The sequence below is a fragment of the Pusillimonas noertemannii genome (assembly GCF_003096595.1).
Classification (GTDB): domain Bacteria; phylum Pseudomonadota; class Gammaproteobacteria; order Burkholderiales; family Burkholderiaceae_B; genus Pusillimonas; species Pusillimonas noertemannii.
This window is the reverse complement of sequence record NZ_QEKO01000004.1, coordinates 282,454-340,124: the sequence shown is the minus strand read 5'-3', so window position 1 is coordinate 340,124 and position 57,671 is coordinate 282,454. Positions and strand designations below refer to the sequence as shown.

Annotated in this window: 45 protein-coding genes and 1 tRNA gene (2 of these 46 only partly in view); 37 read left to right on the top strand and 9 right to left on the bottom strand. The window is 63.6% G+C overall.

Going from position 1 to position 57,671, the window contains the following annotated elements; genetic code table 11:
• Positions 1-374, top strand: partial view of a response regulator transcription factor gene (locus C7440_RS14820; RefSeq protein WP_116519066.1) — the final stretch only. The gene continues 448 nt to the left of window position 1, outside the view; only the last 374 of its 822 coding nucleotides appear in the window; the start codon falls outside the window, past its left edge; it ends in the stop codon at positions 372-374.
• A 102-nt stretch (positions 375-476) separates the two neighbouring features.
• A tRNA-Ile gene (locus C7440_RS14815) sits at positions 477-555 on the top strand.
• Positions 556-604: 49 nt separating this feature from the next.
• On the opposite strand, the gene C7440_RS14810 is transcribed toward C7440_RS14815, so the two are convergent.
• Entirely contained in the window at positions 605-3,640 is a 3,036-nt protein-coding gene (locus tag C7440_RS14810; RefSeq protein WP_207775418.1) for an autotransporter family protein, read from the bottom strand.
• A gap of 450 nt (positions 3,641-4,090) precedes the next feature.
• Here C7440_RS14810 and C7440_RS14805 point away from each other — a divergent pair, with 450 nt between their 5' ends.
• The gene (locus tag C7440_RS14805) at positions 4,091-4,294 is read left to right on the top strand and encodes a hypothetical protein (RefSeq protein ID WP_133244299.1); all 204 of its coding nucleotides are present in this window, start codon (positions 4,091-4,093) and stop codon (positions 4,292-4,294) included.
• Positions 4,295-4,309: 15 nt separating this feature from the next.
• Here C7440_RS14805 and C7440_RS14800 read toward each other — a convergent pair whose 3' ends face one another.
• Complete coding sequence (locus C7440_RS14800; RefSeq protein WP_116519064.1) at positions 4,310-4,750, bottom strand: hemerythrin domain-containing protein; 441 nt, start codon at positions 4,748-4,750, stop codon at positions 4,310-4,312.
• A 208-nt stretch (positions 4,751-4,958) separates the two neighbouring features.
• Between C7440_RS14800 and C7440_RS14795 the strand changes: the two genes are divergently transcribed.
• Together C7440_RS14795 and pbpC are read left to right on the top strand one after the other, a co-directional pair.
• A complete protein-coding gene (locus C7440_RS14795; RefSeq protein WP_243410933.1) occupies positions 4,959-10,898 on the top strand; it encodes an alpha-2-macroglobulin family protein in 5,940 nt (1,979 codons plus the stop codon).
• Between the two features lie 13 nt (positions 10,899-10,911).
• Positions 10,912-13,125, top strand: a complete 2,214-nt coding sequence (pbpC, locus tag C7440_RS14790) for a penicillin-binding protein 1C (protein ID WP_116519062.1) — start codon at positions 10,912-10,914, stop codon at positions 13,123-13,125.
• Here pbpC and C7440_RS19895 read toward each other — a convergent pair.
• The gene (locus C7440_RS19895; protein ID WP_017523227.1) at positions 13,089-13,262 is read right to left on the bottom strand and encodes a hypothetical protein; all 174 of its coding nucleotides are present in this window, start codon (positions 13,260-13,262) and stop codon (positions 13,089-13,091) included. The genes pbpC and C7440_RS19895 overlap by 37 nt on opposite strands.
• Before the next feature lie 169 nt (positions 13,263-13,431).
• On the opposite strand from C7440_RS19895, the gene C7440_RS14785 reads away from it, so the two are divergent.
• The 3 genes from C7440_RS14785 (at position 13,432) to C7440_RS14775 (ending at position 16,069) form a co-directional block, all read left to right on the top strand.
• A complete protein-coding gene (locus C7440_RS14785) occupies positions 13,432-14,040 on the top strand; it encodes a SecDF P1 head subdomain-containing protein (RefSeq protein WP_243410932.1) in 609 nt (202 codons plus the stop codon).
• Positions 14,041-14,147: 107 nt separating this feature from the next.
• On the top strand, positions 14,148-14,669 hold the full coding sequence (locus C7440_RS14780) for a hypothetical protein (RefSeq protein WP_133244298.1): 522 nt from the start codon (positions 14,148-14,150) through the stop codon (positions 14,667-14,669).
• Between the two features lie 107 nt (positions 14,670-14,776).
• The gene (locus C7440_RS14775) at positions 14,777-16,069 is read left to right on the top strand and encodes an aspartate carbamoyltransferase (protein WP_116519059.1); all 1,293 of its coding nucleotides are present in this window, start codon (positions 14,777-14,779) and stop codon (positions 16,067-16,069) included.
• 103 nt (positions 16,070-16,172) lie between these two features.
• On the opposite strand, the gene C7440_RS14770 is transcribed toward C7440_RS14775, so the two are convergent.
• The 4 genes from C7440_RS14770 to C7440_RS14755 form a co-directional block, all read right to left on the bottom strand.
• Positions 16,173-17,075 carry a recombination-associated protein RdgC gene (locus C7440_RS14770; protein WP_017523231.1) on the bottom strand — a complete coding sequence of 301 codons (903 nt, stop codon included), beginning with the start codon at positions 17,073-17,075 and terminating at the stop codon, positions 16,173-16,175.
• A gap of 335 nt (positions 17,076-17,410) precedes the next feature.
• The gene (locus C7440_RS14765) at positions 17,411-19,036 is read right to left on the bottom strand and encodes an MFS transporter (protein WP_165832612.1); all 1,626 of its coding nucleotides are present in this window, start codon (positions 19,034-19,036) and stop codon (positions 17,411-17,413) included.
• Positions 19,037-19,351: 315 nt separating this feature from the next.
• Positions 19,352-20,821, bottom strand: coding sequence for a sensor histidine kinase (locus tag C7440_RS14760; protein WP_116519057.1), 1,470 nt, complete (start codon positions 20,819-20,821; stop codon positions 19,352-19,354).
• A gap of 10 nt (positions 20,822-20,831) precedes the next feature.
• On the bottom strand, positions 20,832-21,518 hold the full coding sequence (locus C7440_RS14755) for a response regulator (RefSeq protein WP_026067695.1): 687 nt from the start codon (positions 21,516-21,518) through the stop codon (positions 20,832-20,834).
• Between the two features lie 225 nt (positions 21,519-21,743).
• Between C7440_RS14755 and recA the strand changes: the two genes are divergently transcribed.
• Both recA and recX read left to right on the top strand, forming a co-directional pair.
• The gene (gene recA / locus C7440_RS14750; protein WP_116519056.1) at positions 21,744-22,820 is read left to right on the top strand and encodes a recombinase RecA; all 1,077 of its coding nucleotides are present in this window, start codon (positions 21,744-21,746) and stop codon (positions 22,818-22,820) included.
• Between the two features lie 59 nt (positions 22,821-22,879).
• Entirely contained in the window at positions 22,880-23,389 is a 510-nt protein-coding gene (gene recX / locus C7440_RS14745) for a recombination regulator RecX (RefSeq protein ID WP_116519055.1), read from the top strand.
• A gap of 317 nt (positions 23,390-23,706) precedes the next feature.
• Here recX and C7440_RS14740 read toward each other — a convergent pair whose 3' ends face one another.
• Positions 23,707-24,636, bottom strand: coding sequence for a LysR family transcriptional regulator (locus C7440_RS14740; protein WP_116519054.1), 930 nt, complete (start codon positions 24,634-24,636; stop codon positions 23,707-23,709).
• A gap of 197 nt (positions 24,637-24,833) precedes the next feature.
• Here C7440_RS14740 and metE point away from each other — a divergent pair, with 197 nt between their 5' ends.
• From metE to guaB, 25 genes are all read left to right on the top strand, one after another.
• Positions 24,834-27,140 carry a 5-methyltetrahydropteroyltriglutamate--homocysteine S-methyltransferase gene (metE, locus tag C7440_RS14735; RefSeq protein ID WP_116519053.1) on the top strand — a complete coding sequence of 769 codons (2,307 nt, stop codon included), beginning with the start codon at positions 24,834-24,836 and terminating at the stop codon, positions 27,138-27,140.
• Between the two features lie 204 nt (positions 27,141-27,344).
• Positions 27,345-27,926, top strand: coding sequence for a DUF2889 domain-containing protein (locus C7440_RS14730; RefSeq protein WP_243410931.1), 582 nt, complete (start codon positions 27,345-27,347; stop codon positions 27,924-27,926).
• A gap of 83 nt (positions 27,927-28,009) precedes the next feature.
• Complete coding sequence (sucC, locus tag C7440_RS14725; RefSeq protein WP_017523241.1) at positions 28,010-29,170, top strand: ADP-forming succinate--CoA ligase subunit beta; 1,161 nt, start codon at positions 28,010-28,012, stop codon at positions 29,168-29,170.
• 21 nt (positions 29,171-29,191) lie between these two features.
• The gene (gene sucD / locus C7440_RS14720; protein ID WP_017523242.1) at positions 29,192-30,073 is read left to right on the top strand and encodes a succinate--CoA ligase subunit alpha; all 882 of its coding nucleotides are present in this window, start codon (positions 29,192-29,194) and stop codon (positions 30,071-30,073) included.
• Between the two features lie 153 nt (positions 30,074-30,226).
• Positions 30,227-30,946, top strand: coding sequence for a TerC family protein (locus C7440_RS14715; RefSeq protein WP_116519052.1), 720 nt, complete (start codon positions 30,227-30,229; stop codon positions 30,944-30,946).
• Positions 30,933-31,064: a hypothetical protein gene (locus C7440_RS20200; protein ID WP_017523244.1), complete on the top strand. Its 132-nt coding sequence runs from the start codon at positions 30,933-30,935 to the stop codon at positions 31,062-31,064. Before C7440_RS14715 ends, C7440_RS20200 begins: the two co-directional genes overlap by 14 nt.
• Positions 31,054-32,043, top strand: coding sequence for a hydroxymethylbilane synthase (gene hemC, locus C7440_RS14710; protein ID WP_116519051.1), 990 nt, complete (start codon positions 31,054-31,056; stop codon positions 32,041-32,043). The genes C7440_RS20200 and hemC overlap by 11 nt, the downstream gene beginning before the upstream one ends.
• 70 nt (positions 32,044-32,113) lie before the next feature.
• Positions 32,114-32,935, top strand: a complete 822-nt coding sequence (locus tag C7440_RS14705; protein ID WP_116519050.1) for a uroporphyrinogen-III synthase — start codon at positions 32,114-32,116, stop codon at positions 32,933-32,935.
• 27 nt (positions 32,936-32,962) lie between these two features.
• Complete coding sequence (locus tag C7440_RS14700) at positions 32,963-34,351, top strand: uroporphyrinogen-III C-methyltransferase (protein ID WP_116519049.1); 1,389 nt, start codon at positions 32,963-32,965, stop codon at positions 34,349-34,351.
• A gap of 2 nt (positions 34,352-34,353) precedes the next feature.
• Positions 34,354-35,892 (top strand): heme biosynthesis HemY N-terminal domain-containing protein, encoded by a 1,539-nt coding sequence (locus tag C7440_RS14695; protein ID WP_116519048.1) that lies wholly within the window; start codon positions 34,354-34,356, stop codon positions 35,890-35,892.
• Between the two features lie 39 nt (positions 35,893-35,931).
• Complete coding sequence (gene ppa / locus C7440_RS14690; RefSeq protein WP_017523249.1) at positions 35,932-36,468, top strand: inorganic diphosphatase; 537 nt, start codon at positions 35,932-35,934, stop codon at positions 36,466-36,468.
• A 47-nt stretch (positions 36,469-36,515) separates the two neighbouring features.
• Positions 36,516-36,650 (top strand): entericidin A/B family lipoprotein, encoded by a 135-nt coding sequence (locus tag C7440_RS14685; RefSeq protein WP_017523250.1) that lies wholly within the window; start codon positions 36,516-36,518, stop codon positions 36,648-36,650.
• Between the two features lie 246 nt (positions 36,651-36,896).
• Entirely contained in the window at positions 36,897-37,163 is a 267-nt protein-coding gene (locus tag C7440_RS14680; protein WP_116519047.1) for a hypothetical protein, read from the top strand.
• Positions 37,160-38,455: a hypothetical protein gene (locus C7440_RS14675; protein ID WP_116519046.1), complete on the top strand. Its 1,296-nt coding sequence runs from the start codon at positions 37,160-37,162 to the stop codon at positions 38,453-38,455. The genes C7440_RS14680 and C7440_RS14675 overlap by 4 nt, the downstream gene beginning before the upstream one ends.
• The gene (locus tag C7440_RS14670; protein ID WP_133244297.1) at positions 38,452-39,264 is read left to right on the top strand and encodes a hypothetical protein; all 813 of its coding nucleotides are present in this window, start codon (positions 38,452-38,454) and stop codon (positions 39,262-39,264) included. Before C7440_RS14675 ends, C7440_RS14670 begins: the two co-directional genes overlap by 4 nt.
• 142 nt (positions 39,265-39,406) lie before the next feature.
• Entirely contained in the window at positions 39,407-40,060 is a 654-nt protein-coding gene (locus C7440_RS14665; RefSeq protein ID WP_133244296.1) for a hypothetical protein, read from the top strand.
• Entirely contained in the window at positions 40,057-41,025 is a 969-nt protein-coding gene (gene cpaB / locus C7440_RS14660; protein WP_243410929.1) for a Flp pilus assembly protein CpaB, read from the top strand. The genes C7440_RS14665 and cpaB overlap by 4 nt, the downstream gene beginning before the upstream one ends.
• Before the next feature lie 8 nt (positions 41,026-41,033).
• Positions 41,034-42,467: a type II and III secretion system protein family protein gene (locus C7440_RS14655; RefSeq protein WP_371743495.1), complete on the top strand. Its 1,434-nt coding sequence runs from the start codon at positions 41,034-41,036 to the stop codon at positions 42,465-42,467.
• 5 nt (positions 42,468-42,472) lie between these two features.
• Positions 42,473-44,350, top strand: a complete 1,878-nt coding sequence (locus C7440_RS14650) for a TadA family conjugal transfer-associated ATPase (protein WP_116519041.1) — start codon at positions 42,473-42,475, stop codon at positions 44,348-44,350.
• Positions 44,347-45,195: a type II secretion system F family protein gene (locus tag C7440_RS14645; RefSeq protein ID WP_116519040.1), complete on the top strand. Its 849-nt coding sequence runs from the start codon at positions 44,347-44,349 to the stop codon at positions 45,193-45,195. Before C7440_RS14650 ends, C7440_RS14645 begins: the two co-directional genes overlap by 4 nt.
• 15 nt (positions 45,196-45,210) lie before the next feature.
• Entirely contained in the window at positions 45,211-46,074 is an 864-nt protein-coding gene (locus tag C7440_RS14640; protein ID WP_116519039.1) for a type II secretion system F family protein, read from the top strand.
• A gap of 158 nt (positions 46,075-46,232) precedes the next feature.
• The gene (locus C7440_RS14635; RefSeq protein WP_165832601.1) at positions 46,233-46,547 is read left to right on the top strand and encodes a DUF192 domain-containing protein; all 315 of its coding nucleotides are present in this window, start codon (positions 46,233-46,235) and stop codon (positions 46,545-46,547) included.
• Between the two features lie 52 nt (positions 46,548-46,599).
• Positions 46,600-47,175 carry a transcription elongation factor GreB gene (greB, locus tag C7440_RS14630; RefSeq protein ID WP_116519131.1) on the top strand — a complete coding sequence of 192 codons (576 nt, stop codon included), beginning with the start codon at positions 46,600-46,602 and terminating at the stop codon, positions 47,173-47,175.
• Between the two features lie 170 nt (positions 47,176-47,345).
• On the top strand, positions 47,346-51,398 hold the full coding sequence (gene purL / locus C7440_RS14625; protein ID WP_116519037.1) for a phosphoribosylformylglycinamidine synthase: 4,053 nt from the start codon (positions 47,346-47,348) through the stop codon (positions 51,396-51,398).
• A gap of 34 nt (positions 51,399-51,432) precedes the next feature.
• Complete coding sequence (guaB, locus tag C7440_RS14620) at positions 51,433-52,893, top strand: IMP dehydrogenase (RefSeq protein WP_116519036.1); 1,461 nt, start codon at positions 51,433-51,435, stop codon at positions 52,891-52,893.
• Positions 52,894-53,000: 107 nt separating this feature from the next.
• Here the strand turns inward: guaB and C7440_RS14615 are convergent, their stop codons facing one another.
• A complete protein-coding gene (locus C7440_RS14615; protein ID WP_243410927.1) occupies positions 53,001-54,785 on the bottom strand; it encodes a tannase/feruloyl esterase family alpha/beta hydrolase in 1,785 nt (594 codons plus the stop codon).
• Between the two features lie 356 nt (positions 54,786-55,141).
• On the opposite strand from C7440_RS14615, the gene guaA reads away from it, so the two are divergent.
• Both guaA and C7440_RS14605 read left to right on the top strand, forming a co-directional pair.
• Positions 55,142-56,728: a glutamine-hydrolyzing GMP synthase gene (gene guaA / locus C7440_RS14610; RefSeq protein ID WP_116519035.1), complete on the top strand. Its 1,587-nt coding sequence runs from the start codon at positions 55,142-55,144 to the stop codon at positions 56,726-56,728.
• A gap of 232 nt (positions 56,729-56,960) precedes the next feature.
• Positions 56,961-57,671, top strand: partial view of a virulence RhuM family protein/type II toxin-antitoxin system death-on-curing family toxin gene (locus tag C7440_RS14605; protein ID WP_116519034.1) — the 5' portion only. It continues 258 nt past the right edge of the window; 711 of the gene's 969 nt are visible here — the first part of the coding sequence; the start codon lies at positions 56,961-56,963; its stop codon lies off the right edge, out of view.

Sequence of the window (57,671 nt, the reverse complement as noted above, 5' to 3'; positions counted from 1 at the left end):
CGGCGCCGCAGGCCGGCCCTGGCGCCGGCGTCGAACCGGTGGACCAGGACGAGGTCCTGGTGCGGGCGGCCCAGCAAGAATTGCTGTCGCACCGGTTTCACGAGCAGAGCCTGGCCGATCTTGCCGCCGGCCTGGGCGTAAGCGAACGGCGGCTGTCCCGCGCCTTCCGGAAGGTGCTGGGCATGACATTGTTCGAGTATCTGCGCCGCGAGCGCATGGAGCAGGCCAAGCGGCTTCTTATGCAGACCGCGCTAAGCGTCCTGGCCGTCTCCCAGGAGGCCGGCTTTTCCAGCGCAGCCAATTTTGCCACCGCCTTTCGCGACTACACCGGCATGACCCCTTCCGAGTACCGGCGCAGGGGAGACGAGACATAGAAGCCGGGTCTTCGCCGCGCCTTGCGGGAAAGACGCCGGCAAGGCCGCCGCAAACAGGGCAAGTAGAAGTGTCAGCCCGTTTTATGCAATAATCGCAGGCTTGCCCCTCTAGCTCATGCTTGGTTAGAGCAGCGGACTCATAATCCGTTGGTGCCGTGTTCGACTCACGGGGGGGGCACCAGTAAAATCAAGCACTTGGGCCAACTCTTCGGGGTTGGCCCAAATGTTTCTTACCACCTCATCCGAAAACCCACCCGCCCCACGATGGAGTAGCTGTCCGCGAATTGGTTCAGGCTGCTCTTGACCAGGCCTTCGCCGTATACCGAGTACTTGTCGCCGTCCCAGTTGTACGAACCGCCCGCGCCCATACTGGCCCACAAGCGGTCGTTTTGGCTGGTGAATGTCGTGGTGGCAACATTCACCTTTGTCCCGCCCAGAAATTCGTAATGGATGTTGGCCAGTGCGTACACATGGGTACGTACCGGTGCCCCGCCCGCCTTGGCATGAGAACTTTCATGATCAAGTGTGACGCCGATGCGGCCCTGAAGGCTTTCCCCGCGGCCGTTGCCGACGCGGGCGCCGAACGGATCGGTGAAGGTGTCAAAGTCGACGTTGGAATACGCCAATTGGGCCTGAGGGGTAATGGACCATGCGGAATCCAGGGCAATGCGCTTGCCGCCTTCGACGGATAATGCGTAGCCGAAGCCGTCGTTGCCCTGGGCCAGGCTTCTGCTGGCGAGCCTGGAGTTCAGGTCGCTGTCGTACCAGGTAAGGCGTGCCTGGTTGTCAAGATAAAAACCGTTGTGGTTGTACCAAGTTAGCGTTCCACCGACGCCGTAGCCCTTGGTGTTGATTTCCCCATTGCCATGCGCCGACTTGACGTCGGTTTTGCCATGGGCGTAGTGGACACCCAGCCCGCCAATCAGTTTGCCGTTCTCGGACTCGTTCAGCAGCCGATCCACGCCGATCTGAATCTTGAAGATATCCTGGTCGTAGGCGGTATTCGAGGTGGACGAGCGCGGCTTGATGTCGTTATGGGCGCCTTCGATGCGGCTCCATACGCCACTGCCCTCGATCATGGCGCCGGTGCCGTCGGTCGAGTTGTATGGCCTGCCGGTGGTATCGGTGCTCTGGCCCGGCCGCCGGCCGGCGGCTGCCCAAAAGCGATTGCCAACGCGCTGCTGCAAAGTGGGCACGCTGTTCAAGGCGAGCAGTGCCTGCGGGTAGGCTTCGTATGCGGGAACGCCGGCCTGGTATAGCGGTGTTGCCGGCGTGGCGGGGCCAATGGGAGAGGGCGGCTCGCCGGTTTCAGGGACATTCAGATGGGAACGCAAATACCAGTCGCCGTCATCGGGCGTCGATAGCCCGCCCTTGTAGAGCTGGTAAGCATAAGCACCGGCGACAATAGCGGGCTTGTCATTGACCACATAGTCGCCAACAAGTGAAAAGCTGCCTTCAGACTTGCCGCCGACGCCAATGACTCGAATGCCTTCGACAGTAGGCGCACCGGCTCCATTGGCATTATTGACAAGTAGGCGTGTCGTGCCGGCCGTATCGCCGCTGATAAGCAGGCTATCGGTTCTGGACGTGTCGTCGCCCAGAATGGTGTCTATCTGCAAGCTGCCGTTCGTGCCGACGTAATTGCCGGCGATCGTCATGAGGTCGCCAGCCGCGGCATCTTGCATAGTGATGATGCCGGCATTGTTCACGCCGCCGCTGACGGAATAGACGCCCGCCCCGCCGCCTCGGGCTATGAACGAAGAAGTGGCATCAATATTGACCCGGCCGTCCAAGGCAAGCGCCGCCATGCCGTCAAGCATGGAGCCGTTGCTCAGGAAGACACCGGTATTGTCTTCGTTGGCTGCGCCCACTTTCCACGCCCCATTATCGATGGCCAGCATGCTGCCATCGAGCGTGACGATTTCCCAATTGGCGATGTTGCCGCCGTTTGAACGCGCGGTGACGCCTGCCAGATCAAGCGTGTCGACCATGCCGTCGGCACTGGACGTATCGTCTCCGCCGTCAAGGACCTGGCTGCCGTCATAGGCGGTTGCGCTGATCGTGGCGGTGTCGGAGCCGTCCTGGCCGTAAAAGCCGCCGGCCAGCGTGCCGTCGGTCCAGGTGAAGGTGTCGTTCCCTTCGCTGTTGACAAGGCCGTCGTTGCTTTGAGCGGCATCTCGTTCGTCGCCGAAAATAATCCCCGTGTAAGAGCCACCCATCAAGTGGAATGTGTCGTCGCCAAGCCCGAGGCTTGCGTCACCAATGACTTGGCCCGAGTTCGTCACAACGGTGTTTCCGGTGCCGGCATCGTGTATCGCAAGGCCCGACGAGGCGCTCACTGTCGCGGTCGAAGCGATATCAACGGTGGCGCCGTATGCGCTCGCGATTCGAATGCCTGCCCCCATGCCTCCGCTTACTTCGCCGTTGACTGCAACTGACGTTACCCCCGATCCGCCATTCCGCGCCTCAATGCCATAAATCCCGCCGGTAATGGTCCCGGCGGTCTGGGTTACTGAAAGGTCGGATGCATTGCTGCCGTTGTCCGCAAAAATACCGGAGCCCGAAGCGATGATGATTCCGGAAGTGGTGATATGGGTGGATCCGGTGCCGCCGTTGTTTGCGTGTATGCCGGTGTCATTGGCAGTGATGGTGCCGGCAGTCTGGCTTATGCGAACGTCTTTTGCCGCGTTGCCGTTATAGCCCGCGACACCCGCGCGGCCGGTGGCGGTTACGTCGCCGGCAACGCTGATGGCGATGGAGCCGGAGCCTTGATTGTTTCCGTAGATGCCGAAATAGTGGCCCGAGACTGCTCCGCTTGTCTGAGTCAGCGAGATATCGCTTGCCGACGGCGCGTTATAGGCATAGACGCCGTATGTGTCCCAGCCGGTGCTGCCAGTTTGGGTGACGGTTCCCGCAGTGGTGACCGACGTGGACCCGGTTCCGTAATTGTCCACGCGAATGCCATGCGATATGCCTGTGATCGTCCCGGCGGCCTGTTCTATGACGACATCGGTGGCCGTAGGGGCGTTATACATGAAAATGGCGTAGTCGCCGTTGCCTGTCACGTCGCCGGCAGTCGTGATCATGCTCGCGCCGTCACCATATTGCTTTGCGTTGATGCCGGTGGCGCCCGTGATCGCGCTTCCGCTTTCTTGCGAGAACGTCAGGTTGCTGCCCGAGCCGCTCATGTCAAAGCCGGTGCCGGCGCTGTTGATGTTCAGCGTGCTGTCGGCGGCGACAGTCAATGGCCCCATCCCGCTTGTCAAGGCTTCTCCGGCAGAGGTGCCGACGCATAGATAACTGCCATCGGGCTGCCCCGTACATGCCGCCCAGGCGGTACCGGCTGACCCCGTCCAGGACGCAGGGAGCAATACAGGTATGAACACGACACCTGCAGCACGAATTGCCATGGAGCCCAATGACAACGAAACTCTTTGATCGCCGGAATATTTATTAGCCATGAGACCTCGCCCGAAGAAAACTCTCAGTTCTATGCCGAAGCATTCTGCCGCATTACGTTATTTTATGTAGCAGGAACTGAAGGCTGGGCAAATTTCTATGGCGACTTGATGAAACTTCACAATGTTCACGCACTGTCATCATCCTGTGCTACGGTATGGACATAGGGCGCTTTTTGCATGCACGCTTTCATGCCGCATGCGGACGCCGCACGCAAAATTCCGGGCCGCCGGTCACGGACAAGAGGAGAATTCGATTTGAGACGATTGCTTTTTCATGCACAGCAGCTGCATCAGCGGCGCATGAGCGTCTTCTGGCTGCTGCCGCAACCCCTTAGCGAGGACGATGAATCGGCCCTGGGCCAGTTGCGCCTGCATTCGCTTCCCCAGCACGAAGACAGGCCCCGCACGCTGCGCGAAATGTTCAGCGACACAGAATACGATGAGGGCGAGGCGGGCTGACGCCGCCACGGTAGGTCAGGCCTTAAGGCCTTTTTGATATTCCTCCAGATAGGGTTTCACCAGGGCGGTCTTCTGCTTTTCGCTCAGGATCTTGCCGGCCATCTGAAAAAATCGCTGTTCTTCTTCCTCAAGGTGATGGTGAACCTTGTCGGTCAGCTTCCTGGCCAGCGACAGCCATGAAGGGCTGGATGGTTCGGTGTCTTCCATCTGCTCGATCAGTTCGTCTATTTCATGGTGTTCGGCAATGGCGTGGCGGGCCGCTTCCACGCCCGAGTCGTCGTCCATGATGGGAATGTAGAAGTGGCGTTCCTCGGCCGTGGCATGGGCTGTGAGCACGGTCTTGTAGTTGTCGAACAGGTTCTCGCGTTCGGATGACTCTCCGCTTGTCTTCAATATTTGCGATGCAAGATCGCGCTGGAGTTCATGACTTTGGCGAAGGGCTTCGAAGATGTTCATGGCTCTTTCCTCATCATTACCTGCTGCGGCGGAATGCCGGCTGCACTTCGATCCACGGTACAACGCCCACCGCCAATGAAATGTTACCTTGCGTAAGGATTGGCGGCGGCTTGCTTCCCTGGGCGGGCCGGCGCAACAGAACCCTTCTTCCATGGTACGGCTTTGAGTACACTGCGATGTGTCCATTGCTCACTACCAAAGGAAGACCATGAAGGGACGTGGCTTGTTAGCGTTGTGGCTGTTGTCGATGGCGGCGTCGGTTCATGCGGCGCACATCACGCATTTCTCTCCTCAGGGCACGGTTGCAACGATAGAAAGCGTCAAGGTCACCTTCGACCAGGCCGTCATCGCCTTTGGAGACGCGGCTGCGCCCGCGCCGCTGCGAGTCAGCTGCGATGATGACTCCGTGGTGGGTGACGGCCGCTGGACAGACGCCAGGAACTGGACCTATGTATTCAGGTCGGCGCCGGGGCCGGGCGTCAAGTGCTCGGCAAGCGTCGATTCCGGCTTTCGCACGCTTGGCGGCCAAGCCATTACGGGCACTACCTCATACTCTTTTGCAACGGGCGGCCCGCATGTGGTTTCCAGGCGTCCCTGGGGCGACACCATCGATGAAGACCAGATCTTCCTGCTGCAATTCAACGGCGCGGTAGATCCGCAGACGTTGCTGGCCCACACGCATTGCGCGGTCCAGGGCCTGGGCGAGGCGGTTCCGGTGCGCCTGGTCGACGACGCAGCCCAGCGCAAGGCCTTGCTCGAGGCGGCCTATATGGGCGACTCGGCGGACGACCCGGCCATTCAGCTGCTGCAGTGCAAGCGCCTGTTGCCCGCCGATACAGGCCTTCGGCTGGTCCTGGGAAAAGGGGTTGCAAGCCCCAGCGGCGTGGCTTCCGCGAAGCCGCAGGTGTTTGATTTCAAGGTGCGTGCGCCATTCAAGGTTTCGACGAGCTGCCAGCGCGAAAACGCCAACGCGCCTTGCACACCGGTGCTGCCCATCGTCGTGCTGTTCAACGCTCCGGTCCCGGCAGAATTGGCGGGAGGCGTTCGGCTGCTTAGCGCGGGCGGCCAGATCGAGCCTGATCTCCCCGGAGAAGGCGATGAGCAGTCCAGCACGCAGCGCCTGGTGTTCTCGGGGCCTTTTGAGCCACAAGCCGAACTGCAGGTCGTGCTGCCTGACGGCTTCAAGGACGATGCGGGCCGGCAAGTCAGCAATACCGATCAATTTCCTCTTATTGTGCAGACCGGCGGCTATCCTTCGCTGGTCAAGTTTTCGTCGGGCACTTTCGGAACCATAGAACGCTTTGCCAATGCGCCGCCGGGCGTGGACGAAGCCGATTTCCCGCCCACAGTGCCGCTTACCGTGCGCAATGTCGAGCAGGAACTGCTTGCCAGGGATTTGTCCAGGCCTTTGGGAACGGTACGCGACTACGTCCCCGCCGATGACGAAGAGGTGCTGCGCTGGTACGCCAGCCTGCAGAGGCTGGACGGCGGCAGGTGGACCCGGCAGCAGATCGGCCGCATTCTGGACGGAGACGAGCCAGGCGAGGGCGGCGACGATGCCATCGACGTGCGGGGCTATTCGGTGCTTCATGATCGAGAGGGCGTACGCACACTCACCTTGCCCGGGGGCGGGCAGGGCAATGAGCGTCCCCTCGAGGTCATCGGGGTGCCGGTGGCCCAGCCCGGCTTTCATGTGCTCGAGGTCGAATCGGCCCGCCTGGGCACGGCCTTGCTGGGTGAAGAGCGGCCCATGTTTGTGCGCAGCGGCGTGTTGGTCACCAATCTGGGGGTGCATCTGAAGCAGGGCCGTGACGACGTCATGGTGTGGGTAACCAGCCTGGACGGTGGCCAGGTCGTTCCAGAAGCGCAGCTTCGCGTGCTGGATTGTTCGGGCCGGCTCCTGGCCGAAGGAAGTACCGATGCGCACGGCCTGTGGCACCACGATGGCGCGCTCGACGGCCCGGATTATTGCAGCGATACCGGCATGAGCGGCTTGTACGTTTCGGCCCGTATCCCCAAGAACCACCCCCTTGCGCGCGGCAAGGACGATTTCGCCTTTGTCCTGTCGGAATGGAACGGGGGCATGGAGTCCTGGCGCTTCAATGTGCCGACCGACATGCGGCCCGAACCCACCGTGGTCACCCATACCGTGTTCGATCGCAGCCTGTTCCGCGCCGGTGAAACCGTGTCCATGAAGCATTTTGCGCGGGTGCAGACGCGCGACGGCCTGGCCCTGCCCGAGCCCGATCAACTGCCCAACAAGCTGGTCATCATCCATCAGGGTTCGGGCCAGAGCCACGAGCAGGAACTGAAGTGGGAAACAACCCCTTCGGGGGGGCTGAGTGCCCACAGCGAATTCCAGCTGACCCGTTCGGCCAAGCTCGGCGACTACAGCGTGGCTCTGCAAAGGGACGACGACTACGCCATGCCCGATGGCAGTTTCCGGGTCGAGGAATTCAAGCTGCCGATATTGGCGGGCAGCCTCAAGATCAGCCAGCCCGAAGCGGGGCCCGTGCTCGTGGCGCCGGCCAAGCTGAACGCCGACCTGCAGATTTCTTTCGTGTCCGGAGGGCCCGCGGCCAGGCTGCCTGTCAAGCTCTCGGCCGTGCTGCGCGACAGGCAATTGAGCTATGACGATTACGACGACTACTCTTTTGCTCCTCCTTCCGGTACGCAGGACGAGTCATCCGAAGATAGCGAGGCTGTCGACCAGCGTCTTTTCCTGGACAAGAAGGAGGTCACGCTCGACGAGCAGGGCGCAGCGCGCCTTGCGCTCGATGCCATTCCCGCGATTTCGCGGCCCAGCGAATTGCGCTTCGAGGCCAGTTTTTCCGACCCGAACGGGCAGGTGCAAACCCTCAGCCAGGTCGCCAGGGCCTGGCCCGCGGGCGTCGTGGCGGGCATACGCGGCGGAAGCTGGGGACAGCAAGGCAAGCCGATGTCGATCGATGCGCTCGCCCTGTCTCCGGAAGGGCAGCCGCAAGCGGGCGTTCCTGTCAGCATACGTGCCGTGTCGCGCACGGTTTATTCGACCCGCCAGCGCATGGTGGGCGGGTTCTACAGCTACGAGCATCACACGCGCCTGACCGACCTGGGCCAGGTCTGCGAAGGCAAGACCGACGAGCGGGGTGGACTGCGATGCGAGGCAAGCTTTGAGCAATCCGGTTCGATCGAACTGATCGCCAGCGCCGCCGACAGCGAAGGCCGGCGCAGCGAGGCGGCCACCACCATCTGGGTCATGGGGGGCGACGACCTGTGGTTCGATGCGGGCAACGACGACCGCATCGACATCATTCCGGGCAAGAAGGTCTACCAGCCGGGCGAAACCGCCGAGTTCCAGGTGCGCATGCCTTTCCGCCATGCAACCGCCCTGGTGGCCGTCGAGCGCGAGGGTGTCCTGTCGTCCAGCGTGGTCGAACTCGAGGGCGATGATCCGCGCGTTCGCATTCCGGTGCTGGCCGAATGGGGGCCCAATGTCTATGTGTCGGTGCTGGTGCTGCGCGGCCGCCTGCATGAGGTGCCCTGGTACTCCTTCTTTTCCTGGGGCTGGAAACAGCCCGCGTCCTGGTTCGATGCCTTCCGGAGCGGCCGGGAATATCAGGCGCCCACTGCGCTTATCGATCTTTCCAAGCCGGCTTTCCGGTTCGGCCTGGCCGAGATCCGCGTCAACGATGGAAGCGGTGGCCTGAAGGTCGAGGTAACGCCCGACAAGCCGCGCTATCAGGTGCGGGACGAGGCGAAGGTGCAGATCCAGGTAAGCACCGCCGACGGCAAGCCCGCCGCCCATGGGCAGGTGGCCTTTGCCGCGGTGGACGAGGCCTTGCTCGAACTGGCCGGCAACGACAGCTGGCGGCTGCTCGAGGCCATGCACCCGCGCCGCAGTTATGGCGTTCAGACGGCCACCGGCCAGACCCAGGTGGTGGGGCGCCGTCATTACGGACGCAAGGCCCTGCCCGCGGGTGGCGGCGGCGGCAAAAGCCCGACACGGGAATTGCTGGATACCTTGCTGCTTTGGCAGCCCGACGTGCAGCTGGACGCTCAGGGCAGGGCCAGCGTGATCGTGCCCCTGAACGATTCCATCAGCTCGTTCCGGCTGGTGGCCATTGCCGATGAAGGCGTTGCGCGCTTCGGCGAGGGGCAGGCCACCATCGCCACAACCCAGGATGTGCAGGTGATCTCGGGCCTGCCCGCGCTGGTGCGCGAAGGTGACCACTACCGGGCCTCGATCACCGTGCGCAATACCACAGAGCGCGACATGAGCCTGCAAGTGCAGGCGCGCTACACGGGCGAGGGCGTGCCGGATGGCGCCCTGGAGCCGCGCTCCCTGAAGCTGGGGGCCGGCCAGGCGGACACCTTGTTCTGGGAGCTTACCGCGCCCCAGGCCGAGCAGCCCGACGCCGATGCCCAACTGACATGGACGCTCGAGGCCGCCGAGCTCGAAGGCGAGGGCGCGGGCGACAGGCTGGTCGTGCATCAGGCGCTGGCAGCCAGCGTGCCCATTACCGTGCATCAGGCCTCGCTGCAGGCTGTGGACGAATCGGCTCCCATGCATCTGTCATTTGCGGCGCCCGACGGGGCGCTGCGGCTGGGCAACGGGGCGCCGCGAGGCGGGCTCGAGGTTTATCTGCAATCGACCCTGGGCGGCAGCCTGCCGGGCGTGACCCGATGGTTCGCCGACTACCAGTACACCTGCCTCGAGCAACTGGGTTCCCGCGCGATGGGCATGCGCAGCGTCGACCAGTGGCGCGACCTCATGCGCAAGCTGCCCGACTATCTCGACGAGGACGGCCTGGCGGCCTATTTCCCGGGCGGCTCGCAAGGCAGCGAAGTGCTTACCGCCTATCTGCTGTCCGCCAGCCACGAAGCCCGTTCGCTGGGCCTGGACTTTCCCTTGCCCGAGAGGGCGCGCGAATCCATGCGGCAAGGCCTGCTCGAGTTCGTGCAGGGCCGCATCGCGCGGCATCGCTGGGCGCCCATGAACGACCTGCAGCTGCGCAAGCTTCTGGTCCTCGAGGCGCTGGCTCGCGAAGGCGTGATGCGCCCTGCGCTGCTCGACAGCATCCAGATCGTTCCCGACCGCTGGCCCACCTCTTCGGTCATCGATTGGCTGTCCATCCTGACCAGGGTGCAAGACATTCCCCGGCGCGCCGAACACATGCAGCAGGCCGAGCAGATAATCAGGGCCCGCATGCTGAATCGCGGCACCGAACTCGTCTTCGTCGAAAACGAAAGGGACGAGCAATGGTGGATGATGCGCAGCCCCCAGGTGGATGCGGCGCGCCTGCTGTCGCTGGTGGCCGACCGGCCTGATTGGGAGGAGGCCGTGCCCCGCCTTGCCCAGGGCCTGATCGCCGCCCAAAACAACGGAGCCTGGCGCACCACCACCGAGAACCTGATGGCCAGCCTGGCCATGGAGAAATTCGCCCGGACCTACGAGCAGGTGCCCGTGTCCGGCCAGGTGCATGTCGGCATCTCGGACACGGAATCCCGCAGTTTCAATTGGGACCAGCCGAATGCGGCGGCTTCACAGGCCGCGCAGCCGTCCGGGCAGGGCGGCGGCGACTTCCGGTCGCCGTCCGACGCGATCGTGCACCACCTTCTGCAACCTTGGCCGGCAAGCGGATCGGGTGTACTGGACGTAAGGCAGGAAGGGTTCGGCAAGATCTGGGTGTGGACGCGTTCGCTGGCAGCGGTGCCGGTGCGCAAGCCCGTGGTGGCGGGCTTCGAGCTGCAGCGCAGCCTTACACCTGTTTCGCGGGCGCACCCCGACCGCTGGTCGCCTGGCGACATCTATCGGGTTCGGCTGACCATCACCGCGCGCAGCGCAAGTTCGTGGGCAGTGATAAGCGACCCGATTCCCGCCGGTGCGACCATTCTTGGCAGCGGCTTGGGGCGCGACTCGGCCATTGCGACGCGCACCGAGGAGGCCAACCGGGGCCCAGCGCCCAGTTTTGTCGAAAGAAGCTTCAGCGGCTATCGCGCCTATTACGAGCACTTGCCTCAAGGCGTGACTGAAATCGACTACACGGTTCGCCTCAATACGGCGGGGCGGTTCAGCATGCCGCCCACCCGCATCGAAGCCCTTTATCAACCCGACGTCCAGGGAATATTGCCTCATCAGGGCGACATGGATGTGAGCGTCGATTAGGGCAGGCGGGAGCATGGGTGCGCTGAAGCGGATGATGGCGGTGGCGCTGCTGGCATGGGCGCCTGCCGCCGCGTCAATGTCCGCGCCCATACCCGCCTTCGAGTCGCTGCGCGAAAGCTACCGGGCTTCCGATGTGCTGGTCCTCGATCGAAATGGCATGCCGCTGCAGCGGGTGCGCAGCGATTTCCAGGGGCGGCGCGGCGACTGGCTGAGCCTGGACGAGGTGTCTCCCGCCTTGCTGAAGGCTGTCATCCAGTCGGAAGACCGGCGCTTCTACACGCATCATGGCGTGGACGCTCGGGCGGTGGCCGCCGCGGCGTGGGCAACGCTCATGGGTTCCGGGCAACGCGGCGCGTCCACGTTGACCATGCAGTTGGCAGGCCTCATCGAGAACAGCCATCGCAGGCCCGCCCATGGCCGCGGCCCGCTGCAAAAACTGGACCAGGCGATTTATGCCCAGGCGCTCGAGCGCCGCTGGAGCAAAGAACAGATACTCGAGGCCTATCTCAACTTGGTTCCGTTCAGGGGCGAGCTGGTGGGTGTCGACGCCTTGTCCAGGGTGCTGTTTCAAAAACATGCCAGCGGCCTGGATGCCCGTGAATCCGCCATCGCGGCGGTCATGCTGCGCGGCCCCAACGTTTCCGCCGACCTGCTTGCCCGGCGCGCCTGCGGGCTGCTAGGCAGAACCCGCCAGGACGCCGATTGCTTCGACATGAAGCTGTTCGTCGAGGCTCGGCTTCGAAATCGGTCGTCGCCCCGGTTCGATCGCAACGAACTGGCTCCGCACTTCGCCCGCTGGGCCGTGGAGCAGGCCTCGTCCGAGCCGGGCGAGGCGCTGCGCACCTCGATCGACGGAGCGCTGCAGCGCGAGGTGCTGCGCATCATGAATCGCCGCCTGCATGAACTGACGGCAAGCCACGTCAGGGATGCGGCGGTGGTGGTGCTGGACAACGCCAGCGGCGAAGTGCTGGCCTATGTGGGGTCGTCGGGGCAGTGGTCGGAGGCCGCCTGGGTCGATCATGCGAAGGCACGCCGCCAGGCGGGTTCCACGCTCAAGCCATTCTTGTACCAGCAGGCGATCGAGCAGCAGCGGCTCACGGCGGTTTCCTTGCTGGACGACGGCCCGCTGAACCTTCCCACCGGAAACGGGCTTTATATTCCCCGCAATTATGACGAGCGTTTTTCAGGCTGGGTCAGCGTGCGCACCGCCTTGGCCTCTTCCTTGAATATTCCGGCAGTGCGCGCGCTGACCATGGTGACGCCCGACGACTTTCGCCGGCGTCTGGTGCAATTGGGACTGCCGCTCGAGCACAACGGCGATTATTACGGCTACAGCCTTGCGCTGGGCAGCGCCGACGTCAGCCTGCTTACGCTTGCCAATGCGTATCGTTCGCTCGCGAACCAGGGCCGCTATTCGTCCGTGCGGCTGAGTGTCGGCGGCGGGACGCAGGCGCGGCAGGTAATGGACGGCGGGGCGTCATGGATAGTCGGCGACATCTTGTCCGATGCGCAGGCGCGCGCGCGTACTTTCGGGCTGGACAGCCCTTTGACGACGCCGTTCTGGACCGCCGTGAAGACGGGTACCAGCAAAGACATGCGTGACAACTGGACCATGGGCTGGTCAAGTCGCTACACCGTTGGCGTATGGGCGGGCAACAGCAGCGGCGAGAGCATGCGGGACGTCTCGGGCGTGACGGGGGCCGGCCCCATCTGGCATGACGTGATGGTTTATCTGCACGGCAGGGCGGGCAGCAGCCAGCCGTCCATGCCCGGCCGCGTGCGCGCGGGCCGCGTTGATTTCGAAGGCGGCATTGAACCTGCGCGCCTGGACTATTTTGTGGGCGACACCCTTCTTGCGCACGTGCGGCCTGCAGAAAGCCCGCAGGACGGGCTCTACGAGGCCGTGCGCATCATCTCGCCGGCAGATGGAACCGTGGTGGCCCTGGACCCCGACATTCCCCCGCGCAATCAGCGGGTAGTATTTCGCGCATCGGGAGCGGCGCCACGGCCGGGCGATCTGGCGGGATGGCGCATAGACGGAGGAAAGACGGTGCAGGAACAGGAAATGCTGTGGCTGCCCAGGCCGGGCCGGCATCGTGTGGAATTGCTGGGAAAGAGAGGAGAGGTGCTGGACAGCGTGACGCTGACGGTGAGGGGAGCGGTATGGGCCGCCCAGGCGGCCCAAGACGATTACTTGGCCTGCGTGGCCACGACCTCGTCGTGCTGATGGATGCCGTCGAGGCCGTGCACCATGACCGCGCCGAAAACGACCAGCCACGCCAGCGTGACGATGCCGGTGACCAGACCCGCCGAAAAACGGCGAGCGTTAGAGGAACTGGGGTGGGTGGAATGCGTATCAGCCACGAAAGGGTCTCCGCTGCAAAAAAGGTTCTGCGATAAAGCGCCCGCCTGGGGCGCCGCTTGGGGTAACGTATTTTTCTAATTGAACCATAAATTGACAATTGTTGGCGTGCCCCACCCGGGCTTCCTGTTAGAATTTTAACCTTGTAACAACCAAAAGAAGGGGCATCTCATGAAAGCAGTACGCACGTTGGGTCGAATCCTGTTGCCGGCCAGTCTGGTTCTTTTGGCTGCTTGCCAAACGATGCCTGGCAAGCAGACTACTGAAGCCAAACCCGAGGCATCGGCCGAGACTTCCATGCAGGCCAGCAGCCAGGGTGCTCCAGTCGCTGTGTTCCTGGCCGATACCGTCAATCAGCAAGGATGGACGCCGGTGCAGATCCAGGCCGGTACCCTGTATGTCAACCCTCAGCCTGTCATCACGCGTGACGACCTGGTCGGCGTTCAAGCCGGTACCAGCCAGGAAGGCACCGGGCTGCTTGCCCTGGCCTTGAACAATGTGGGCCAAAAGAAGATCACCGACATCACCACTCAGAATCCCAACAAGCGCCTGGCGCTGGTAGTGGGGCGCACCATGCTTGCCGCTCCAAGCTTCACCACTCCCGTCACGACCGATCAGCTGGTCTTTGCGGTGGGTACCGAGCAGAACGCCACGGCCGCTGCCCGTGCTATCGCGGGCGTCGACGAAAACGGCAACCCCATTGCGCCGCCCGCAGACTCTCAGCAAGGCCCGGGCGCTGCGACACCCGCCCCTGGCGCATCGGCGCCTTCGGGCAACTGAAGGGCGTGTTGTCCGGGCCCATCCGGGTTCGGGCAACAATCACCCCACTTCGGAGCGGCACTCCATGATCGGACCACGGGTCCCGCGTCGTGGGGTGTCGTTTTTCCATGGGCACTGAATACAAGGCGGTTCACGAAATGCTGAACGAAGGCCACCGTCCACGGGCGGTGGAGCGCACCTCGTCCGACGTCTTGACGCTGGGCTTCAAGTTTCTGGCCTGGATCAACGGGGTGGGCGTGCTGCTGGTCGTGCTGTGCGCGCTGGCCATACTGCCAATCGAAGTGCCGGCGTATCTATTGCGCATGCCGCTTGTGGCTTTTCTGTGCGGACTGGCATTGGCGGGCCTGGGCTTGTTGTGGGTATATATGGTGCAAGCCAGCCTTGGGTCGCGCATCCGCAATGGGCAGAGACGCCCTCATTGGGTGCCGGTGCTTTGCGTGCTGGCCTCCTACTGCGTAAGCATGGTGATGTTTGCGGCGGGCTGCTGGCTGCTGCTCGGCATGGGAAGCCTGGCCAATGACGACTGGTCATACGACTATGATTCGTTCGACGGCGCTTCGCGGCCCCAGCCCCAATCGGCGGAACCGTCGCAATTGTGGGCCCGGCCTTCCGATCTGCGCCGAGGCTGAAGAGCCTGCGTTGTAATAATGCGCATGAAGACGCAAAAAAGGTTCACCTTGAAGGGCGGTTGAAATAAAATATACGCACTGCGTATATTTTATTTAGGGGCCGCGCCATGTCTGTTTCCCAGCAAGTCTTTCTGCGCGACGCAATGCGTCGGCTCAACCTGACCCGCGATGTGTTCGCGGTCCGTATCGGGGTCAAGCGGCGTGCGCTCGATACCTGGCTGTTGCCCGAAGGCTCGCAGGAAGCCCGCAACATGCCCGAGGTGGTGTCCCGCTTTGTCACCGAGATTGTCGAAAACGAAGCTCTGCTTGAAAAATATGCGCAAAGCGCACAGTCGGGGCCTTTGCGAGACCGTATTTCATATAACGGCAAGCACCAACTGCTTTCGGTGGACCAGTTCACTCGCGAATCGGTCGAAGAGCTGTTTCGCATTGCCGACCAGATGCAGCCCATTGCGCGGCGTCAGAAGGTATCGCGGGTGCTCGAGGGGGCGGTGCTTGGAAACCTGTTCTTCGAGGCCAGCACGCGTACCCGGGTCAGTTTCGGCGCCGCCTTCTGCCGGCTGGGCGGCTCGGTGTGCGACACAACGGGCTTTACGTTTTCGTCCATGGCAAAAGGCGAATCCATTTACGACACCAGTCGCGTCATGAGCGGCTATGTCGACGCGCTGGTCATACGCCACCCCGAGCGCGGCTCGGTGGCCGAGTTCGCCGACGCAACGAATATACCGGTGATCAACGGCGGCGACGGCGCCGGCGAGCATCCCAGCCAGGCCCTGCTCGACCTGTACACCATACTGACCGAGTTCTCGCGCCTGGGCAAGCTGCTGGACGGCGCCCACATCGCCATGGTGGGCGACTTGAAATACGGCCGCACAGTGCACTCGCTGATCAAGCTGCTGGCCTTGTATCGCGACCTGAAGTTCACGCTGGTGGCGCCCAAGGGGCTGGAGATGCCCGACTACATTCTTGAACAGGCGGGCAAGCGCGGCCATGTCATCGAGCAGACCAGTTCGCTGGAGCAGGGGCTGGTCGGGGCCGACGTCGTCTACGCTACCCGGGTGCAGAAAGAGCGCTTCGCCGATGAGCAGCTTGAGGGCTATACGGCTGATTTCCAGGTGAACAAGGCCATTGTCGACCGCTGCGGCCGTTCGGACGCCATCATCATGCATCCCTTGCCGCGCGACAGCCGCGAAGGTGCGCACGATCTGGGCGTCGACCTGAACCACGACCCGCGCCTGGCCATCTTCCGCCAGGCCGACAACGGCATACCGGTGCGGATGGCGATTTTTGCCGTGCTGCTGGGGGTCGAGGGCCTGGTCCAGCACTCGCTGCGCGATGTTACCTGGAGCCCGCCCTCGCACATCGGGCCCGACGACAGCGTGTTCCACGGCATCGATTGATGCCGCCGGGCGGCCTGTAAAGGGCCGCCTGTTCAGCAGGAGTCTGACGAGCGCAAGCCATTCCACCGGTACAAAGAAAGCTTGATCCGCCCTTCGTTGCGGATCAGGCCATTTTCTTTTCGCCGCCCAATGCGTCGACCAGATTGTCCAGCAGGCGCGACAGTTCACCGGTCATCAGGGCCAGGTCCGAATCCAGCTGGTCGGCGTCGTTGCGGGAAACCAGGTCTTGGTTTTCCTTCAGCACGTCCAGGGGCGCCACGCGCTTGATGTCCAGGCCGTCGGTCAGCACAAAGGACACTTTATCGGCCCAGGTGAGCGCCAGCCGCGTGCATTGCTTGCCCGCCTGAACGTGCTTGCGTACGTCGTCGATGTCTATGCTCTGGCGCAGGTAGCGTACGGCGGCACGGCTTTCGCTGGTCGAGCGCAGCTCGGTGTCCTGGTCGACCGAGAAGCCGGCCGGAGGCTCATCCTGGATCAGCCAGTCGGTCATGCTGCTTGCCGGGGATTGTTCGACATACAGCTGCAGGACGGGGAAGGGATCAATGGACTTGGCCAACATGCCAAGCACTTCATCGCTTTTGGCGGCGGCGGCCGCGTCGACCACCAGCCAGCGGTTCTTGGTGTCGATCCAGACGCGGGTATCGCGATAGACGCTGAAGGCCTTGGGCAGGAGCTCGTCGGTGACCTGCTCCTTGATTTCCTTCATCTGCTTGCGGCCGGGCTTGAAGCCTTGCTGCTCTTCGATCTCTTGCGCGCGTGCACGGGCGAATTGATTGATGACGGTGGTGGGCAGCAGTTTCTTCTCGGCGCGCAGGCTCAGGAATATTTGTCCCTGCAGCGCATAGGCCAGGCCCGAGTTCTCGAAGGGCGGCACCCAGCCCAGATTCTGCATCTCGAGGCTGTTGCCGGGACGGTAGGCGTGTTTTTCAAGCGCGGACTCAAGTGTGTCCAGGGATATCGACCACGAGGGGGCAAGGCGGAATACTTTAAGGTTCTTGAACCACATTGTTGATGCAACTTTTGATTGAGGCGAGGCCTGGGCCTGCTTTGGATGGGACGGACCGACGATTGTAAACCGTGCCGCGGCCGCCTCGGCGGCAAAAAAAGGCCCGGATGCGATTGCACCGGGCCGGTATAACACATCGGCTTGCGCTTACTACAGTTCGCGGGGCGCGCAATACCGATGAGATAGCAGTACTCGGGCGGATGGGCCTGGCGCTGGGCCGAGGGCCGCAGACCGCTGGAGTACTTTCTATGGCTTCGATTGTAGGGAAACGACCTGACGTGGGCCTGAAAGATCACGTCAGGTCGATGCCGCCGCAGAATCGCGGCCGGGGGGTGTCAAGCGTTGATGTCGTTGTGACGGGTTTCTTTCACGAACAGCGTGCCGATGACCAGCGACATGACTGCAATGCCTATCGGATACCACAGGCCGTCATAGATATTGCCCGTGGCGGCCACGATGGCAAACGCCACCGGGGGCAGGAAGCCGCCAAACCATCCGTTGCCGATGTGATACGGCAGGCTCATGGAGGTGTAGCGTATGCGCGTCGGGAACATCTCGACCAGCATCGCGGCGATGGGGCCATACACCATGGTAACCAGGATGACGAGGAAGGTCAGCAGCACCACCACCATGAAGTAGTTGATCTGCGTAGGATCCGCCTTGGCGGGATATCCGTGGGCGCGGATGGATTGGGTCAGGGCCTCGCGCAGCTGGGCCGACCTGGCGGTGAAGTCGGCCTTGCTCATGCCGGCCCCCTCGAATGCCGGAAACTCTTCGTCGCCGATTCTCGCCACGGCCAGGGTGCCGGCCGGTGCGGCCACGTTCTCGTAGTTGACTGAATTGCTGGCCATGAAGGCCTTGAGAATGTCGCAGGAACTGGTGAATGAGGCGGTGCCCACAGGGTTGAACTGGAACGAGCAAGTCGCCGGGTCGGCCACGATGGTAACCGGGGCGGTGGCCTGCGCATGCTCGAGGGCGGGGTTGCCAAAGTGGGTGATGGCCTTGAACACCGGGAAGTAGGCCAGGGCGGCGATCAGGCAGCCGGCCATGATGATGGGCTTGCGGCCTATCTTGTCGGACAGGGCTCCGAACACCACGAAGAACGGCGTGCCCAGCAGCAAGGCCAGAGCAATCAGAATGTTGGCCGTGTTGGCCTCGACCCCAAGAGACTTGGTCAGGAAGAACAGGGCATAGAACTGGCCGGTGTACCACACGACGGCCTGGCCGGCGGTAAGGCCCAGCAGCGCCAGGATGACGATCTTCAGGTTGCGCCATTGGCCGAACGACTCTTTGATGGGTGCCTCCGACTGGGTGCCTTCTTCCTTCATCTTCTTGAAGGCGGGCGATTCATTCAGGCGCATGCGGATCCACACCGAGATGATCAGCAGCACGGCCGAGATCAGGAAGGGAACGCGCCATCCCCAGCTAAGAAAGGCCTCTTCGCCCAGGGCGCTGCGTATGCCCAGGATGAGCAGCAGGGAAAGGAAAAGCCCCATGGTGGCGGTGGTCTGGATCCAGCTGGTGTAGAAGCCGCGCCGGTTCTGCGGAGCATGCTCGGCCACATAGGTCGCCGCGCCGCCATACTCGCCGCCCAGGGCCAGGCCTTGCAGCAGGCGCAGGATGATCAGGATGACGGGCGCCGCCATGCCGATGGACGAATAGGAGGGCAGCACGCCGACCAGGAAGGTCGACAGGCCCATGATCAGGATGGTGATCAGGAATGTGTACTTGCGCCCGACCAGGTCGCCCAGGCGGCCGAACACCAGGGCGCCGAAGGGCCGTACGGCGAAGCCGGCCGCAAAGGCCAGCAGGGCGAAGATGAAGCCCGCCGTGGGATTCACGCCCGAGAAGAAGTGGGCAGCGATGATGGCGGCCAGCGAGCCGTACAGATAGAAGTCGTACCACTCGAATACCGTGCCCAGCGACGAGGCGAAGATGACTCGCCTTTCTTCCGACGTCATGGGGCGGTTGGTGGCTGCCGGCGCGCCGGCGCTGCGGCCTTGCCCCGGGGGAGGCGACGCAATTGTGTCCGTTGTACTCATAATGTCTCCTAGAAGTGTGGGCCGGGCTCGGCTCTTGTTGTTGCCGCCACGGGAGCAGCATTATGCGTAAGGTAGAAAACGAGACTTACGTCAAACTTACGTGCAAACACCGGAATGTGGGGATTTTGTAAATAAATGAAACCAGCCCTGGCCGCCGTTAATGTGCAATGAGCAGGCGCAAGGGCAAGGTGCTGCGTCAGGGGGGAGTGGGGAGAGGCCTGGATGCGCGGGACATCAGGCCTGGGGCGGCGAGACCTTGCGGAAGGTGACTCGAAAGCAGGTGCGCGCGCCATCGCGCGGCGCGGGCTCGACCAGTTCGACACGGGCCCGATGTTGGTCGGCGATTTCCTTGACGATGGACAAGCCCAGACCGCTGCCGTCGGCGCTGTTGCCCCATACGCGGAAGAAACGGTCGAAGATGCGCGCCTGGTGCTCGGCGGCAATGCCTTGCCCGGAATCTTCCACCTCGATGCTGGCGGTGTCGGCGTCGCCGGCGACCCGCACCGTGGCCCATCCGCCCGCAGGCGTGTAGAGCAGGGCGTTGTCGATGAGATTGGCCAGCAGTTCGGCCAGCATCAGGCCGTTGCCCTGTATCCAGAGCGGCTGCCCGAAGGCCTCGAAACCCAGGTCGACGCCGCGATGCAGGGCGGCGTCGACGCACTGGCGGGTCTGGCGTTCGGCCAGGGCATTCAGCTCGAGCTTCTCGGGCACGAAAAGGCCCGGGTTGCCGGAGTGTTCGGCCCGGGTCAGGGCCAGCAACTGGTTGACGAGTCGGGTGGCCCGCTGGGCTCCCTTGACCAGCTGCTGAAGGCTTTCTCCCATCTTGTCGGGATCTTGCTCGCGCAGGGCCAATTCGGCCTGTGTGCGCATGCCCGCCAGAGGCGTCTTCAACTGGTGCGCCGCATTGGATACAAAGCGCCGCTGGGTTTCGGTACTGGCCGCCAATTGGGTAAGGAGCTCGTTCATGGCGTCCACAAGAGGGGCGATCTCGGCGGGCGCCAGGTCGTCACTGATGGGGGAAAGGTCGTTGGGCCGCCGCGCGCGTATGCGTTCCTGCAGCAGGTTCAAGGGTTCCAGCCCCTGGGTCAGGCCCAGGCCGGCCAGCAGGGCGGCCAGCGGCAGCACGATAAGCTGGGGCGTGAGCATGCCGGTCAGGATCTCCTGCTGCAATACTCCGCGCCTGTCGTTGGTCTCGGCCACCAGGGTCAGAAACGATTCACCCTGCCGGTCACGCCCGCCCCAGACATAGGCGACCCGTACGCTCTGGCCGTCGATGGTTTCATTGTGGAACTTGAATTTGTCTTTTTCATAGGCCCAGTTGTCGGGCAGGGGAATGTCGGCGTTGCCCGCCAACGAATCGCCGTTGGCATCGCGTATTTGCCAGCGTACCGGACGCCCGCTTTCGCCGCTGAGTATGGTCAGCGCCGAGGCCGACAGTTCAACCCCCTGGCGCACGTGCTGCTGCTCGACTTCGTACTTGAGCAGGCGCAGGTGGTCGGTAAGGGTGCGGTCGTAAGGGGCATTGGCGATGTTCTGGGCAATGAAATAGGTGATGACGATGCCTATCGACCACAGCAGGAACAGCGGTCCGAACATCCAGAGCAAAATCTTGCCCAGCAGGGTCTTGTGTTTTTGCGAGCGTTTTTTGCGATGGAGCAACCGGCGCAAAAAGCCGGAATCGTTGGTGCTGGAGCCGTGGGGCATGGAGCTAGCCCTAGGCCGCCGCGGGTTCGCCGGTGTCGGGCTCGAGGCAGTAGCCCAGGCCGCGTATGGTGACGATGCGGGCGCCGCTGGGCTCGAGCTTTTTGCGCAGCCGGTAGATGTAGACCTCGATGGCGTTGGTGGTGACTTCTTCGCCCCATTCGCACAGCAGGTCGACCAGCTGGTTCTTGCTGATCATGCGGCCGCAGCGGGAAAGAAAGATTTCCAGCAGGCTGGTCTCGCGCGCCGAAAGCTCTAGCGGCTGGTCGTCGATGCGGGCGGTGCGGCCATTGAGGTCGAAGGTAAGGCGCTTGTGCCGCAGCAGGGCCAGGCCGGTGCCCGCGCTGCGCCGGGTAAGGGCCCGCACCCGCGCCTCGAGCTCGGACAGCGCGAAGGGCTTGGCCATGTAGTCGTCGGCGCCCAGGTCGAGCCCCCGCACGCGCTGTTCAATGGTGTCGGCGGCCGTTAAAATGAGCACCGGCAGGCTGCTTTGCCGTTGCCGCAGCATGCGCAGCACCGAAAGGCCGTTCAGGGCCGGCAGGTCAAGGTCGAGAATCAGCAGGTCGAAGCTTTGCAGCTGCAGGGCCGAGTCGGCGCTGGAACCGTCATTGACCACGTCCACGGCGTAGCCTTCGTAACGCAGTGAACGGGAAAGTCCATCAGCAAGAATACTGTCGTCTTCGGCGATGAGAATGCGCATGAGCTCGTGGGGGCTATAGGCGGGTTCAGGCAGAGGCAACCATTCTGACATTGGCCCGCTGCCTTGCCACTACGGGTTAATACGGCATTTTCTGGATATCTGTATATTCATACAGTATAATTTGATGCAATAATCGCCGTCAGCCAGCCACGGGCCGCCAGGGCTTGCGCAACATGCCACGGCCCGGCTCCAGATCAATTTCGTTTTCTTAGCCAAGGGGTCCCTATGGACGACAAACAAAGCAAAGCCGCAGCCGCCGAACGCAGCAAGGCGCTTGCCGCCGCCTTATCGCAAATCGACAAGCAGTTCGGCAAGGGCTCGGTAATGCGCTACGGCGACAACCAGGTCGAGCACAACATCCAGGTGGTGTCCACCGGCTCCCTGGGCCTTGACATCGCCCTGGGGGTAGGCGGCTTGCCGCGTGGCCGCGTCGTCGAAATCTACGGCCCCGAGTCTTCGGGCAAAACCACGCTTACCCTGCAGGTCATTGCCGAAATGCAAAAGATCGGCGGCACCTGCGCCTTCATCGACGCCGAGCATGCGCTCGACGTCCAGTACGCCGCCAAGCTGGGCGTCAATCTGTCCGACCTGCTCATTTCGCAACCCGACACCGGCGAGCAGGCGCTTGAAATCACCGATGCGCTGGTGCGTTCTGGTTCGGTCGACCTCATCGTCATCGACTCGGTCGCGGCCCTGGTGCCCAAGGCCGAAATCGAAGGCGACATGGGCGATTCGCTGCCCGGCCTTCAGGCCCGCCTCATGAGCCAGGCGCTGCGCAAGCTCACCGCCAACATCAAGCGCGCCAACTGCATGGTCATCTTCATCAACCAGATCCGCATGAAGATCGGCGTCATGTTCGGCAACCCCGAAACCACCACCGGCGGCAACGCCCTCAAGTTCTACTCCTCGGTGCGCCTCGATATCCGCCGCATCGGCTCCATCAAGAAGGCCGACGAAATCGTCGGCAACGAAACCCGAGTCAAGGTCGTCAAGAACAAGGTCGCGCCGCCGTTCAAGCAGGCCGAATTCGACATCATGTACGGTGCGGGCATTTCCCGCGAGGGCGAAATCATCGACCTGGGCGTCCAGGCCGGCATCGTCGACAAGGCGGGCGCATGGTTCAGCTATTCGGGCACGCGCATCGGGCAAGGCAAGGACAACGTGCGTGAATACCTCAAAGAGCATCCCGAAATGGCGCTCGAGATCGAAAACAGGGTGCGCGAGCAGCTTGGGGTGGTGGCCCACGTGGGCAGCGTTGCGGTACAGGCCCAGGGCCCCGAAGAAGACGAACCTCTCGACTGATTCCCGTCCATCGGCCGCGCTCCCGCCGGGGCTGCGGCCGATGCGCGGCTTTTGCATTCATGGCTGATTCCGATCAAGACGACTTCGAGCAGCTTGTTCCCAAGCCCAAGCGGCAGGGGCCTTCGCTAAAGGCCAGGGCCGTGGCCATTTTGTCACGCCGCGAGCATTCGCGTATTGAACTGGCGCGCAAGCTGGCCGCCCATGCCGACCCCGAAGACACCTCCCAGCTTGAACGTGTGCTCGACGAACTCCAGCGCGACAACTGGCTGTCCAACGAACGCTTTGCGCAAAATCTGGTGCATCGTCGCGCATCCCGCAAGGGCACGGCGCTGGTGCTGCAAGAGCTGCGCCAGCACGGCCTGTCCGACGAGCAATTGGGCGACATCCGCCAGCAGTTGCAAAGCACTGAAGTCCAGCGCGCCACCGAAGTCTGGCAAAAAAAGTTCGGGCGCACGCCGGTCGATGCCAAAGACTATGCGCGTCAATTCCGCTTCATGGCGTCCCGGGGGTTCTCGCCTCAATGCTTGCGGCAGATAATCGGCGAGCAAGAGTCGAATGATGCCGACTAGGTCCCAGTACGCTGGGCAGTTCTGTTTCTTCCTGGCTTTAAATGCTTGTGCACAAAGAAGCCCGGTATGGCTCACTCGAATAAAAGACCCCGGTCTTGCATGCTTGCTCATGCCTAAGCTGCTGTGGGTGGCCTGCCTGGAGCCGGGCGTTGGAGGGCGCTGCCACAAACCGCCCGACCGCCCGGCTCCAGGCAGGCCACCCGCAGCAGCGCTCAAGAACTCAGACCAATAGCACCAAAGAACCCAGACCGGCAGCGCCAAAGAACCCAGACCGCTGCAAAAAAAGAACCTCTCGCGCTGCACAGACATCCTTCCGCTTACAACTTGACGCCGCGCGCAGCCTTGATGCCGCTCAGGGTCTTGAAACAGATCTCCTGCGCTTTGTCGACGAAAGCTTTCAAGTAGTGCGTTTCAGCGTCCTCGACGCGCACAGCTGCGTACAGCGTGCGCCACACGCCTTGTTCCCCCAAGTGGCAGATGCGCAGCCAGCCCTGGCCCAGGTATTCGGTCAGGGCCCAGTTGGGCAAGGCCGCCACCCCGCGCTGGCTGGCCACCAGTTGCGCAATGATGGGTGTCAGTTCGGCCGTGCGCAGCGCCGCCGGCTCGACCCCGGCCGGGTCCAGAAAGGCGGTAAACACATCCAGCCGCTGTTTTTCCACCGGATAAGTAATAAGCACCTGGTCTTCAAGCTGCCGGGCCTCGATATGGCGATACTGGGCCAGCGGGTTCGATGCCGACACCGCCAGCACCAGCTCATAGCGAAATAGCGGCAGGTAGCTGACGGCATCGATTTCTTGCGGGTCTGAAGTAATAACCACGTCCAAGTCGCCCCGCATGAGCGCGGGCAGCGGGGCGAAAGAGAAGGCCGCCGAAAGATCGAGCGTGACGTCCGGCCATTCCTGCCTGAAGGCGTCCATGGCCGGCATGAGCCACTGAAAGCACGAGTGGCATTCGATGGCCAGGTGCAGGCGCCCGGTGCGGCCCGCGGCCAGCCGCTGCAGCTCGCGTTCAGTGGCCTTCAGGCGGGGAAGCACGTCGTCGGCCAGCGCCAGTACCCGCAAGCCCGCGGTGGTCAGCCGGGCAGGGCGGGTGCGCCGATTGAGCAAGGGGGTTTTCAAGCGGGTTTCAAGGTCGCGCAACTGATGCGAAAGCGCCGATTGTGTTACGTGCAGCCGTTCGGCAGCTTCCTGCAGGCTGCCGGCCTCGTGGATGGCGGCGATGGTCTCGAGGTGGCGTATTTCCAGCATGGCTTTTCCGAAGGGGGCGTCCTGGGGGCTGGGTAAAAGAGAGCTTGAAAACTTAACATGAGTATATCTCATGTTAATGATGTCGCATTTGATTTTGCCTCATGGAATTGTAGCGCCATAATTTCATTCGAAGCGATCCCCTCATGCCGCCTGGCCCGCAGGGACGCGATTTCGGTTTCTACATCTTGAGAGAAGACATGACGGTTTTTCATAGCCTGGGTTTTTCGCGCATGGGCGCGCAACGCGAATTGAAGTTCGCCCTGGAGGCCTATTGGGCCGGCAAGGGCGACCTGGCCACACTGCTCGAAACGGGACGCGAGCTGCGCCGCCGCCATTGGGCCCTGCAGGCCGGCGCCGACGGCGCCCGCAAGGCCATGGTGCCGGTGGGCGACTTTGCCTGGTACGACCACATTCTGGAATGGACCACCCTGCTGGGCGCGGTGCCGGCGCGCTTCGGCCAACCTGCCGACGAACCGGTGGACCTGGATACCCTGTTTCGCATGGGCAGGGGGCGGGCGCCCTCGGGCAGGCCGGCGGCCGCTTGCGAGATGACCAAGTGGTTCGATACCAACTACCACTACATCGTGCCCGAACTGACGCCCGGCCAGACTTTCCGCATTGCGCGCAGCGACCTGTTCGACCAGGTGGCCGAGGCCCAGTCCCTGGGCCATGTCGCCAAGCCCGTGATACCCGGCCCATTGACCTGGCTGTGGCTGGGCAAGGGAGACGCCTTCGCCCAAGGCCCGCAAGACGAGGGCAAGCTGGGACTGCTGGACGGGCTACTGCCCGTCTATGTCCAGGTGTTGCAACGCTTTGCCGAACAGGGCGTGGAGTGGGTGCAGGTAGACGAGCCCATCCTGGCCCTGGACCTGCCGCCCGCCTGGCAGGCGGCTTTCAAGCGCGTTTATGACGAACTCTCGGGCAGCGGGCTGCGCATCCTGCTGGCCAGCTACTTCGGCCGCATCACCCAGAACCTGGGCGTACTGCAGGGCTTGCCTGTACAAGGCGTGCACGTCGACCTGACGCGGGCGCCTGACCAGGCCCGGGAAGTGGCTGCGGCGCTGCGCGGCGACCAGATCCTTTCGGCGGGTGTGATAGACGGCCGCAACATCTGGCGCACCGACCTGGACGAGCGCCTTGCGTTGCTCGAGCCGCTGCGTGAGCGCCTGGGTGACCGCCTGTGGCTGGCTCCGTCATGCTCCCTGCTGCATGTGCCCGTCGACCTGGCCGCCGAGACGCAGCTCGATCCCGAGTTGAAGTCATGGCTGTCCTTCGCCGCCCAGAAGCTTGAAGAGTTGCGCTGCCTGGCCCGCCTGCTTGACGGCGACGTCGATGAGGCCACCGCCGCCGCGGTGCAGGCGCAGCGCGCGGCCCTGCAATCGCGCCGCAGCTCCAGCCGCACACACAACGAGGCGGTGCGTCGCCATCTGGCTGAATCACAGGGTTTGTCGCGCAGCCGCGCGCCCTTTGCCGAGCGCATCGCCCGGCAGCGCAAAGAGCTCGACTTGCCCGATTTTCCCACGACCACCATCGGCTCCTTCCCCCAGACCACCGAGATCCGCCGCTTGCGCCGTGACTGGCGCCAGGGCGCCCTGAGCGATGCGGCATATGAAAAACAAGTGCGGGCCGAGATCGAGGCCGCCATCCGCTTTCAGGAGGAAGTCGGCCTGGACGTGCTGGTGCACGGCGAGCCCGAGCGCAACGACATGGTGGAATACTTCGGCGAGCTGCTTGCCGGCTTTGCCTTCACCCAGAACGGCTGGGTGCAAAGCTATGGCTCGCGCTGCGTCAAGCCGCCGCTCATCTATGGCGACGTGCTGCGCCCCGCGCCCATGACGGTGGGCTGGAGCAGCTATGCCCAGTCTCTGACGGACAAGCCCGTAAAGGGCATGCTTACCGGGCCGGTCACATTGCTGCAGTGGTCTTTCGTGCGGGACGACCAGCCGCGCCAGGACACCTGCCGCCAACTGGCGCTGGCCTTGCGCGAAGAGGTCTCCGACCTGGAAAGCGCGGGCATTCGGGTCATCCAGATCGACGAGCCGGCCTTTCGCGAGGGCCTGCCCCTGCGCCGCGGCGACTGGCAGGCCTACCTGGATTGGGCGGTGGATTGCTTCCGCCTGGCCACCTCCAGCGTGCGGGACGGCACGCAGATCCACACCCATATGTGCTATTCAGAGTTCAACGACATCATCGAGGCCATTGCCGCCATGGATGCCGACGTCATCACCATCGAGACATCGCGTTCGAACATGGAGCTGCTGGGCGCCTTCGAAGATTTCGCCTATCCGAACGACATCGGCCCCGGTGTTTATGACATCCACTCGCCCAACCTGCCCGAGGTGGACGCCATGGTGGCGTTGATGCGCAGGGCGGCTTCCCGCTTGCCGACCGAAAGACTGTGGGTGAACCCCGATTGCGGTCTGAAGACGCGTGCCTGGCCAGAAACCCGGGGCGCCCTCGAGGCCATGGTGCGGGCGGCGCGCACGCTGCGCGAGGCGGCCTAGAGGCCGGTCTGCGCGGCAGCCCGGGCAGGCCAGGGCTTTCCACGGCAAGGGCGGCAGACGCCGGAGGAGGGCCCCGGCCCAGGGCCGTCCGCCCCGCGCCCCTGGCCGGGCCACGGCGGCTTCGGCGGGGCGCTGGCTTCATCTGCGAGGGCGGGCTGCGTTATACTTCTTCAGTTTATCGTCATTGTCCGTCCCGCTTTTTCAATGCCGCTTCCCTTGCCCGACGTTCCCCGCAAATTGCTGCACACGCGTTCCGTGCGCGTGGACGCCTATGCGCGCGACGATGACCAGTGGGACCTTGACGCCGAGCTCATCGATGTAAAGGGCTACGACTTTCCCCGCGAGAACGGCACCATCCATAAAATGGGCGATCCCGTGCATCACATGCATCTGCGGGTCACCGTCGACAATGACTTCACCATTACGGCTGCCCAGGCGGCTTACGATGCGGCGCCCTTCGACGAAAACTGCTTCTGTATCGCCTCGGCCTACCAGGATCTGGTGGGCCTTAATCTTTTGCGCCGCTTCCGCGACGCCGTCAAGGGCCGGTTCGGCCGTGTGGCGGGCTGTACGCACCTGACCGAACTGTCCTATCTGCTGCCTACGGTGGCCGTGCAATGCATGGCCGGCCGCAAGCGCGAAGAGCGGGCGCGCGGCGGCGAGCAGTCCGATAAAAAGCCCTTCGAGCTCGACGGCTGCCATGCCTTGCGAGTGGACGGTCCGGTGGCCGCAAAGCACTACCCGCAGTGGTATGCGGCCCCTCAGGGCAAGGCCAGACAGGAGTAGGGCATGGCGTTATCCGGCAAGTGTGCGTGTTGCAAGACACCAGGCAAGCTTTCTTCTCATTTTTACGTTCTGACAGGTAAGCAATGAAAATTCACGAGTATCAAGGCAAGGAACTGCTGAAGAAATTTGGCGTGACGGTGCCGCGCGGTATTCCCGCGTTTTCCGTAGACGAGGCCGTAGCCGCGGCCGAGAAGCTGGGTGGCCCGGTATGGGTCGTCAAGGCCCAGATCCACGCCGGCGGGCGAGGCAAGGGCGGCGGCGTCAAGCTGGCCCGCTCGCTCGACGAAGTGCGCCAACTGGCTTCCCAGATTCTGGGCATGCAGCTCGTTACCCACCAGACCGGCCCCGAAGGCCAGAAGGTGCGTCGCCTGTACATCGAAGAAGGCGCCGACATCCAGAAGGAATACTACGTGTCCGTGGTCACCGACCGCGCAACGCAGAAGGTGGCCTTCATTGCCTCGAGCGAAGGCGGCATGGACATCGAGGAAGTGGCCGAGTCCACTCCCGAGAAGATCATTACCGACTACATCGATCCGCTGGTCGGCTTTACCACCGAGCAGGCCACCAAGATCGCCAAGGCGATCGAACTGCCCGCCGAATCCATTGACCAGGCCGTCGACATCTTCCAGAAGCTGTACCAGTGCTACATGGAAACCGACGCCTCGCTGGTCGAGATCAACCCCCTCAACCGCGACAGCAGCAACAACATCATCGCCCTGGACGCCAAGTTCAACTTCGACTCCAATGCGCTGTTCCGCCATCCCGAGATCGTCGAGTACCGCGACCTCGATGAAGAAGACCCCGCCGAAGTCGAGGCCAGCAAGTTCGACCTGGCCTACATCCAGCTCGACGGCAACATCGGCTGCCTGGTCAACGGCGCCGGTCTGGCCATGGCCACCATGGACACCATCAAGCTGTTCGGCGGCGAGCCGGCCAACTTCCTCGACGTCGGCGGCGGCGCCACGGCCGAGAAAGTCACCGAAGCGTTCAAGATCATGCTCAAGAACGAAGGCGTGCAGGCCATCCTGGTCAACATCTTCGGCGGCATCATGCGCTGCGACATCATCGCCGAAGGCGTGATCGCCGCGTGCAAGGCCGTCAACCTCAAGGTTCCGCTCGTCGTCCGCATGAAGGGCACCAACGAAGAGTTGGGCAAGAAGCTGCTGGCCGAATCGGGCCTGCCCATCATCAGCGCCGACACCATGGCCGAAGCCGCGCAGAAAGTCGTGGCTGCCGCGAAATAAGAATTTGCCGAGGATTTGTAAATGTCGATCTTGATCAACAAAGACACTAAAGTCATTACCCAGGGAATCACCGGCAAGACCGGCCAGTTCCACACCCATTACTGCCGCGAGTACGCCAATGGCAAAGAGGCGTTCGTCGCTGGCGTGCATCCCAAGAAGGCCGGCCAGGACTTCGAAGGCGTGCCCATCTTTGCCTCCGTCAAGGAAGCCAAGGCCGAAACAGGCGCCACGGTCTCCGTCATCTACGTGCCGCCCGCGGGCGCGGCCGATGCCATCTGGGAAGCGGTCGAAGCCGACCTTGACCTGGTCATCTGCATCACCGAAGGCATTCCTGTGCGCGATATGCTGATGGTGCGCAACCGCATGCGCGCCGAGAACAAAAAGACCCTGCTGCTGGGCCCCAACTGCCCCGGCCTGATCACCCCCGACGAGATCAAGATCGGCATCATGCCCGGCCACATCTCGCGCAAGGGCCGCATCGGCGTGGTCAGCCGCTCGGGCACGCTTACCTACGAAGCCGTGGCACAGCTTACCGAGCTCGGCCTGGGCCAGTCCTCGGCAGTGGGTATTGGTGGCGACCCCATCAATGGCCTGAAGCACGTCGACGTCCTGAAGATGTTCAACGACGATCCCGACACCGACGCCGTCGTCATGATCGGTGAAATCGGCGGTCCCGACGAAGTCAATGCCGCTGAGTGGGCCAAAGACAACATGAAGAAACCCGTGGTCGGCTTCATCGCCGGCGTCACGGCGCCTCCGGGCAAGCGCATGGGCCACGCGGGCGCCCTGATCTCCGGCGGAGCCGACACGGCCGACGCCAAGCTCGAGATCATGGAAGCTTGCGGCATCCGCACCACGCGTGACCCCTCCGAAATGGGCAAGCTGCTCAAGTCGGTGCTGTAAGGCCGCTTATGCCGTAATGCTGAAAAAGGCCCGCTTCGGCGGGCCTTTTTCAGCCCCGCTCGCCGCTTGGGCAGCCGCGGTCGCGGGCAGAAGGCCCGCAGGCTTGCGATACCATACTGTTTCACGCTTTTACCCTGGTCACCAGGAGACCTGATGGCAGAATTTCTGAGTACCCTTCATTGGGGCGCGCTGTTCCAGATCGTCATGATCGACATACTGCTTGGCGGCGACAACGCCGTGGTCATCGCGCTGGCCTGCCGCAAGCTCGAGCACCGGCAACGCATCCGCGGCATTCTCTGGGGAACGGTGGGCGCCATCGTCATGCGCGTGGCCCTCATTGCCTTTGCCCTGACGCTGCTCGGCATTCCCTTCCTGAAGGTGGCGGGCGGCTTGCTGCTGCTGTGGATAGGCATAAAGCTGCTGCTGCCCGACGACGGCCATCATGGCAACGTCACCGCGGGCTCGTCAGTGTGGGCGGCCGTTAAAACCATACTCGTGGCCGATTTCATCATGAGCCTGGACAACGTCATCGCCATCGCCGGCGCCGCGCAGAACGCGCACATGGACCATCAACTGGGCTATGTCGTGTTCGGCCTCCTGCTGAGCGTGCCGATCATCATCTGGGGCAGCACCCTGGTGCTCAAGCTGATCGACCGCTTTCCGGTGGTGGTGCTGTTCGGCGCCGGCTTGCTGGGCTGGATTGCGGGCGGAATGGTAATAAGCGATGTCTTTGTCGTGAATCAATTCAGCGAGCCCAGCGCCGCCGCTAAAATAGCTGCGGAAGTGGTCGGCGTCGCCCTGGTCGTATTGGGCGGAAAATGGCTGGCCGCACGAATGACTGCAAAAAAGGTGGATACTCATGGGACTGTTTAAACCTACTTCGGGCGAAAAGAAAGACGCCGATTCGGGCATGTCGCTGCTCAAGGGGCTGCTTGTCCTGGCCATCATCGGCATCATCGCCTACCTGGTCGTCAACCACTATGCAGGCTAAGCCCGTGTCGCCTCCGTCGCGCCTGGTCATCGCCACGCGCGCCAGCCGCCTGGCCCTGTGGCAGGCCGAGCACGTGCGCGGCAGGCTGGCGCAGTTGTATCCCCAATGCGAAGTAAGCCTGCTTGAAATGACCACCCGGGGCGACCAGATACTCGACCGCACGCTTTCCAAGGTGGGTGGCAAGGGGCTGTTCGTCAAAGAGCTTGAAACCGCCTTGCTCGATGGGCGCGCCGACCTGGCCGTGCATTCGCTCAAAGACGTGCCCGTCGACCTGACGCTGCCCTTTGCCCTGACGGCCGTCATGCAGCGCGAAGACCCGCGCGATGCGCTGGTCTCCGGGCAGGTCGACGACCTGGCCAAGCTGCCCGCCGGGGCTGTGGTCGGAACCTCCAGCCTGCGCCGCGAGGCGCAGATCAGGGCCTCGTATCCCCATCTCGAGGTAAAGCCCTTGCGCGGCAATCTCGACACCCGGCTCGGCAAGCTCGACCGAGGCGAGTATGCGGCCATCATCCTGGCTGCAGCCGGCTTGCAGCGGCTGGGCCTGGCTTCCCGCATCCGAGCCTACCTCAGTCCCGAGCAAAGCCTGCCGTCGGCGGGGCAGGGCGCCCTGGGCATCGAAGTCATGGCCGAGCGTGCCGACCTGCGCCAGTGGCTGGCGCCGCTTGAATGCGCCGAATCGTCTTTATGCACCCTGGCCGAACGCACTGTGTCGGCCGAACTGGGCGGCTCATGCCAGGTGCCGCTAGCGGCTTACGCCCAACTGCGCGACGGCGTTTTGAACCTGCGCGGGCTGGTGGCCCAGCCCGATGGCAAAACCGTGATACGCGCCCAGGCCTCGGGGGCGCCCGAGCAGGCTCAGGCACTGGGCAGGCAGGTGGCCGCCCAGTTGCTCGACCAGGGCGCCCGCGAAATTCTCGCCGCATTGCTGCCGGGCCACCCCGCTTCCTCGCCGCCGGGCCAGGGCCCTGCCGCAGGCTAGGGCCTAAACACGGAACGGGTCGCATGGGTACGCACATGGCTCACCACTCAACAGGCGCCGGGCCGCGGACATGACGGCGGGCCTGGCCGACGCGCTGGTCGTGCTTACCCGCCCCCAAGGGCGTAACGAGCCCTTGGCGCAGCGCCTGGCCGACCGGGGGCTGGAGCCCCTCGTCATGCCCGTGCTCGACATCGTTCCCGTTGCGGAGCCAGGCGGCCTGGTCCCCCGACCGGGCGATCAGGACCTGATCGTATTCGTGTCGGGCAATGCCGTTTCCTCCTATTTCCAGCAACTGGCCCAGGCGGACAGCTTGCCCGGTGCATGGCCGGCGCACACGCTGGTCGCAGCGGTGGGAGCCGCCACGGCCAAGGCCGTCGCCCAGACCGGCCTGGTGCCGGCCGGCCAGGTCGTGCTTCCGGCACAGTCTGAAGAGCAGGATTCGGAAGCGCTCTGGAAAGTGTTGCAGCCTCGGGTGGCGGGTCTGCGCAACGCGCTCATCGTGCGAGGCCAGGCCGGGCGCGAGTGGCTGGGCCAGCGCCTGGAACAGGCCGGGCTGCGCGTGGTCCGCCACGCGGCCTATGAGCGGCGCATGCTTGACTGGCCGCCTCATCAGGCCCGGCGCCTGCGCGAGGCGGTGGCGGCGGGAAAGGGAGTGGTCTGCCTGCTGACCAGCGCCCACGGCGTCCAGGCCTTTGTCGACAATGCCGCCCGCCATGGCTTGCTGGCGTCTTGCGCCGGCTTTCATTACGTGGTGATACACCCGCGCATTGCGGGGCGTTTACAATCTTCGCTCGATGTCCCCGGTGGCACGGATAGCAGCCTGGCGGTTACCATATGTGCGCCAAGGGACGACGCCATCTTCCAGGCCGTCACATCGCTCGCTTCCCTCTGAAAGGGTGCTAAGGATTACAATTTCGCCATGACAGACAATAAACCAGACAACACGTCCGGCAGCGGCAGCGCCACGCAGCACGACAAACCCGCCAACAAGCAGGCTGCGTCGCCGGCCGGGCCGCGCCCCGCCAAACGTTCCCGTCGTTCGGTCCTCGTCATCGTCATCCTGGTGGTGCTGCTGATCATTGCGGCGCTTGCCGGCACGGTCTGGTACCAGCACCGCGTCATGCACGAGCGCGGCGACGCATTGCTCAGCCAGGCAAGGCAAAGCGCACAGACCGCGCAGGCCGCCTCCAGCCAGGCGTCGCAAGCCCTGGAGCTGGCCCAGCAGCAGGCAGGGCGCATCGAGCGGCTGCAAGCCTCGCTGGGCGAGGCGCAGCAGCATCTGCAAAGTCTCGAGCAGGCGCTGCAGATGATGACCGACAGCGGCGCCGACATCGCGCTGGTCAACGACGTCGATCATCTGGTTTCCATTGCCCACCAGCAGCTGCTGCTGGGCGGCAACGTCAGCAATGCCATCATTGCGCTCGAAACCGCCCAGGCGCAGCTTGCCCGCGCCAACCGGCCCGGCCTGGCCTCGCTGCAGCAGGCCATCAACGGCGACGTAGAAAGGCTTCGGGCGGTCAGCACCATAGACATCAATCGCCTCTCGAGCCGCATCGACGAACTTGGCGGCCTGGTTGAAACGGCGCCCATGCTCATTCCCGACGATGCCGCGCCCACGGTGGCTTCGTCGCCGGCGCCGGCCCGGCGGGCGGCTCCGGCCGCCGCCAGCAGTGTCGACCCCGCCGATCCCTGGTGGAAGCGCTGCATCGCATCGGTGGCCGACTGGTCCGGCCAGGCCTGGTGGAACATCAGGCAAGACCTGGCCAGCTTTATCAATGTGCGCCGGGTCGACGATGCCGCAGCCCTGCTGATGTCTCCCGAGCAGGCCGGCAGCCTGCGCGACAAGCTTCGCCTGCGGCTCATGACAGCCCAGCTGGCCTTGCTGATGAAGCAGCCCGACGTCTGGAACACCGAAACCAAGGCCGTCGTGCAGATGCTGCAGGCGCGCTACGACATCAACTCGGTCGAGGGCAATCGTGCCTTGAGGCTGGCGCTGCAGCTGGCCGACACCTCGATCCAGGTCGAGCTGCCCACGGTGGCCAACAGCCAGAACGCCATCCAGGCCTTGCGCGAAGAGCTCGCCAAGTCCCAGAACTCCGCCGACATCGAAGAAGAGGGCGCTTCCCCAAGCGCCCCGGCCCAGGATGATGCCGAAGCGCCTCAGGGTGAAGGCGCCGCCGACGACACCGGCCCCGGCGAGCAAGAGGGGGCCGCCAACGAGGCCGCACCCGACGGCTCCGAGCCCGCCAGCGCCCGCAACGCCGACCTTACCGCCGCCTCGGCCCGCATCGGCCGGGCAGGAGCATAGCCATGAGAACATGGTTGTGGATGTGCGTATTGCTGGTCCTGGCCGTGGCGCTGGCCCTGGTGCTGCGCGAGCACAGCGGCAATGTGTTGATCATTGCCCAGCCCTGGCGCATCGAGCTTTCGCTTACATTTGCGGTCCTGCTGCTGCTGGCCGCCTTCGTGGTGCTGTATGTGGCGCTGCGCCTGATCGCCTGGCTGGTTTCGGGCCCCGAGCGCTTCCGTTCGTGGCGCGGCCTGCGCGGCCGCAAGAAAGAACACGAGTTGCTCGAGTCGGGCTGGATCAGCGTGCTTGAAGGGCGCTATGCCGATGCCGAGCAGCGCCTTTCCAAGCTGCTGGGCCGCAGCAAGTCCGCCAACACGCGGGTGCTGGCGGGCCTGGCTCTGGCCACGGCTTCCCATCATCTGGGCGAATATGTGCGCCGCGACGATGCCCTGCGCCTGGCCGGCCAGGCCGCCGGCAACGACACCCGCCTGAAGGAAGCGCATGCGGCCGCCTCGGCCGAGATGCTGCTCGAGCAGAACCGGCCCCAAGAGGCGCTGGCCCTGCTGCAGCCCCTGTATGACAGCAACCCCAGGCATTCGCACGCGGCCCAGCTGCTGTTGAAGGCATACCGCCAATTGGGCGAGCACCAGCGCGTGTTCGACCTGGCACGCACGCTTTTGCGCCGCGGCGTCATCGACAAATCCAAGGCCCTGCCCCTTATAGAAAGCGCGGCGGCCGTGCGGCTGGGCGGCGTAGCCGACCCCGACGAGTTCAAGGCAGTGTGGGGCGAGCTCAAGTCCGACGAAAGAACCCTGCCCGAGGTGGCCCTGGCCGCGGCTGCTTTCCACGAGCGGCAGGGCGATGTCGAAGCCGCCGGCAAGGTGCTCGAGGCCGCGCTCAACGTCAGGCTCGAGTCCCGACTGCTCAACGCCTATTCGCAATGCCCGCCCGAACACGTGGCGCGCCGCCTGGCCAAGGCCGAGGTCTGGCTCAGGAACGACCCGCAAAACTCCGACCTGCTGGCGGCCCTGGGCAACCTGTGCCTGACCGGCCAATTGTGGGGCCCCGGCGAGCGCTACCTGCTACGCAGCATGAAGATACGCAGCGACGTGCGCATCCACGCGCTGCTGGGCAACCTGTACGACCGCCTTGGCCGTGAAGCCGACGCCATGAAGCACTGGCGGCTGGCCTCGGGCGTGGCGGGCGTGCTGCCCGTGCTGCAAACCAGCAATGTGCTGCCCGCCGCCGATACCCGCGCCGACCCCACCCTGATCGATGTCGAGAGCATGCCCATGTCGGCGCCCATCGATGCCGAGCCGTTTTCGCCGGTTGCGGCCAGCGCCGCCGATTATTTCGACGACTCATTGCCGTCCGCTTCGCCCGGCGAGCCCCGTACGCCGCCCCAGCCAGCCTCGGTGCCGGTGTCCGGCGACTCTGACATGGACGAATATTTCGACAGCGCGCCGATTCCGGGCGTCGACCTGAGCCAGACTTCCGACCGACCCCGCAGCCATGCGCCAGTGTCTTCGCAGCCGCCCGAATCCAAGCCCCGAGACTGATTTCCCCGACCATTCAATTTTTATCAAGGTAGTGAAAGCATGAGCCTAGACCGCGTCCCCGCCGGCGCCAAGTTGCCCGACGAATTCAACGTCATTGTCGAAATTCCCCAGAACTCCGACCCCGTCAAGTACGAGGTCGACAAAGAGTCGGGCGCCGTGTTTGTTGACCGCTTCATGCTGGCCGCCATGCATTACCCCGCCAACTACGGCTATATTCCCAACACCATCTCCGACGACGGCGACCCGGCCGACGTGCTGGTGGTCGCGCCTTTTCCCATCCAGATTGGCGCCGTCGTGCGCTGCCGCGCCATCGGCGTGCTGCACATGGATGACGAGGCGGGCGGCGACGCCAAGCTGCTGGCGGTGCCGGTCGACAAGCTCTACCCGCCGTACCGCAACATCAAGTCGCCCCAAGACCTGCCCGAAGAAGACCTGGCCCGCATCCAGCACTTTTTCGAGCACTACAAAGACCTTGAAAAAGGCAAGTGGGTGAAGGTAAAGGGCTGGGGCGACGCCGACGAGGCCCGCAAGGAAATCCTGGACAGCGCCAAGCGCTATGCCGATTCCAGCAAATAATTCCGTACTTCTGTTGCACAGCAGTCTTTTCCTTTAAGGAGTTCACCATGCTTATAAAAAAAATTGTGTCGTCCTTGCTGATCCTGGGTTGCCTGGCGGCGGCGGGCTGCACCAACACCGTGCGCGGCGCCGGTGAAGACATTTCCGCGGCCGGCGATGCCGTGCAAAGGTCGACGAAGTAAGGTTCGGCTGATCCAGTAGTTCCAGCCCATAAAACACCGGGGCCGGCTTTGCCGGCCCCGGTGTTTTTGCGTGGAGGTCTGGGGCAGGCATGGCATATTGCTCGTGCCCCCGGGGGCAGGGCCGCGGCTCGAGGCTTCGAGCAGTTTCGAGGCGGCTGCGCGATTTGGTCCGTGTCGGTATCTGCGAATTGTGCCTTTGGCGGGCGGAAGCGAGACTTTGTCCACGACCGGACAAAGGAGGCGACCATGCAGCAAGCCCATCCGCGCCAGCGCGGCCAAGGCATGACCGAATACATCATTATCGTGGCCCTTGTCGCCGTGGCGGCCATCGCCGTGTATCAGTTGTTCGGCCAGGTCGTGCGCTCCCAGACAGCAGCCATGGCACGTGAACTGGCGGGCGAAGACGGCACCGCGCAAAGCCAGGCGGCGCAGGCCGCTTCCGAGACGGCCGCGGGCCAGACAGCGGCAAAAAGCCTTAAGTCATTTACCGGCAACGCGGGGGTGGGGCAATGAACCCGCAGCAGCAGGGCGGCCAGGCACTGGTCTGGGGCATGTTGCTGGCTGCCGTTGCCTCTGTGGTGCTTGTGCGCTACTTTGCAACCGGGCAGATGGTAGCCGCCAAGGCACGACAGCTTCATGGACTTGACGCGGCGGCCTACAGCGGGGCGCTGGTGCAGGCGCGAGCCCTGAACATGCTGGCCTTGCTGAACCGCTCGCAAGTGGGCCACCAGGTGGCCATGGCGCACCTCGTCACATTGGGCACCTGGGCCTTTCTGGGCGGTGCCGAATCCCGCCAGGCCACAACGGGAAATCCTCCTGTGTATCTTATTGCCATGCTGTTCGGCGCGGGGCACGGGTCTGCCTATGCCGCCGCCAAGAGTGCGAACGGCCTGGAGTCGTTGGCACAAACTCCCGGCAAGCTGGCCTTGGCGCATACCGAGCACGACAGGCTCGTGCACCATGTCTTGGGCGCAGTCCAGCACGACATCGTCAACACCCTGCCGCAGGCGCGGTACCAGGCCATGCAGCAGGTGTTGCGCCGTCATTATCACGGTGAATCTTCCTCGTTGGAAGTCGAGCACGACGATTGGCCTGGCTCCATCCAGCTGCATGCCGGCGGCCGCCACCTGGCATCGTTCGTCCGTAACGTGGCGGGGCGTTACGACTTTCTGTCGCCGCGCAACCATACGGCGCGCAACCCCTGGCCCGTACAGGCGCGCTGTCCTGCGCGGCGGCACGAACTTCGCCGCCGGGGGCAGACACAACTCGACCAAACCGGTGTCTGGCAGTCCATCGACACGCAATCCTTCCATGCTTTGCGCTCCAATCGCTGGATAGGTTGTTACTTTCGCGAATACGCCATGGGCTGGGGTTGGATCCCCACCGCGCGCGAGCAGCGCACCGACTCACCCCATGTCGAGAACCCTCCAGACGATTTTTCCTCTCAGGACTTCTGGCGATGGGTGCAAGAGGCCACCGACTGGGACATCTTCTCGGGCGATGCCAATCCCCTGGCCAACTCTCGCGCAGTCGCGGCAAGGCCGCATTGGCGGTCGCTGGGCTTGCCCGATTATTTCGACGTCGCCGAAGGCGCTTCTGCGGCACCCATGGGTTTCAGCCTGAGACTGCGGCGCGCCGGACCCGAAGGCATCACCATCACCACGCGCAGCGCTGCCGAGACCTTCTTCGCCAGGCCCGGAGAAAGGGCCGACCGAAGCTTTGAACGGGCCAACCTCTTTCACCCGTTCTGGCAGGCAAGGTTGCGTTCCAGCGATCGGGCCTTGTCCGGGGCGGAGGCGCCATGAACAGGCAAGCGTCAGCCGCGCAAGCCCGGTCTCCTCGCGCACGGAAACTGCTTTTTTCGCGGTTGCGAGGCCATGCACAGGCAGGGCAAGCCCTGGCAGAGGCGCTGGTTGCGTTTAGCGCCTTGTTGCTGGTGTGGGCGGCAATCGCCTGGCTCGGTCGTTTCCAGGACATCGCCTTGCAGGCCACGCATGCCAGTCGCTATATCGCATTTGCCGAAGCACGCGGCGTGCCGGTGTCGGCCGAAATGGTCCAGCGGCATTTTTTCGGCACATCGCTTCACCGCTGGGCCGACCGAAAGGGCAAGCTGCTGTTCAGTGACCGTGGCGCGCACGTCCGGCTCGGAGTCGAGCGTGGGCCGCAGCTTGACGCGCATGCACAACCTGGCCAAGACGTTGCTTTCGCGGCAACGCTGCGCAGTCAGTGGAAACTGGCCGATACCGGCATCGTCGATGCCCGTGTCGCGATCGAGCTTCCCGGGGCGCCAGGCGCCGACGGAGGCGGAAAAGCCGGCTTCATGTCTGCCCTGCGCGACTTCGATCAGGCCTATCCGAAGCTATTGCGTCATACGTCCATTGCGACGGCGGCGGGACATGCCTCGGATGACGATTCGGTGCAGCAAAGGGTGGCAGGGTCAGCCCTGGCCTGGAACGAGCCGGCACAGCAGGCTTATGGTCTGGGCCGGCAGATTTCTTCCCTGATGAGTCCCGTGGATGCAGGCTGGAGCCGGCCCCGGCCCACATTCGACTGGCTTGGCGATTGGGCGGGCCAAGTGCCTGGGCGGCATCTCTTTGCGGGCGAGCAGCCTTGAGCATTCGTTTCGGAGCAAGAGCAATGGGTCTTCCCACAGGAGGTCGTTCGTGAACCATCATGCCAGTGCCATTCTCAGTATTTGCGGTGTCTGTAGGGGCCAGCGTCAACTCGCGGCCCGTCGGCTCATTGTGGTCTTGACCATGGCGACGGCCCTTCTTATCCCATCTCACGCGTTTGGGTCGGTCGATAGCCGCCTGTCTTTTCCGCATGCCGCGACATCGGCCTTCACCTGGTTTGAACCGATCGAAATGCATTTGTCCGGCCTGCCGGTCAGTACCCGAAGCTTCGTGGCGGCGCTGCCTCTCGAACAGGCGGCCAGGCTCATGGCGCGACACGAAAAGCGCTTTCAAAGAATCACCACTTTGCCGGGGGCCATCCTGTTGTCCGGAGTCGATGCCGGTCTCCACTGGGTTGCGCAGCTCGAGGCGCGGCATGGGCTGGTCCGGGGCATGGTCTCGGCATTGCCGCTCGATGCCGCTTCCGGGCCAAAGGCTGCGGGACAGGGTTTTCTGGCTTCCTGGCTTGCCCAGAACGCGCGCTTTGTGTTCAGCCAGGCTTCCTCGGCGGACGGCAGGCCGATGCTGCAAAGCGTTCACATACCTCATCGATCTTTCGATGTGTTTGTCGAAGCGCTGGACCGTCGCCTGGCCGAGTCGCGATGGCAGCGCACGGGCGCGCACAGCTGGACAGCACGCTCCGCCGGCGTACGGCCAGCCGGCCCGCGCATCGACGTATTTCCCGTTCATGCCGCCCTGGGCGGCGCGGACGCTGTCCTGGTCAATCTATCTGAATGAAATTTCCGGAGGACGCCATGCGCATGCCGCTCGATAGACGTTCCTGCATCATGCTGGCCATTGCCGTGGGCGCGGGTCTTGTCGCCATGTGGGCGGCGCGCCAGCACATACAGGGGCGTATCCATCAGATCGAGGCTCAGGCGCGGGTGCCCACGGTGCAGCGGGTAGTGGCCGCCTACGACCTGCCGGCCGGCATCCGCCTCAGCAGCGACCATCTGGCCGTGCGAAGCTTTCCGGCGGGCCTTGCAGCCAGCGACAGTGTTGCGCCAGAGGCCTATGCCGTGCTTGAAGGACGCCTCCTGAAAACGCCGCTGCGCGCGGGCGATGCCGTGCTTGCCGCCCATGCGGTCGCCGAGCAGGGCCTGCCGTTCTCGGCCCGGCTGGGCGAGGGTCGCCGTGCCATCACCATGCCCATCGACGCCATCAATTCCGCTTCGGGCTTGCTCGAGCCCGGCGACCTCATCGATCTGTATGTCTCGTTCGACCATCAAGGGAAACGCATTACGGCGCCGCTGCTGCAGGGCGTGCTGGTGCTGGCCACAGGCACGGCCACCGACGGAACCGAACAGGGCGGCGCCTACGGCTACTCGACGGTAACGCTAGATACCGCGCCCGAAGATGCCGTCAAGCTCGTTGCCGCGCGCCAAGGAGGAACCATCACCGCGCTGCTGCGCCGCTCGGACGACGCCCTGTCCACCCAGCGCGCCTCGCGGGGCGACCTGGCCAGCCTGCTTGGCGTCGCTTCAGCGCCTGTAGCGCCTCGGGCGGCTGAGCCGGCACCGGTCATCTACGGAGACAGGCCTGTAAGCCGGTTGCCGAGCCCGCGTCCACCCTCCGATGCGGCGCCCGTGGCTGGCTTGTTCGACCTGCCGCATGCTCCCGAGCTCGTCAGCGCCTGGCTGAATGCCCGGCCCGACTTGGGCCTGTCGAGCCTCGATTCCGACCCGCAATCCGACAGGCCATAGGCGGCTGCATGCTTCATCTCTTCCTCTGTTGCCTGTGTCCATGCGTGCCGCCGCGTCGAGTCCTTGGCCTGTCCGTGTTTCTTGCACTTGCGTGCCTGCAGGCTGGGCCCGTGGGCGCGGCGGGCGAACAGCTTCTAAGCCTTCAGGTCGGCGAGCTGAAGGTATTGGCGGTTCCCGACGTGGCGAGGGTAGCGGTCGGGGATGGTCAGGTAATCAACGCGATTACGACAGAAGAAAAAGAAGTCATCGTCTTTGCACGGAGTGAAGGCTCGACGGTGCTGCAGGTGTGGTCCGAAGACGGGCTGCGCCGGCGCTTCGATGTCGAGGTCGCACCCGAAGGCGCCCGTCGCCTTCAGCAAGAGTTGCGCGCGGTGCTCGAGCGCATTCCCAACGCCCGCGTTTCCAGTGTCGGCGACAAGCTCATTGTCGAGGGCGACGATCTGTCCGACGCCGATCGCGAGCGCCTGGCCCAGCTTGGCCAGCGATATCCACAACTGGTCGACTTTACCGGGCAGATCGGCTGGGACCGCATGGTGCTGCTCGACGTCCAGGTGGTCGAAGTGCCTCGCACGCAGCTTCAAGAGCTTGGAGTGCGATGGAATGCCGAGAGCGACGGCGGGATGTTCGCCGGGCTGGCCTGGGACGCCGGCACGCGTCGCTGGGACGAGCGCCCCGGCTCGGCCGGCGAGCCATCGCCCATGCCCATACCGGGCCCGGCCGCCGCCGTCGCCGGCTACTTCGGCGTGAATGCGCTACTTTCGGCCCGGATCAACGCCATGGCGCAGACCGGCAGGGCAGTGGTGCTGGCCCAGCCCCAATTGTTGGCGCGCAGCGGTGCAACGGCCGAGTTTCTTGCCGGCGGAGAAGTCCCATACTCTACAACGGACGCGAACGGCAACACGAGTACGGCATTCAAGCCTTATGGCGTGTCCCTGCGCATCACGCCGCAGATCGAACGCAACGGCGCAGTGCGCTCGCACATCGAAGTCGAGGTCAGTTCCATCGACAGCGCATTGTCCGTGCCTACCGGGCCTTCGCTCAAGACGCGGCGGGCTTCGACGGAATTCAATGTCAGGTCGGGGCAGACCTTGGTCATGGCGGGGTTTCTCTCGCGAGACGAATCGCGCAACGTCAGCAAGGTACCGGGCCTCGGCGATGTGCCGATACTGGGGCGCCTGTTCAGCTCGACGCGCTTCCAGCATAGTGAAACCGAGCTTGCCATATTCGTGACGCCTGTCGTGGTGGCGGCCGATCATCCCGACTTGCAGGCCCGGGTATCCAAGGGGCGTCAGATCCTGCAGTCAACGTTCAGTGCACCCGAGGTGCTGAACGTTCCCATTCGTGCGCTCGACACAATGCCCGCGGCGCTTGGCGGAAACAGCGGCTGGAACCCCTATGCCGGCCCGGGGTCGCAGTGGGGTCCAGAAGCCAATCAGGAGTAAGTTGCATGCTGGAGCTGGAACTGAAATTCGAGGATGGCACCATAGACCAATGCAATGTGGCACTGCCGGTGGATATCGGCCGCTCGCCGCGCTGCGGCCTGCATATCGCCGCCTGGAGAGTGGGCAAGCGGCATGCGCGCATCGAGCGCGGTTCCGACGGGCCCTTCATCGACGACCTGGGCACATTGGGCGGCACGCTGGTCAACGGCCGGCGCATCACGCACCATGGGCCGTTGCTGCCCGGAGACGAGATACTGATAGGTCCGTGCCTGATACGGATACGCCGCTGTGTTCCCCTCGACGCGGCGCCAAAGTTCACGGCCCACGGCGGAACCGGCGGGACATCCGCAGAGGCCCGGAGCAGGCCGCAAGAAGCCGTGTCAGGTCTGGATGAAGCCCAGCTGGCTATTTTCGGGACGGCATCGCATCAGCATGGCCATGGAGGGCCAGCCAGGCTTGACGATGGTACGGCTGGCGAAGAACTTGCGCTGCGCCTGCAGCATCGCCGCAGGCTGCACAGGGCCTTGCTCAAGGCGCTGGACCTGCGCCGCCGCGATGTGGTGACCCTTAGCGACACGGCCCTGCGCAGCGAAGCCCGGCAGGTGCTGTCGGCCATCATCGAAGAAGACCACGCGCTGCCCGCCGGCATTGACCGCGAAGCCCTGCTGGCCGAGGTGGTGGACGAAGCCATCGGCCTCGGGCCGCTCGAACCCCTGCTTGCCGATGCGGCCATTACCGAAATCATGGTCAATCGCCACGACGAAATATTTATCGAAACGGCGGGGCGGCTGCGGCGCCACGCATCCGGATTCAGCAGCGAGCAGGCGGTGCTGGGCGTGATAGAGCGCATCGTTTCCCCGCTGGGCAGGCGTATCGACGAAAGCTCTCCCATGGTCGATGCGCGCCTGCGCGACGGCTCGCGGGTGAATGCGGTGATTCCGCCCATTGCACTGCGCGGGGCCAGCCTGACCATACGCAAGTTTCCCGTCCATCGGCCCGGCATGGACGATCTGCTGCGGGTCGGCGCCCTCGATGGCGCCATGCGCGACTTTCTGATGGCTTGCGTGAAGCATCGCAAGAACATCGTGGTGTCTGGAGGCACCGGCTCGGGCAAGACGACACTGCTCAATGTGCTGTCCAACTGCATACCCGAGGCCGAGCGCATCGTCACCATCGAAGACGCCGCCGAGCTCAAGCTCGACCACGCCCACCTTGTCACGCTCGAGGCGCGGCCGCCCAACCTCGAGGGCAGGGGAGCGATAGAGATCCGCGACCTGGTGCGCAACGCGCTGCGCATGCGGCCCGACCGCATCGTGGTGGGCGAGTGCCGCGGCGGCGAAGCGTTCGACATGCTGGCCGCCATGAACACCGGACACGAAGGCTCGTTGACCACGCTGCACGCCAATAGTCCGCGCGATGCGCTTGCCCGGCTCGAGACCATGATACTCATGGCCGGCATGGACCTGCCGCTTGCCGCCGTGCGGGAACATATCAGCGCCAGCATCGACCTGATCGTGCAGCAGGTGCGCGCGGGCGACGGGCGGCGCTACATCGATGCCATTGTCGAGGTAACGGGCATAGAAAGCGGCCGCATCCAGCTGCAGCCCCTGTTCAACTATCACGCCGGGCCGCCCGCGGCCTTCGTGGGCTGCGGTGTCGTCCCCGACTTCATGGCACGCGCGGGCGGGCGCTTCGATGGCCTGGATGCGTCGTTGTTCACGCGGCGCCATGTCGTTCCCAATGCGGCGGCAAGCTTTCAGTCGGCCTGCGCCGCCACCCGGCACGAGTCGCTTCCGGGCGATCAGGCTGTCGACGATGCGGTTCATGCAAGGCGCGATACCGGCGAAGCCATGTCCAGCACCTTGGAAGGCCACCGCCCATGATCCTGGTATTCCTTGCCGGCGTGCTGGTAGCAGGGGTCATGGTGGCCTGGCTGATGCAGCGCTGGCTGCCACAGGGCCTCGTCCGCTATCGCAAGGCCTATACGCGCACGGCCCAGAACCGCCTGGGCGAGTTCTTCCTGTTCCTGGATCCGGCCAGCCTGTGGCAAGCCAATCTGCTTGCCTGCGGGGTGGTCTTCGTCGTCGTCGTCGTGGTGGCAAGCGCTTCGCCGGGCCTGGCCCTGGCCGCCGCCGGGGTCGTCCTGGCGGCCCCTCGCTGGGCCCTGGGCCATCTGCGCAGAAGGCGCCAGTCCCGCTTCGACGAACAGTTGCCCGATCTGCTGTTGTCGCTTTCAGGCGCGCTGCGGGCCGGATCGAGCGTGCAGGCGGCCTTGCATCACATCGTTCCCCAGGCGCCGGTGCCGCTTTCACAAGAGTTCGGCCTGGTGCTGCGCGAGCAGCGCATGGGCGTACCTCTTGAACAAGCCCTGGCCAATCTCCAGGAGCGCATGCCCAGCGAAGGTACGGGCCTGGTCGTTTCGTCCTTGAGCATTGCCCTGGGCAACGGAGGAAATCTGGCCGAAACGCTGGAGCGCATCGCGGCGACGCTTCGGGCCCGGACCCAGCTGCGCGCGCGTGTGGCCGCCCTGACTTCCCAAGGGCGCCTGCAGGCCTGGATCATGGCCTGCCTGCCGCTGGCGCTGGCCCTGGTGCTCGATCATCTCGATCCGCAGTCCATGGCCTTGCTGTGGCATACGCCGGCGGGCTGGGCCGTGTTGGCAGTGGTGGCGGTGCTCGAGCTTGCGGGCATTGCGCTGATACGCCGCATTGTCGATATACAGGTATAGGCCAAGGGGAAAGAGATGCTGTTCTGGCTGAGTTGCGCACTGGCGGGTCTGTCGCTGCATTGCCTGGTGTGGCTGCTGATGCGGCCGGCCGGAAGAGCCCGGGCCGTGCCCGGTCATATACGCCATGTCGTGCTTCGCCTTGCGTGGCCATGGATCGAGGTGCTGGCTGTTGCAGTGGCGCCGTGGCTTTCGTGGCGGGCCCGAGGAGCTATCGGGCGGCTGGTCCAGCAGGCGGGGCTTGACGCCTCTTGGAAGCCTGAGCATCTTGCTGCCATGCAGATCATGGCGGGCCTGGCGGGTGCCTCGGCCATTGCGGCCAGCATGGCCTTCGTGCAATTCGAAACGGGCCGGGTGATCGTGCCTGTCCTGTCGGCGGGCCTGGCCGCCTGGCTGCCCTGGCGTGCTTTGGCGCGACTGGGTGTGCAGCGAAGACGCCACATGCAAAGAGAGTTTCCGTTCCTGCTCGACATGGCCACCTTGTGTGTCGAGGCCGGCCTGAGCCTGCAGGGCGCTTTGCAGGAAGCGGCCTGCCACGGGCCCCCCGGCCCCTTGCGCGATGAGCTGCGGCGCAGCCTGGCGGACATGCGTGCCGGAGTGGTGCGCCAAGAGGCTTTGGGCCAATTGGCCCGGCGCACAGGGCTGGAGGCAGTACAGCAACTGGTGACGGCCTTGGGGCAGGCTGACCAACTGGGCATGAACCTGGGTCCCTTGCTGCGCGCGCAGTCGGAGCAGCGGCGCAACGAACGCTTTCTGCGCGCCGAAAAGCTGGCGCTCGAAGCACCCGTGAAAATGCTGTTTCCACTGGTGTGCTGCATATTTCCCTGCACCTTTCTGATCATCGGCTTTCCGATAGCCGCCAAGCTGTTCGAGGCCATGTAGCCATGTTCCCGCTCATTTTCCTGCGATGCGGGGCGGGGCTCGCGGCGGCGGGGCAGGCAAGAGGCCTTGCAGGCAAAGCGCACACCGCCCGGACCGGTCGCTGCGGCCAACGCATCGCATACCATTGCGCGGGCCGGGGGCATGGAACAGTTGTTCCGTTGCGCTTGCAGCTTGCCGGGTCTTTCTGGAGACGCGCCGCGGGGCTATTCCTGTTTCGCCGAACGGGCCTGCATGAGGGCCTGTGGCTGCGACCCTGCCGAGCTATCCATACGGTGGGCATGGGGCGGGCCATCGACGTTGTCTTCCTGGACAGGCACGGCGTTGTCGTGAAGACGGTACACGCCTTGCCTCCGAATCGCGTGGCCTGGTGCATGCGGGCGCATTCGGTGGTCGAGCTTCCAGCGTTCTATTGCAGCAGGCACGCCCATTACCCCGCCGCCGTGCGCCGCGCCATGCGCCAATTGATAGAATAGCCTTATGCGCCGGCATGGGCCGGCGGCGTTTGTTTCTGATTCGTATTGCGCCATGAACAAAGCCTTTGTCAAAGAGTCGGACAACGACGATGATGACGACCTTGCACCCGAGGCGGCCCCCTTGCCGCCGGGTACCAAGAACTACATCACCACCCAGGGCTATGCGCGCCTGCGCGCTGAGCTCGAGCAGTTGATGAACGAAGAGCGGCCTTCGGTGGTGCAGGTGGTGTCGTGGGCGGCCTCCAATGGCGACCGCTCCGAGAATGGCGATTATCTGTACGGCAAGAAACGCCTGCGCGAAATCGACCGCCGCATCCGCTTCCTGACCAAGCGGCTCGAATTGGCCGAGGTGGTCGATCCTTCCCTGCAACCCAACAAAGACCAGGTCTTTTTCGGCGCCACGGTGCTGTATTCCGACAAGGCGGGCGAAGAGTTTCGCGTCACCATCGTGGGCGTGGACGAGTCCGAGCCGCTGCAGGGACGCATCAGCTGGATCTCGCCGGTGGCCCGGGCGCTGACCAAGGCTCGCGAGGGCGATACGGTTACCCTGCGCACCCCGGCGGGGGTGGACGAGCTGGATATTCTCGATGTGCACTATCCTGAATCGGGCGGGCAGGGCGGCGCTTAAAGACCCATTAGCGGCTCCGAGCACAAGGCGTCCGGGCACGAGAAGATTGGTTGAAGCCCGCCTCCATGCCCGGCAGGCCTGGCAGCGGCGGGCAGCGGTCTCAGCCGATTCAGGTTTAACGGGCTAAAATAAGGGATTCCACTAATCCAGCCCCTTTTGCCCTTTCTACCGTGACCTCCATCCAGCATTTTCCCGGTTCCCTGGTCCTGTCGCCGTTTCGCCGCGAGCGCCTTCTTAAACGATTTGCCGAACTGGGTCTGCCGGTTGCCGATATCCAGGGGCAGTACGAACACTTTGTCTGGGTCGAGTCGGAACTGGGCGCCGGCCAGCAAAATACGCTGTCCGCGCTGCTTGACTACGGCGTACCCCTTACGCCGCAAAAAGAAGATCGCCATGCGTTTACCCTGCGCGTAATCCCCCGGCTGGGCACGGTTTCACCCTGGGCCAGCAAGGCCACCGATATTGCGCACAACTGCGGCTTGCCCCAGGTGCGCCGCATCGAACGGGGCATACGCTACACCGTCAAGCCCGCGCGCGGCTTGCTGGGCAGCCAGAACATCGATGCCCGGCAACTGGGCCAGATCGCCGCCTGCCTGCACGATCGCATGACCGAAACCGTGGTGGATGAACGCTTTGACGGCGCCGAGCTGTTTGCCTCGCTGCCCGGCAAGCCCATGCAAACGGTCGATGTCATGGGCCGGGGCCGGCAGGCCCTGGTCGAGGCCAACGTCGAACTGGGCCTGGCTTTGTCCGAAGACGAAGTCGAATACCTTGACGACTCCTTCCGCCAGTTGGGGCGCAACCCCACCGACGTCGAGCTGATGATGTTCGCGCAGGCCAACAGCGAACACTGCCGCCACAAGATCTTCAACGCTAAATGGGTGATCGACGGCGTTGAGCAGCCCAATACGCTGTTCGGCATGATCCGCGCCACGCACGCGGCCCAGCCCGAAGGCACCATCGTGGCCTATTCAGACAACGCGGCCATTATGGCCGGCGGCGCCGCCAGCGTCTTCCATGCCGGCGCGTCGCCCGATTCGAACGAACCCGGCGCCACCGCCTACGCCAGCCACGATGCGGTCATGCACACGCTGATGAAGGTCGAGACCCACAACCACCCCACGGCCATAGCGCCTTTTCCCGGTGCGGCCACGGGCGCGGGCGGCGAGATCCGCGACGAGGGCGCCACGGGCCGGGGCTCCAAGCCCAAGGCCGGGCTTACCGGCTTCACGGTTTCGAATCTTCGCTTTGCCGACGCCCTCGAACCCTGGGAGGCTGACACGCACGGCCTGCCCGACCGCATCGCCAGCCCGCTGGACATCATGGTGGAAGGGCCCATAGGCGGCGCGGCCTTCAACAATGAATTCGGCCGGCCCAATCTGCTGGGCTACTTCCGCGCCTACGAACAGCAGGCGGCGGGCAGCCGCTGGGGCTATCACAAGCCCATCATGATCGCGGGCGGCCTGGGAGCCATCGACCAGCGCCTTACCCATAAAGACCCCATCCCCCCCGGCGCGCTGCTGGTGCAGCTGGGCGGGCCGGGCATGCGCATTGGCATGGGCGGCGGTGCGGCGTCCAGCATGAGCGTGGGCGCCAACAGCGCCGAACTGGATTTTGATTCCGTGCAGCGGGGCAACCCCGAGATCGAGCGGCGCGCGCAAGAGGTCATCGACCGATGCTGGCAGCAGGGCCAGAACAACCCCATCATCGCCATCCACGATGTGGGTGCGGGCGGGCTTTCCAACGCCTTTCCCGAGCTGGTGAACGACGCCGGCCGGGGCGCCATGTTCGAGCTGACCCAGGTGCACCTTGAAGAATCGGGCATGTCGGCCGCCGAAATCTGGAGCAACGAGGCGCAAGAGCGCTATGTATTGGCCATACTGCCCCAAGATTTGCAGCGCTTTGCCGCCATTGCCGACCGCGAGCGCTGCCCCTACGCCGTGGTGGGCGTGGCCACCGAAGAGCGCCAGCTGCGCGTGACCCTGGGCGAAGACCTCCCCGGCGTGGCGCAGGCGCCGCAGGGCCAGCCGGCCCATGAGCCGCGCCCGGTCGACGTGCCCATCGACGTCATCCTGGGCAAGCCGCCGCGCATGACGCGCGACGTGCGCCGCATCGACGCCCGGCATCAGGCCCTGGACATCGCCGGCCTGCCGCTGGGCGATGCCATCGAGCGGGTGCTGCGCCATCCTACGGTGGCCAACAAGACCTTCCTCATTACCATCGGCGATCGCACCGTGGGCGGCCTGAGCAGCCGCGACCAGATGGTGGGCCCCTGGCAGGTGCCGGTGGCCGACTGCGCCGTGACCCTGGCCGATTTCGAAGGGGTGCGCGGCGAAGCCATGGCCATGGGCGAGCGCACGCCGCTGGCGGTTATCGACGCCCCGGCCTCGGGCCGCATGGCGGTGGCCGAAGCCCTGACCAATCTGGTGGCGGCCGATGTCCGGTCGCTTAAAGACATCAAGCTGTCGGCCAACTGGATGGCGGCCTGCGGCGTACCGGGCCAGGACGCGGCGCTGTACGACACCGTGTCGGCCGTAAGCCAATGGTGCCAGGCGCTGGGCCTGTCCATTCCGGTGGGTAAAGATTCTCTGTCGATGCGCACCACCTGGCAAGAGCAGGGCGAGGCGCGCGAAGTGATTTCGCCGGTCTCGCTGATCATTACGGCCTTTGCCCCCGTGCAGGACGTGCGCGCGACGCTCACCCCGCAATTGCGTACCGACGCCGGCGACACGGTGCTGATCCTGGTCGACCTGGGGCAGGGCCGCAACCGCCTGGGCGGCTCGGTGCTGTCCCAGGTGTTCAACCAGACCGGCGATGCAACGCCCGATATCGAAGATGCCGCCATGCTGGCCGGGTTCTTCAAGGTGGTGCGCAAGCTGGCGCAAGAGGGCAGCGTGCTGGCCTACCACGACCGTTCCGACGGCGGCCTGCTGGCCACCGTATGCGAAATGGCCTTCGCCGGCCGGGTGGGCGTCTCGCTGAACCTCGACATGCTGACCATCGACCCGCATGCCGCCGACTGGGGCGACTACAAGATACGCCCCGAGCAGGTGGCCGTGCAGCGCGACGAGCTCAGCCTGAAGGCCTTGTTCGCCGAAGAGGCGGGCGCGGTGCTGCAAGTGCCGCTGGCCCAGCGCGACGCCGTCATGCAGGCGTTGCGCGAGGCGGGGCTTTCAGTACATTCGCACGTGGTGGGCAGCTTGAACAAGCTCGACGAAATCCAGGTGTATCGCGACGGCAAAAGCATCTATAGCCGCCCGCGCGCCGAACTGGCCCGGCAATGGAGCGAAGTCAGCCGCCGCATCATGGCGCTGCGCGACAATCCAGCCTGCGCCCAGGCCGAGTTCGACGTGTGGAGCAACACCGAAGACCCCGGTTTCAGTCCCGTGGTGGGCTTTGACCCGCAAGAAGACATTGCCGCGCCTTTCATCGCAACCGGCAAGCGTCCGCGCGTGGCCATCCTGCGCGAACAGGGCTGCAACAGCCAGGTCGAGATGGCCTGGACGTTTGATAAATCGGGCTTCGAGGCCTGGGACGTGCACATGACCGACCTGCTGTCCGGCCGCATCCGCCTGGACGACGTGCAGGGCCTGGTGGCCGTGGGCGGCTTCAGCTACGGCGACGTGCTGGGCGCGGGCGAGGGCTGGGCGCGCACCATCCGCTTCAACCCGCGGCTTGCCGATCAGTTCGCCGCTTATTTCCAGCGCGCCGACACCTTCGCCCTGGGCGTGTGCAACGGCTGCCAGATGATGGCCACGCTGGCCGACATGATTCCCGGCGCAGGCCATTGGCCGCGCTTTACCCGCAACCTGTCCGAGAAATACGAGGCCCGTCTTTCCATGGTCGAGATCGCCGACTCGCCTTCGCTGTTTTTCAAAGGCATGGCGGGCGCCCGGGTGCCCATCGCGGTGGCCCATGGCGAGGGCTTTGCCGACTTCCAGACCCAGGGCGAACTGACTCGGGTTGCGGGCGCTCTGCATTATGTCGACAACCAGGGGCGGCGCACCGAAACCTATCCCTACAATCCCAATGGCAGTCCCGACGGGCTGGCGGGCGTGACCACGGCGGACGGACGCTTCACCGTGATGATGCCGCACCCAGAGCGCGTAACGCGCAACGTGATGATGTCGTGGCACCCCGAACGCTGGGGCGCCAACGACGCCGGCGGCGACGCCAGCCCCTGGATGCGCATGTTCCGCAACGCCCGGGTTTGGCTGGGATAAGCGTATAATCTTGCTTTGTGCACGGAGTTATCGAATGCGGCTCATCAAAAAAGCACTAACCTTCGACGATGTGTTGTTGGTTCCTGCCTATTCCGAGGTCCTGCCTCGCGACACTTCACTGCTTACACAGTTCACCCGCGACATCACGCTTAACATCCCGCTGGTCTCGGCGGCCATGGACACGGTCACCGAAGCGCGCCTGGCCATTGCCATGGCGCAAGAGGGCGGCATAGGCATCATCCACAAGAACCTCAGCGCCGACGAGCAGGCGCGCGAGGTCGCACGGGTAAAGCGGCACGAGTTCGGCATTGTCATCGACCCGGTCACCGTCACGCCCACCATGAAGGTGCGCGACGCCATCGCGCTGCAGCGCCAGCATGGCATTTCGGGCTTGCCTGTGGTCGAGGGCGGCAAGCTGGTGGGCATAGTCACCAACCGCGATCTGCGTTTCGAAGACCGGCTTGATGTCTCACTGCGCGACATCATGACCCCGCAAGACCGCCTCATCACCATGGATGAAAGCGGCACGCTCGACGAAGCCCAGGCCCTGATGCACAAGCACCGCCTCGAGCGCGTGCTGATCGTCAACGACAAGTTCGAGCTGCGCGGCCTGGCCACTGTAAAAGACATCGTCAAGAACACCGAGCACCCCATCGCCTGCAAAGACGCCCAGGGCCAGTTGCGCGTGGGCGCCGCCGTGGGCGTGGGCGAGGGCACCGAAGAGCGTGTTGAAAAGCTCGCCAACGCCGGCGTCGACGTCATCGTGGTCGACACGGCCCATGGCCATTCGGCGGGCGTCATCGAACGCGTGCGCTGGGTCAAGCGCAACTATCCCCGCATTCAGGTGGTGGGCGGCAATATCGCCACCGCCGAAGCCGCGCTTGCCCTGGTTGAGGCGGGTGCCGACGCCGTCAAGGTGGGCATTGGCCCCGGCTCCATTTGCACCACTCGTATCGTGGCGGGCGTGGGCGTGCCCCAGATTACCGCCATCTCCGATGTCGCCAAGGCGCTTGGAAGCACCGGCGTGCCACTTATTGCAGACGGCGGCATCCGCTACTCGGGCGACGTCTCCAAGGCCCTTGCGGCAGGCGCCTTCACCTGCATGATGGGCGGCATGTTCGCCGGCACCGAAGAAGCGCCGGGCGACGTCGTGCTGTACCAGGGGCGCTCATACAAATCGTATCGCGGCATGGGCAGCGTGGGCGCCATGAGCGACGGCTCGGCCGACCGCTATTTCCAGGACCCGGCCAACAACGCCGACAAGCTCGTGCCCGAAGGCATCGAAGGCCGCGTGCCCTACAAGGGCAGCGTCATCGCCATCATCTATCAGCTTGTGGGCGGCATCCGGGCCTCCATGGGCTATTGCGGCTGCAAGTCCATTCAGGAAATGCGCAGCAAGGCCCAGTTTGTTGAAATCACGTCGGCCGGCGTGCGTGAATCGCACGTGCACGACGTGCAGATCACGAAAGAAGCGCCGAACTATCGGGCGGATTGATTCGCATCGAGCGGACCAAACTGCGTTTTAGCTGCATATTGACAAAGGGCCACCGGAAGGTGGCCCTTTGTCTTGGTCGTCAGGCCGTGGCCTGATTCAACACGGGTTTACGAAGCGGCGCACTCGTAGCTGGATGCGATCTTCGGGTCACCGCCCACGAACTTGGCCTTCAGCGGATGCAGGCAGATGGGCCGGGACTTGATCTCGGGGAACATGTCGGTGGCTTGCGTGCTGATGTCCACTCTTTCCGCAGGTGCTGTACCTTGCTCGACCCAGTCTGTCAGCAGTTTGTACAACTGATCCATAGTGGGCAAGGGCGGATTGGCCAAAGGATTGGATGTGCCGTTGTAAAGGCCATGTCCCATGCCCGGGACGAAGTACAGCCGGTAGAACTCCTGGGTGGCCGCCAGACCGCCCATTTGTTCGGTGACGCGGCGGTAGTAGTGCAGGGTGCCTTGTGGCGGAATGAGCTGGTCGGCCAAGCCGTAGTAGGTGATCATTTTGCCGCCGGCATCGCGAAACACGCTCAGATCGGGATTGTCGGTGTTGATATTGGCAAACTCGCTTTGCAGTTGAACACCTCTGTCCCAGGCATCGGCAAGTTGCGCATAGCTCAGCGTTTTCCATTTGTCCTGGCCATCGCCCGTAGCGTTCTTGAATGAAGGACTTGCGTAGGTGGGGTCTTGTAGTTCCAGAGTTACCTGGTCAACAGCAATCGGAAAGGGCTGTTCGCCGGCGAGCGCAGTCAGAGTGCTGCCTCGGGTCAAACCGTACCATTTGTGATTGGTGGCCAAGGTATCGCTCATGCCGTTATCGGCGTCTGGGGCGGGAACGCTACCGTCCGCAGTCTGGCCATACCAGAACTTGTTGACGGCCAGCGCCTGGGCCGTCGTGAGGCAGGCGCTACCGCCATTATTGCCACCATCGGTGGTGCATAGCAGATCAAGATCCTGGGTGGGGTCGTACGTGCATGACGCCGGGTCGGAAATATAGCCCAGATGCTCGCCTCCTACAAGGTCGCACGCGGCGATCGCCGCATTGGACGCGGCATCAAGTTGTTCGTTGCTTAAGTGATTACCGCCTAGATCGCGTTGCACCACGATTTGCGGATAGAGTTCCGTCGTAATGAATTTTGACCAATTGATCGCCGGGTATCCAGCCAGGATACCGTCGAAATCCTCCGGATTGACCTGAGCAAACTTGAGGCCTTGCCGGCCGCCGGTCGAGGCACCGGTCCAATAGGCGTATTCGGGCATCTTGCCATAGTAGGCCTCGGCCAGGGCCTTTGATTTCACCGCAGTTTGGTGAATAGCCCGCTCCGCAAAGTCTTTCCACAGCACAGTGTTGATGGTGCCGTCTGGCAGCATGGCAAAAGAGCCGCTGCCCAGAATACTGTGTCCAGTGTCGGTGGTGGCAGTGACTTCTCCGGCGAGTGCGGCCGTGGCGCCCGCCGAGGCGTCCCCTATGGCTTCCGTTGACCCATGCGGTCCGCCAGCCCAGCCACCGCCACCGATGGCACGCAGTCGTCCGTTCCATTGCTCCGGCTTGGTGGGCAGCCATACTTCGATGCCAATGCCTGCAGACGTGGAAGGAGCATCCTCGGGTCCTGGGTTGCCGGGCCCCACATTGAGCTTGACCAGGCAGACATCGTTCTCTGCATTGGGAGTACGCCCGTCGGCCTGCCCCAGCGTCAGCGGCTCGCCCGCCTTAAAGGACTTGACCTGCACAACAGTCGTCAGTTCATCGGGCTTGAAGTGCTCTTTGATCGAATCATCACAGCTCAATGTGGGAGGCGGGACGGGGTCCTTTGACGGGGATGAGTCGCTGCCGCAGGCCGCCAATAGGGCGGTGCCACTAATGGCCAGGGCGGACAAAGCGATATGTCTCTTCATTTGTCTTCCTTTTATTCGTTTATTCATGAGGAAATGCTGAGGCGAACAATATTGCATATTTTGTTGCCAGGACAGTGTAAGGCTAAGGCACTATCATGCAATTTAGGGAAAACCCTCTGCAAAAATGCATTTTTATTCTTCATTTATAGGCAATATAGAGCCTGCTTGGCGTCGCCATAGGGACGCCATATGTTTGGAAAATATCCTTGATGGACCGGAGAATAGGTCATGGCAGGCCGTGGCCATGGCTGTCGTGGCGGGACATTGCTCAAGTATTGAAGTCTTGAAGTGCTGTTCTCAGCCATTTATTACAATAGAAGCTTTACCTTCCACCTCACTTCACACCCCCAGCCATCATGCATCAGAAAATCCTCATACTTGACTACGGTTCGCAGGTAACTCAGTTGATTGCGCGCCGCGTGCGCGAAGCGGGCGTGTTTTGCGAAATCCATCCGGGCGATGTCGATGATGGCTTCGTCAAGAGCCAGGAAAACCTGCGCGGCATCATTCTTTCGGGCAGCCATGCCTCGGCCTACAGCGAGGATTCCCTGCGCGTGCCGTCGGCCGTGTTCGAAGCGGGCGTCCCCGTGCTGGGCATTTGCTACGGCATGCAGTCCATGGCCATGCAACTGGGCGGCAAGGTCGAGTTTTCCGAGAAGCGTGAGTTCGGCTATGCCGAGGTGCGCGCCCGCGGCCATACCCGCTTGCTTGAAGGCATCGAAGACTTCAGCACCACCGAAGGCTACGGCATGCTGAAGGTGTGGATGAGCCATGGCGACAAGGTTGCCGAGTTGCCCCCGGGCTTCAAGCTGATGGCCTCGACCGATTCATGCCCCATCGCCGGCATGGCAGACGAAGAGCGCGGCTTCTATGGCGTGCAATTTCACCCCGAGGTTACGCATACTTCGCAAGGCCAGGCTCTGCTGTCGCGTTTCGTGCACGAGATCTGCGGCTGCGCCGGCGACTGGAACATGCCCGACTATGTCGAAGAAGCCGTGGCCGCCATCCGCGCCCAGGTGGGCAGCGACGAAGTCATATTGGGCCTTTCGGGCGGCGTCGATTCCTCGGTGGCGGCGGCGCTCATCCACAAGGCCATCGGCGATCAGCTTACCTGCGTCTTCGTCGACCACGGCTTGCTGCGCCTGAACGAAGCCGAGCAGGTCATGAATACCTTCGGCGACCATTTCGGCATGAAGATCATCCACATCGATGCCACCGAGCAGTTCATGAGCAAGCTGGCCGGCGTCACCGATCCCGAGCAAAAGCGCAAGATCATCGGCAAAGAGTTCGTCGAGGTTTTCCAGGTCGAGGCGGGCAAGCTCGCCAATGCCCGCTGGCTTGCCCAGGGCACCATCTACCCAGACGTCATCGAGTCGGCCGGCGCCAAAACGGGCAAGGCCGCCGCCATCAAGTCGCACCACAACGTGGGCGGGCTGCCCGACACGCTCAACCTCAAGCTGCTCGAGCCCCTGCGCGAGCTGTTCAAGGACGAAGTCCGCAAGCTGGGTGTTGCCTTGGGCCTGCCCCCGGCCATGGTGTATCGCCATCCCTTCCCGGGGCCCGGCTTGGGCGTGCGCATCCTGGGCGAGGTCAAGCATGAGTACGCCGAGCTGCTGCGCCGCGCCGACGCCATCTTCATCGAAGAGCTGCGCCGCGCCGAAGACCCCGTCAGCGGCAAGAACTGGTACGACCTGACCTCGCAAGCCTTTGCGGTGTTCCTGCCGGTGAAGTCGGTGGGCGTCATGGGCGACGGCCGCACCTACGATTACGTTGTGGCGCTGCGCGCCGTGCAGACGTCCGACTTCATGACGGCCGACTGGGCCGAGCTGCCTTATTCGCTGCTGAAGAAGGTGTCTTCGCGCATCATCAACGAAGTGCGCGGCATCAATCGGGTGACATACGACGTGTCGAGCAAGCCGCCGGCTACGATTGAGTGGGAATGACGCTGTCTTTCAACTAATTGATTTTATTTGAAAAAATGAATGCCATTGATGATGCTTTTGCATTGTCAATGGCATTTTTTATGGTATGTAAGAAGCATGCTATCGCAATTCTTCCAGCTATCATGAGGTGATTTTCGCTTGTTTCATTCTGATTGCGGGTCGAGCAGGTATGTGAAGAATGACTGGACCCAGATAAGATTCGGGGTCAGTCTCCGCAGACGTAAAGGTTTTTATGAGTGAAATCATTATATTTGAAGGTGGCAACCAGTCCGTGGAAGTTAGGCTGGAGGGGGAGACTCTGTGGCTGACGCAACGCCAGATTGGCGAGTTATTTGGGACCACACCGGAGAATATTTTAATGCACCTGCGTGGAGTCTATGTCTCGGAAGAGTTGAGTGAAGCGGCAACTTCTAAGGATTTCTTAGTAGTTCGGCAGGAAGGCAAACGGCAGGTCAAGCGTCGACTTAAGCACTACAACCTCGACGCCATCATCTCTGTTGGTTATCGAGTCAACTCTAGTCGCGCCACCCGCTTTCGCCAATGGGCTACCCGCGTGCTAAGAGAGCACCTGACTCAAGGCTACAGTCTGAACGAGTATCGTTTGGCTCAGCAGGGACTGGCAGAGCTGGAGCAAGCCGTGGTACTGCTGGGGCAGACGTTGACGCGGCAGCAATTGGTTTCAGATCTGGGGCAAGAAGTTGTTGGCCTGATTCTGGGCTACGCTCGTACGTGGCGGTTGCTGCAAGATTATGACCAAGGGGCTTTGGGCTTACCGGAGGGGGCACAAGCGGCGAAGGGTATCCTGCGGTTGGATGAGGCTCGTCGAGCCCTGGATGCGTTGGGCGAGGAGTTGTGCTCACGCGGTGAAGCCTCAGAATTGTTCGCTCGTGATCGAGGCGAAGGTTTGGCAGCCATCCTGGGCAATTTGGAGCAGACAATGTTT

What these genes read in the sequence shown, in the direction of transcription:
- C7440_RS14655 (WP_371743495.1), top strand. Translation starts at nt 41,034, where the DNA reads ATGCTTCATCTCTTCCTCTGTTGCCTGTGTCCATGCGTGCCGCCGCGT.
- C7440_RS14650 (WP_116519041.1), top strand. Translation starts at nt 42,473, where the DNA reads ATGCTGGAGCTGGAACTGAAATTCGAGGATGGCACCATAGACCAATGC.
- greB (WP_116519131.1), top strand. Translation starts at nt 46,600, where the DNA reads ATGAACAAAGCCTTTGTCAAAGAGTCGGACAACGACGATGATGACGAC.
- C7440_RS14680 (WP_116519047.1), top strand. Translation starts at nt 36,897, where the DNA reads ATGCAGCAAGCCCATCCGCGCCAGCGCGGCCAAGGCATGACCGAATAC.
- metE (WP_116519053.1), top strand. Translation starts at nt 24,834, where the DNA reads ATGACGGTTTTTCATAGCCTGGGTTTTTCGCGCATGGGCGCGCAACGC.
- C7440_RS14800 (WP_116519064.1), bottom strand. Translation starts at nt 4,750, where the DNA reads ATGAACATCTTCGAAGCCCTTCGCCAAAGTCATGAACTCCAGCGCGAT.
- C7440_RS14770 (WP_017523231.1), bottom strand. Translation starts at nt 17,075, where the DNA reads ATGTGGTTCAAGAACCTTAAAGTATTCCGCCTTGCCCCCTCGTGGTCG.
- sucD (WP_017523242.1), top strand. Translation starts at nt 29,192, where the DNA reads ATGTCGATCTTGATCAACAAAGACACTAAAGTCATTACCCAGGGAATC.
- recA (WP_116519056.1), top strand. Translation starts at nt 21,744, where the DNA reads ATGGACGACAAACAAAGCAAAGCCGCAGCCGCCGAACGCAGCAAGGCG.
- C7440_RS14615 (WP_243410927.1), bottom strand. Translation starts at nt 54,785, where the DNA reads ATGAAGAGACATATCGCTTTGTCCGCCCTGGCCATTAGTGGCACCGCC.
- C7440_RS14780 (WP_133244298.1), top strand. Translation starts at nt 14,148, where the DNA reads ATGGGCACTGAATACAAGGCGGTTCACGAAATGCTGAACGAAGGCCAC.
- guaA (WP_116519035.1), top strand. Translation starts at nt 55,142, where the DNA reads ATGCATCAGAAAATCCTCATACTTGACTACGGTTCGCAGGTAACTCAG.
- C7440_RS14705 (WP_116519050.1), top strand. Translation starts at nt 32,114, where the DNA reads ATGACGGCGGGCCTGGCCGACGCGCTGGTCGTGCTTACCCGCCCCCAA.
- C7440_RS14760 (WP_116519057.1), bottom strand. Translation starts at nt 20,821, where the DNA reads ATGCCCCACGGCTCCAGCACCAACGATTCCGGCTTTTTGCGCCGGTTG.
- C7440_RS14685 (WP_017523250.1), top strand. Translation starts at nt 36,516, where the DNA reads ATGCTTATAAAAAAAATTGTGTCGTCCTTGCTGATCCTGGGTTGCCTG.
- C7440_RS14755 (WP_026067695.1), bottom strand. Translation starts at nt 21,518, where the DNA reads ATGCGCATTCTCATCGCCGAAGACGACAGTATTCTTGCTGATGGACTT.
- pbpC (WP_116519062.1), top strand. Translation starts at nt 10,912, where the DNA reads ATGGGTGCGCTGAAGCGGATGATGGCGGTGGCGCTGCTGGCATGGGCG.
- C7440_RS14740 (WP_116519054.1), bottom strand. Translation starts at nt 24,636, where the DNA reads ATGCTGGAAATACGCCACCTCGAGACCATCGCCGCCATCCACGAGGCC.
- C7440_RS20200 (WP_017523244.1), top strand. Translation starts at nt 30,933, where the DNA reads ATGGGACTGTTTAAACCTACTTCGGGCGAAAAGAAAGACGCCGATTCG.
- recX (WP_116519055.1), top strand. Translation starts at nt 22,880, where the DNA reads ATGGCTGATTCCGATCAAGACGACTTCGAGCAGCTTGTTCCCAAGCCC.
- C7440_RS14715 (WP_116519052.1), top strand. Translation starts at nt 30,227, where the DNA reads ATGGCAGAATTTCTGAGTACCCTTCATTGGGGCGCGCTGTTCCAGATC.
- C7440_RS14765 (WP_165832612.1), bottom strand. Translation starts at nt 19,036, where the DNA reads ATGACGTCGGAAGAAAGGCGAGTCATCTTCGCCTCGTCGCTGGGCACG.
- C7440_RS14645 (WP_116519040.1), top strand. Translation starts at nt 44,347, where the DNA reads ATGATCCTGGTATTCCTTGCCGGCGTGCTGGTAGCAGGGGTCATGGTG.
- C7440_RS14665 (WP_133244296.1), top strand. Translation starts at nt 39,407, where the DNA reads ATGGCGACGGCCCTTCTTATCCCATCTCACGCGTTTGGGTCGGTCGAT.
- guaB (WP_116519036.1), top strand. Translation starts at nt 51,433, where the DNA reads ATGCGGCTCATCAAAAAAGCACTAACCTTCGACGATGTGTTGTTGGTT.
- hemC (WP_116519051.1), top strand. Translation starts at nt 31,054, where the DNA reads ATGCAGGCTAAGCCCGTGTCGCCTCCGTCGCGCCTGGTCATCGCCACG.
- cpaB (WP_243410929.1), top strand. Translation starts at nt 40,057, where the DNA reads ATGAAATTTCCGGAGGACGCCATGCGCATGCCGCTCGATAGACGTTCC.
- C7440_RS14640 (WP_116519039.1), top strand. Translation starts at nt 45,211, where the DNA reads ATGCTGTTCTGGCTGAGTTGCGCACTGGCGGGTCTGTCGCTGCATTGC.
- C7440_RS14670 (WP_133244297.1), top strand. Translation starts at nt 38,452, where the DNA reads ATGAACAGGCAAGCGTCAGCCGCGCAAGCCCGGTCTCCTCGCGCACGG.
- C7440_RS14775 (WP_116519059.1), top strand. Translation starts at nt 14,777, where the DNA reads ATGTCTGTTTCCCAGCAAGTCTTTCTGCGCGACGCAATGCGTCGGCTC.
- C7440_RS14730 (WP_243410931.1), top strand. Translation starts at nt 27,345, where the DNA reads ATGCCGCTTCCCTTGCCCGACGTTCCCCGCAAATTGCTGCACACGCGT.
- C7440_RS14695 (WP_116519048.1), top strand. Translation starts at nt 34,354, where the DNA reads ATGAGAACATGGTTGTGGATGTGCGTATTGCTGGTCCTGGCCGTGGCG.
- C7440_RS14795 (WP_243410933.1), top strand. Translation starts at nt 4,959, where the DNA reads ATGAAGGGACGTGGCTTGTTAGCGTTGTGGCTGTTGTCGATGGCGGCG.
- sucC (WP_017523241.1), top strand. Translation starts at nt 28,010, where the DNA reads ATGAAAATTCACGAGTATCAAGGCAAGGAACTGCTGAAGAAATTTGGC.
- C7440_RS14675 (WP_116519046.1), top strand. Translation starts at nt 37,160, where the DNA reads ATGAACCCGCAGCAGCAGGGCGGCCAGGCACTGGTCTGGGGCATGTTG.
- C7440_RS14700 (WP_116519049.1), top strand. Translation starts at nt 32,963, where the DNA reads ATGACAGACAATAAACCAGACAACACGTCCGGCAGCGGCAGCGCCACG.
- C7440_RS14785 (WP_243410932.1), top strand. Translation starts at nt 13,432, where the DNA reads ATGAAAGCAGTACGCACGTTGGGTCGAATCCTGTTGCCGGCCAGTCTG.
- ppa (WP_017523249.1), top strand. Translation starts at nt 35,932, where the DNA reads ATGAGCCTAGACCGCGTCCCCGCCGGCGCCAAGTTGCCCGACGAATTC.